General features: G+C 72.8%; 40 protein-coding genes and 3 pseudogenes. 26 read left to right on the top strand and 17 right to left on the bottom strand.

The features are described 5' to 3' along the window. Positions 1-47: 47 nt before the first annotated feature. On the bottom strand, positions 48-755 hold the full coding sequence (locus AC3EQ1_RS26850; RefSeq protein ID WP_432096914.1) for a hypothetical protein: 708 nt from the start codon (positions 753-755) through the stop codon (positions 48-50). Between the two features lie 789 nt (positions 756-1,544). Beyond that, positions 1,545-1,724: pseudogene (locus tag AC3EQ1_RS26845) on the bottom strand (helix-turn-helix domain-containing protein); the annotation flags it as partial. A gap of 179 nt (positions 1,725-1,903) precedes the next feature. Between AC3EQ1_RS26845 and AC3EQ1_RS26840 the strand changes: the two are divergent. From AC3EQ1_RS26840 to AC3EQ1_RS26830, 3 genes are all read left to right on the top strand, one after another. Next, positions 1,904-2,644 carry a DUF4232 domain-containing protein gene (locus tag AC3EQ1_RS26840; RefSeq protein ID WP_432096911.1) on the top strand — a complete coding sequence of 247 codons (741 nt, stop codon included), beginning with the start codon at positions 1,904-1,906 and terminating at the stop codon, positions 2,642-2,644. 389 nt (positions 2,645-3,033) lie between these two features. Continuing rightward, positions 3,034-3,393, top strand: a complete 360-nt coding sequence (locus AC3EQ1_RS26835) for a cupin domain-containing protein (RefSeq protein ID WP_432096910.1) — start codon at positions 3,034-3,036, stop codon at positions 3,391-3,393. 5 nt (positions 3,394-3,398) lie between these two features. Beyond that, positions 3,399-3,692 (top strand): hypothetical protein, encoded by a 294-nt coding sequence (locus AC3EQ1_RS26830; RefSeq protein WP_432096909.1) that lies wholly within the window; start codon positions 3,399-3,401, stop codon positions 3,690-3,692. Positions 3,693-3,817: 125 nt separating this feature from the next. Here AC3EQ1_RS26830 and AC3EQ1_RS26825 read toward each other — a convergent pair whose 3' ends face one another. Next, positions 3,818-4,231, bottom strand: coding sequence for a pyridoxamine 5'-phosphate oxidase family protein (locus AC3EQ1_RS26825; RefSeq protein WP_432096908.1), 414 nt, complete (start codon positions 4,229-4,231; stop codon positions 3,818-3,820). 530 nt (positions 4,232-4,761) lie between these two features. Between AC3EQ1_RS26825 and AC3EQ1_RS26820 the strand changes: the two genes are divergently transcribed. After that, a complete protein-coding gene (locus tag AC3EQ1_RS26820) occupies positions 4,762-7,452 on the top strand; it encodes an ATP-dependent Clp protease ATP-binding subunit (RefSeq protein ID WP_432096907.1) in 2,691 nt (896 codons plus the stop codon). 260 nt (positions 7,453-7,712) lie between these two features. Continuing rightward, positions 7,713-8,255: a type III secretion system chaperone family protein gene (locus AC3EQ1_RS26815; RefSeq protein ID WP_351515647.1), complete on the top strand. Its 543-nt coding sequence runs from the start codon at positions 7,713-7,715 to the stop codon at positions 8,253-8,255. 32 nt (positions 8,256-8,287) lie between these two features. Here AC3EQ1_RS26815 and AC3EQ1_RS26810 read toward each other — a convergent pair whose 3' ends face one another. Further along, the gene (locus AC3EQ1_RS26810) at positions 8,288-9,514 is read right to left on the bottom strand and encodes a hypothetical protein (protein ID WP_432096906.1); all 1,227 of its coding nucleotides are present in this window, start codon (positions 9,512-9,514) and stop codon (positions 8,288-8,290) included. Positions 9,515-10,091: 577 nt separating this feature from the next. On the opposite strand from AC3EQ1_RS26810, the gene AC3EQ1_RS26805 reads away from it, so the two are divergent. Beyond that, positions 10,092-11,249 (top strand): pyridoxal phosphate-dependent aminotransferase, encoded by a 1,158-nt coding sequence (locus AC3EQ1_RS26805; protein ID WP_432096905.1) that lies wholly within the window; start codon positions 10,092-10,094, stop codon positions 11,247-11,249. A gap of 92 nt (positions 11,250-11,341) precedes the next feature. Here the strand turns inward: AC3EQ1_RS26805 and AC3EQ1_RS26800 are convergent, their stop codons facing one another. Beyond that, positions 11,342-11,692 (bottom strand): hypothetical protein, encoded by a 351-nt coding sequence (locus tag AC3EQ1_RS26800; protein WP_432096904.1) that lies wholly within the window; start codon positions 11,690-11,692, stop codon positions 11,342-11,344. Further along, positions 11,689-12,174: a prevent-host-death family protein gene (locus AC3EQ1_RS26795; RefSeq protein WP_432096903.1), complete on the bottom strand. Its 486-nt coding sequence runs from the start codon at positions 12,172-12,174 to the stop codon at positions 11,689-11,691. Before AC3EQ1_RS26795 ends, AC3EQ1_RS26800 begins: the two co-directional genes overlap by 4 nt. A gap of 509 nt (positions 12,175-12,683) precedes the next feature. On the opposite strand from AC3EQ1_RS26795, the gene AC3EQ1_RS26790 reads away from it, so the two are divergent. The 16 genes from AC3EQ1_RS26790 (at position 12,684) to AC3EQ1_RS26715 (ending at position 31,011) form a co-directional block, all read left to right on the top strand. Next, positions 12,684-12,971: a hypothetical protein gene (locus tag AC3EQ1_RS26790; protein WP_432096902.1), complete on the top strand. Its 288-nt coding sequence runs from the start codon at positions 12,684-12,686 to the stop codon at positions 12,969-12,971. Positions 12,972-13,364: 393 nt separating this feature from the next. Then, positions 13,365-13,628 (top strand): hypothetical protein, encoded by a 264-nt coding sequence (locus AC3EQ1_RS26785; RefSeq protein WP_432096901.1) that lies wholly within the window; start codon positions 13,365-13,367, stop codon positions 13,626-13,628. Between the two features lie 420 nt (positions 13,629-14,048). After that, entirely contained in the window at positions 14,049-14,594 is a 546-nt protein-coding gene (locus AC3EQ1_RS26780) for a DUF2617 family protein (RefSeq protein WP_432096900.1), read from the top strand. 72 nt (positions 14,595-14,666) lie between these two features. Next, the gene (locus tag AC3EQ1_RS26775) at positions 14,667-16,583 is read left to right on the top strand and encodes a spermidine synthase (RefSeq protein ID WP_432096913.1); all 1,917 of its coding nucleotides are present in this window, start codon (positions 14,667-14,669) and stop codon (positions 16,581-16,583) included. Between the two features lie 567 nt (positions 16,584-17,150). Beyond that, entirely contained in the window at positions 17,151-17,945 is a 795-nt protein-coding gene (locus AC3EQ1_RS26770; protein ID WP_432096899.1) for an SRPBCC family protein, read from the top strand. A 42-nt stretch (positions 17,946-17,987) separates the two neighbouring features. Continuing rightward, positions 17,988-18,797, top strand: coding sequence for an aldose epimerase family protein (locus tag AC3EQ1_RS26765; protein ID WP_432096898.1), 810 nt, complete (start codon positions 17,988-17,990; stop codon positions 18,795-18,797). 26 nt (positions 18,798-18,823) lie between these two features. Next, positions 18,824-19,369 (top strand): orotate phosphoribosyltransferase, encoded by a 546-nt coding sequence (gene pyrE / locus AC3EQ1_RS26760; RefSeq protein ID WP_432096897.1) that lies wholly within the window; start codon positions 18,824-18,826, stop codon positions 19,367-19,369. Positions 19,370-19,561: 192 nt separating this feature from the next. Continuing rightward, positions 19,562-20,602: a class II fructose-bisphosphate aldolase gene (gene fbaA / locus AC3EQ1_RS26755; protein WP_388854510.1), complete on the top strand. Its 1,041-nt coding sequence runs from the start codon at positions 19,562-19,564 to the stop codon at positions 20,600-20,602. Between the two features lie 247 nt (positions 20,603-20,849). Continuing rightward, entirely contained in the window at positions 20,850-22,490 is a 1,641-nt protein-coding gene (locus tag AC3EQ1_RS26750; RefSeq protein WP_432096896.1) for an MFS transporter, read from the top strand. A 38-nt stretch (positions 22,491-22,528) separates the two neighbouring features. Next, complete coding sequence (locus tag AC3EQ1_RS26745; protein ID WP_432096895.1) at positions 22,529-22,942, top strand: DUF3151 domain-containing protein; 414 nt, start codon at positions 22,529-22,531, stop codon at positions 22,940-22,942. Between the two features lie 357 nt (positions 22,943-23,299). Next, positions 23,300-24,154 (top strand): tryptophan 2,3-dioxygenase family protein, encoded by an 855-nt coding sequence (locus tag AC3EQ1_RS26740; protein ID WP_432096894.1) that lies wholly within the window; start codon positions 23,300-23,302, stop codon positions 24,152-24,154. 286 nt (positions 24,155-24,440) lie between these two features. Then, a complete protein-coding gene (locus AC3EQ1_RS26735; RefSeq protein WP_432096893.1) occupies positions 24,441-25,904 on the top strand; it encodes a kynureninase in 1,464 nt (487 codons plus the stop codon). Between the two features lie 3 nt (positions 25,905-25,907). Next, complete coding sequence (locus tag AC3EQ1_RS26730; protein ID WP_432096892.1) at positions 25,908-27,098, top strand: alpha/beta hydrolase; 1,191 nt, start codon at positions 25,908-25,910, stop codon at positions 27,096-27,098. A 579-nt stretch (positions 27,099-27,677) separates the two neighbouring features. After that, positions 27,678-28,982 carry a sensor histidine kinase gene (locus tag AC3EQ1_RS26725; RefSeq protein WP_432096891.1) on the top strand — a complete coding sequence of 435 codons (1,305 nt, stop codon included), beginning with the start codon at positions 27,678-27,680 and terminating at the stop codon, positions 28,980-28,982. Then, a complete protein-coding gene (locus tag AC3EQ1_RS26720; protein WP_432096890.1) occupies positions 28,979-29,647 on the top strand; it encodes a response regulator in 669 nt (222 codons plus the stop codon). The genes AC3EQ1_RS26725 and AC3EQ1_RS26720 overlap by 4 nt, the downstream gene beginning before the upstream one ends. Before the next feature lie 149 nt (positions 29,648-29,796). Beyond that, positions 29,797-31,011 carry a cytochrome P450 gene (locus AC3EQ1_RS26715; RefSeq protein WP_432096889.1) on the top strand — a complete coding sequence of 405 codons (1,215 nt, stop codon included), beginning with the start codon at positions 29,797-29,799 and terminating at the stop codon, positions 31,009-31,011. A gap of 65 nt (positions 31,012-31,076) precedes the next feature. On the opposite strand, the gene AC3EQ1_RS26710 is transcribed toward AC3EQ1_RS26715, so the two are convergent. Then, a complete protein-coding gene (locus tag AC3EQ1_RS26710; RefSeq protein WP_432096888.1) occupies positions 31,077-31,460 on the bottom strand; it encodes a winged helix-turn-helix transcriptional regulator in 384 nt (127 codons plus the stop codon). Between the two features lie 101 nt (positions 31,461-31,561). On the opposite strand from AC3EQ1_RS26710, the gene AC3EQ1_RS26705 reads away from it, so the two are divergent. Further along, a complete protein-coding gene (locus tag AC3EQ1_RS26705) occupies positions 31,562-31,963 on the top strand; it encodes a RidA family protein (RefSeq protein ID WP_432096887.1) in 402 nt (133 codons plus the stop codon). A 143-nt stretch (positions 31,964-32,106) separates the two neighbouring features. On the opposite strand, the gene AC3EQ1_RS26700 is transcribed toward AC3EQ1_RS26705, so the two are convergent. Next, positions 32,107-33,747 (bottom strand): ABC transporter permease, encoded by a 1,641-nt coding sequence (locus AC3EQ1_RS26700; protein WP_432096886.1) that lies wholly within the window; start codon positions 33,745-33,747, stop codon positions 32,107-32,109. After that, positions 33,744-34,739: an ABC transporter ATP-binding protein gene (locus AC3EQ1_RS26695; RefSeq protein ID WP_432096885.1), complete on the bottom strand. Its 996-nt coding sequence runs from the start codon at positions 34,737-34,739 to the stop codon at positions 33,744-33,746. The genes AC3EQ1_RS26700 and AC3EQ1_RS26695 overlap by 4 nt, the downstream gene beginning before the upstream one ends. 91 nt (positions 34,740-34,830) lie before the next feature. On the opposite strand from AC3EQ1_RS26695, the gene AC3EQ1_RS26690 reads away from it, so the two are divergent. Continuing rightward, a complete protein-coding gene (locus AC3EQ1_RS26690; protein WP_432096884.1) occupies positions 34,831-35,400 on the top strand; it encodes a GbsR/MarR family transcriptional regulator in 570 nt (189 codons plus the stop codon). Between the two features lie 117 nt (positions 35,401-35,517). On the opposite strand, the gene AC3EQ1_RS26685 is transcribed toward AC3EQ1_RS26690, so the two are convergent. The 6 genes and pseudogenes from AC3EQ1_RS26685 to AC3EQ1_RS26660 all read right to left on the bottom strand — a co-directional run bounded on the left by AC3EQ1_RS26685 (position 35,518) and on the right by AC3EQ1_RS26660 (position 40,250). Continuing rightward, positions 35,518-36,336, bottom strand: coding sequence for a DUF433 domain-containing protein (locus AC3EQ1_RS26685; protein ID WP_432096883.1), 819 nt, complete (start codon positions 36,334-36,336; stop codon positions 35,518-35,520). Between the two features lie 80 nt (positions 36,337-36,416). Then, complete coding sequence (locus tag AC3EQ1_RS26680) at positions 36,417-37,544, bottom strand: hypothetical protein (RefSeq protein ID WP_432096882.1); 1,128 nt, start codon at positions 37,542-37,544, stop codon at positions 36,417-36,419. A gap of 394 nt (positions 37,545-37,938) precedes the next feature. Then, on the bottom strand, positions 37,939-38,769 hold the full coding sequence (locus AC3EQ1_RS26675; RefSeq protein ID WP_432096881.1) for a class I SAM-dependent methyltransferase: 831 nt from the start codon (positions 38,767-38,769) through the stop codon (positions 37,939-37,941). A gap of 231 nt (positions 38,770-39,000) precedes the next feature. Next, positions 39,001-39,216 (bottom strand): DUF397 domain-containing protein, encoded by a 216-nt coding sequence (locus tag AC3EQ1_RS26670; RefSeq protein ID WP_432096880.1) that lies wholly within the window; start codon positions 39,214-39,216, stop codon positions 39,001-39,003. 28 nt (positions 39,217-39,244) lie between these two features. After that, a pseudogene (locus AC3EQ1_RS26665) lies at positions 39,245-39,367 on the bottom strand (DUF397 domain-containing protein); the annotation flags it as partial. Further along, positions 39,336-40,250 carry a helix-turn-helix domain-containing protein gene (locus AC3EQ1_RS26660; RefSeq protein WP_432096912.1) on the bottom strand — a complete coding sequence of 305 codons (915 nt, stop codon included), beginning with the start codon at positions 40,248-40,250 and terminating at the stop codon, positions 39,336-39,338. The gene AC3EQ1_RS26660 and the pseudogene AC3EQ1_RS26665, both read right to left, overlap by 32 nt. A gap of 371 nt (positions 40,251-40,621) precedes the next feature. Between AC3EQ1_RS26660 and AC3EQ1_RS26655 the strand changes: the two are divergent. Next, positions 40,622-41,008: pseudogene (locus AC3EQ1_RS26655) on the top strand (ATP-binding protein); the annotation flags it as partial. 228 nt (positions 41,009-41,236) lie between these two features. Here AC3EQ1_RS26655 and AC3EQ1_RS26650 read toward each other — a convergent pair. Then, a complete protein-coding gene (locus AC3EQ1_RS26650; RefSeq protein ID WP_432096879.1) occupies positions 41,237-42,421 on the bottom strand; it encodes a diacylglycerol kinase family protein in 1,185 nt (394 codons plus the stop codon). Positions 42,422-42,596: 175 nt separating this feature from the next. Here AC3EQ1_RS26650 and AC3EQ1_RS26645 point away from each other — a divergent pair, with 175 nt between their 5' ends. Further along, positions 42,597-43,880: an adenylosuccinate synthase gene (locus AC3EQ1_RS26645; RefSeq protein WP_432096878.1), complete on the top strand. Its 1,284-nt coding sequence runs from the start codon at positions 42,597-42,599 to the stop codon at positions 43,878-43,880. A gap of 213 nt (positions 43,881-44,093) precedes the next feature. Here the strand turns inward: AC3EQ1_RS26645 and AC3EQ1_RS26640 are convergent, their stop codons facing one another. Further along, positions 44,094-45,932: a serine/threonine-protein kinase gene (locus AC3EQ1_RS26640; protein ID WP_432096877.1), complete on the bottom strand. Its 1,839-nt coding sequence runs from the start codon at positions 45,930-45,932 to the stop codon at positions 44,094-44,096. Between the last annotated feature and the right edge of the window lie 439 nt (positions 45,933-46,371).

Below are 46,371 nucleotides of genomic sequence, written 5' to 3'. Positions count from 1 at the left end.
TCCCCCCCGTCCCCTGTCGTGTGCCGCCGGGGGCCCCGGCGGCGGTGCTACTGATCCGATTCGTTGCGGATCCACTCGTTGCCGCCCAGCGGGTAGTCGTAGTGCGGGCTGCCGCCCGTGCCGCTGGTGCGGAACGGCTTGCCGTGGTCGTCGATGCGCACCGTGCCCTGCCGGTCGCCGCTGGACCAGCGGAGCTCCAGGTACCAGCTCACGTCGTGGGCCCGGGTGCCGGCGAGCACGTAGAAGACCTCGGGGTCGGACTCGCTGACCTTGTACGGGAAGTCGCGCTGTCCGTCCCGCGGCGAGGGCTGCGGGCGGCCGGCGTCGAGGTCGACGCCGAACGAGCGGGTGACGACGTCACCGCCGCAGCCGACGCCCATGCTGTACACGTTCCGGTCCAGCGGCGCCCGGCTGCTCACCACATGGACGTCCAGGCCCTGCACCACCACGGTGTCCTTCCCGGTGCCCTGGACGGTGAGTTCGACGAGCTGGTCACCGGCGGAGACCGCGTCCAGCGACCGCACCCACCTCGGGGCGTCCTGCTCGCCGGGCGGCGGTCCCACGTCGTCCGGCGAGCGGTCCACCAGGTACTTCCGGCTGCAGGGCGGGTTCTCCCAGGCGTAGGGGCGGGTGGCCACCGTCAGCGAGGCCGGGGCCGGGGAGCGGCTGGTGCGGGCGGACGGGGGATCCGCCGGCGAGGCCGGGCCCAGGCCGTCTTTGCCGTCCTTGCCGCCCTTGCCGCGGGACGCCGACACGCTCGGCTTCGCGGAGCGCGAGGGGGACGCGGAGGGAGATGCCGAGGCCCGGGGCGGTTCGTCGTCGGAGACGGTGTCGTTGCCGGCGGGGGCGCTGCCCGCGGGCCGGCCCATCTCGGGGCCCGAGATCTGGGCGACGACGAGCCCGGCGGCTCCGAGGAGCGCGGCGGCGGCAGCCGCGGCGAGGGCGAGCCGTCGTCCGGCCCATGCGCCGCCGCGCGCGCCGGGGCGGTCGCCGGCTCCGGGGCGGGTGCCGGGTGCGGTGCCGGGCGGGGCAGCGTCGGCTGCGCCGTCCCGCGACCCCGTATCGGCCCGCGGCCCTGCACCGGCCCCTGACCCCGCATCGCCCCGCGACCCCGTACCGGCCCGTGACCCTGTACCGGCCCGTGACCCCGTGACGGCTCCCGGCGCCGGAGCGTCGGTCCGGTCCGCCGTGGATTCCGGTTCCGGCCGGGCGCGTGGATGCGGGACGGTGTGTGCCTCCGCAGCAACGGGGCCTCCCGGGGCAGGGATTCGGACCGCGGACGCGTGCGTCGTTCCGGGAGTCCCGGGCCCGCCGTCGGGCGACGGGTCTCTCCGGCCCGCGTCGGCCGCGGGGTTCGGTCTTCCGCCCCCGGCCGGTGGACCCTGCCGGTCCGCAGCCGCCGCCCCCTGCCGGTTTCCGCCGGCCGCCCCCGCCGATCGGCGTTCGTGCCGTCGCGCGGCGTCCGCCACCACCCACCGCCGGTGCAGCTCCAGGAGCTCCTCCGGTGTCGCCTTGCACAGCCGGGCGAGCCGCTCGATGGGTGCGTATTCCGCCGGTACTGCTTCCCCGTTGCAGTAGCGGTGCAGTGTCGACGCACTCATGTGCAGCCGCTTGGCCAGCGTGCCGTAACTCAGCCCGGAGCGGTCCTTCAGCTCTCGCAGATGCTGTCCGAACCCGGCCAACTCCTCAGCTGCCCCCACCGTTCCTCCATCCCATTCGAGCATTCGAGGCAAGGGAGATTCCCCAGCTCACAGCCGGTGCGAACGTTCGAGCCTCCCTGATGGTCCGGCAGGTCTGGCCGGTGGGACGAGGCTCGGCACAAGCTGCGGTCATCCAAGCACGCCGCCGCCGACCGGCCGGATGGCGTGCCGACCAATACACACCTGTGACGAACGGATCCGCCATGTCTGCCTTCATCAGCCGTCGCCGTACCGGCCTTCTCGCGGCCACCACCGCCGCCCTCGCCGCGCTCTCGCTCACCGCGTGCCAGGACAACCCTGCCCCGCGGGACGAGGGCGCCGCTGCCCCCGCCTCCTCGTCGCAGACCGCGCAGTCCGGCGGCGGGACCACCGACGGTGCGAAGTCCGGTGGCGGAGCGCAGGGTTCGGACCCGTCCGGGAAGAGCGGCGACTCCGCCGACGCCCCGGCGCGGGGCGCCGAGCCGGGCGCGACCGCCAGGACGAACTCGGCCGCGAACGGCGGTTCGCAGCAGACGAAGAAGCGCGCCGTGTGCACCGGCGCCAACACCAAGGTGACCGCGAAGCAGGTGACCCGTCCGCTCAACCACATGCTGATCACGGTCACCAACACCGGTTCCGGTCTCTGCGACCTGTACTACTACCCCGCCGTCCAGTTCGGTGAGGCCCAGTCCGTGCCCCCGGTGTTCGAGGAGAGCAAGCCGCAGGCGGTCACCACACTCGCGCCGGGCGAGTCCGGTTACGCGGGGGTGCGGCTGTCGGCCGCGGACGGCAGCGGCTCGGGCGGCCACACGGAGAAGTCCCTCGCGGTCTCGTTCTTCGACGCCCGCGCCAACGGCGTCGGCCCGGTCGCGCACCCCTCCCTGCCGAGCGCGGGCGTCCACATCGACGACTCGCTGCGCGTCACCTACTGGCTCGCCCGCGCCGAGGACGCCCTGGAGTACTGACCGGAACGGCACGAACGGCACGAACGGCACGAGCAGCAGAACAGCACGAGCAGCAGAACAGCACGACGGTTCACGTCCGCGGCCGGCGGCGGGGACCGGGGCGGACGAACGGGGCGGACGGCCGGAGGGGGCGAACGGAGGCCGCGGCGCGGTCGGTCTCCGTCGGCCGGTCTCTGCAGGCCGGTCTCCGTCGGCCTGGCTCCGTTCGGTGGGAACGCCGGGCGGGCACTGCCCCGCCGGGTGGCCGGCCGCGCGATCGGACAGGGCGGTGTGTCCCCACGGGGGCACACCGCCCCGGCGTTTGTGGTGCGGCGACACCGGGGCGGCGGCTCCGGTCGCGCATCGGGTCGTCCGGCGAGCACGATGGAAGGGTGGCAAGGAGGCACGTCATGTTGGAAGTCAAGACGACCGAGAAGCCGGATGAACGGCGCGACTTCCCCCGGGGCCACCTCGAAGTCCTTCACCTGACCGGTCTGGACTTCGCCGTGGCCACCCTGGAGCCCGGCTGGCGCTGGTCGGAGTCCGTGGGCCCGATCGCCGGTACGGAGAGCTGCCAGATCCACCACACCGCGATAGTGGTGCAGGGGCGGATGCGCATCCGGATGAACGACGGTGCGGAGAGCGAGATCGGACCGGGTGACGTCTACGTCGCCTCGCCCGGTCACGACGCGTGGGTGGTCGGTGACGAGCCGCTCATCGCGTACGACTTCGCCGGGCAGACCGCTCAGACATTCGCCAAGAAGGGCTGATCGCGATGACGTTCGTCCAGATCATCGAGTACGAGACGACCCGGGCAGACGAGATGGAGGCGCTCTTCCAGTCGTGGTTGCGGGCCACCGAGGGCAAGCGCACGGTCACCCGTGACGCCCACACCCAGGACCGCGACGACACCCACCACTACGTGGACATCATCGAGTTCCCCTCCTACGAGCAGGCCATGGTCAACAACCGGCTGCCCGAGACGCAGAAGCTCGCCGAGCAGTTCCGGGCGCTGTGCACGGGGGAGCCGCGGTTCATGAACCTGGAGGTCATGGAGGAGCAGGCCTGAGCGGACGGCCCGTCCCCACGGCCGCCCGGCGCGGCCGGACAGCGGCCGGCCCGGCCTTGTGCGGCTTGGGCGCATCAGGTTCAGCCGCGTGAGGTTCGGCCGCGTGAGGTTCAGGCGCGTGAGGTTCAGGCGCGGCCGAGGGCGCGGTCGACCCGGATCTCGATGACGACCCGGTCCGGGTTCGGGGCCGGGGTGCGCTCGTAGCGCTCGGCATAGCGGCGCACGGCGTCCTCGACGAGCGGGGCCTCGGTACGAATGGTGGCCCGGCCCTCCAGCGTCGCCCAGCGGCCCCGGTCCATCTGGCAGACGGCGACGCGCGCGCCCTCCGGCCCGGCGGCCTGGACGTGGGCGACCTTCCGGCTGTTCTTGTTGGTGATCACCCGGGCCGTCCCGGCCTCCGCCTCGTAGGTGACGCCGACGGGCACCACGTGCGGGGTGCCGTCGGGGCGGAGCGTCGTCAGAGTGCACAGATGACGCTCCTGCCAGAAGGCGACGTACTCCGGGCCGGGGTCGCGGGGGTCACGCCGGGGAAGAGCCATGCTCCGACACTACCCAGCCGCGGGGGCGGCCCGGGCCGACGGGTGGCGGAGTCCGGGGGCGCCGGGGGGCGGGCTGCTGCAGGGGCGGCGCACGGGCCTGCGGGCGCCCGCCGGGGCTCCGGGATGTGCGCCGCATGAGTGCGATGCGGGCGGCGCGGCGTACTTGCTGACGAGCCGCCCGGTGCGGCGGTCGGCGTGAGGTGCGGTCTGATCCGCCGGCCTGTGGTGCGGGTGAGCGGGGGAGGGTGTGGTGCGGGCGTCCCGTGGAAACGGTGGTTCGGGGGCTTCATCGGCATCGGGAGGCCTTCTCGCAGGCGCCCTGCCCCTTCGAAACCGGGAGAGTCGGACGGGGGCCGGCCCCTGGAGGGTGAGAGCGAGCGGGACGGGAAAGCTCCCCGGTATATTCTTGAGTCGGATAGACTCAAGTTAGTGCAGGGTCAATCTGGCAGGATTGATGTGACCAGCCTTGATGTGGCCAGTACTGATGTGACCAGCAGGGTTGATGTGACCAGGAGGAGGAGCGGGCGCACGTGGATGCCGAGCTGACCAACAAGAGCCAGGAAGCCATCAGCGCTGCCAGCAGCCGTGCCGTGGCCGTGGGGAACCCGGACATCACCCCCGTGCACCTGCTGCTCGCGCTGCTGGAGGGCCAGGACAACGAGAATCTCCAGGACCTGCTCGCCGCGGTCGAGGCCGACCAGGCGGCGGTGCGCTCCGGTGCCGAGCGGCTGCTCGGCTCGCTGCCCAGCGTCCAGGGGTCCACAGTGGCACCGCCCGAGCCGGACCGCACCCTGCTCGCGGTCGTGGCCGACGCGGCGGAGCGGGCCAAGGAGCTCGGGGACGACTACCTCTCCACCGAGCACCTGCTCATCGGCGTCGCCGCCCGTGGCGGCGCCGCCGGAGAGCTGCTGGAGCAGCAGGGCGCGAGCGCGGAGAAGCTGCTCGAAGCCTTCGAGAACAGTCGTGGAGGACGACGCGTGACCACGCCCGACCCGGAGGGCACCTACAAGGCCCTGGAGAAGTTCGGTACCGACTTCACGGCCCTGGCGCGCGAGGGCCGGCTCGACCCGGTCATCGGCCGGGACCAGGAGATCCGCCGGGTCATCCAGGTGCTCTCCCGCCGCACCAAGAACAACCCGGTGCTGATCGGTGAGCCCGGCGTCGGCAAGACCGCCGTCGTCGAGGGCCTTGCCCAGCGGATCGTCAAGGGCGATGTGCCCGAGTCGCTGAAGCACAAGCGGCTCGTCTCGCTCGACCTGGGCGCGATGGTCGCCGGAGCCAAGTACCGCGGTGAGTTCGAGGAGCGGCTGAAGACCGTGCTCGCCGAGATCAAGGAGAGCGACGGCCGGATCATCACCTTCATCGACGAGCTGCACACGGTCGTCGGCGCGGGCGCCGGCGGCGACTCCGCGATGGACGCGGGCAACATGCTCAAGCCGATGCTGGCCCGCGGCGAGCTGCGGATGGTCGGCGCGACCACCCTCGACGAGTACCGCGAGCGGATCGAGAAGGACCCGGCCCTGGAGCGCCGCTTCCAGCAGGTGCTGGTCGCCGAGCCGTCCGTGCAGGACTCGATCGCGATCCTGCGCGGCCTCAAGGGCCGGTACGAGGCCCACCACGGGGTGCAGATCGCCGACTCCGCCCTGGTCGCCGCCGCCACCCTCTCCGACCGCTACATCACCTCCCGCTTCCTCCCAGACAAGGCCATCGACCTGGTCGACGAGGCGTCCTCCCGGCTCCAGATGGAGATCGACTCCTCGCCCGTCGAGATCGACGAGCTCCAGCGTGCCGTCGACCGGCTGCTCATGGAGGAGGAGTCGCTGCTGGCGGCGCAGGCCACCGAGTCGGCGGGGATGTTCCGCAAGAAGCAGGACCGGGAGAAGGACCTCTCGCCGGATGCCCGGGAGCGGCTGGACCGGCTGCGCAGGGACCGCGCCGAGAAGGAGGAGAAGCTCCGTGGCCTGCGGGCCCGCTGGAACGCAGAGAAGGAGATCCACACCCGGGTCGGCGATCTGAAGAAGCGGCTGGACGAGCTGGAGACCGAGCTCGAACTCGCCGAGCGCAAGGCCCCCGAGACCGGCGACTGGGTCACCCCCGGCCGGCTGCGCTCCGAGGTCATCCCGCAGACCCGCAAGGAGCTGGAGGAGGCGACCGTCGAGCAGAAGGCCCTGGAGGGCATGATCGGCGAGGAGGTCGGACCGGACGACATCGCCGATGTCGTCGCCTCCTGGACCGGCATCCCCGCCGGGCGGCTGCTGGAGGGCGAGACGCAGAAGCTGCTGCGGATGGAGGAGGAGCTCGGCAAGCGGCTGATCGGGCAGGCCGAGGCGGTCCGCGCGGTGTCGGACGCGGTGCGCCGCACCCGGGCCGGGATCGCCGACCCCGACCGCCCCACCGGCTCGTTCGTGTTCCTCGGACCGACCGGCGTCGGCAAGACCGAGCTGGCCAAGGCCCTCGCGGACTTCCTCTTCGACGACGAGCGGGCCATGGTCCGCATCGACATGAGCGAGTACGGCGAGAAGCACTCGGTGGCCCGGCTGGTCGGCGCCCCGCCCGGCTACGTCGGCTACGAGGAGGGCGGTCAGCTGACGGAGGCGGTGCGCCGCCGGCCGTACAGCGTGGTGCTGCTGGACGAGGTGGAGAAGGCCCACCACGAGGTCTTCGACATCCTGCTCCAGGTGCTGGACGACGGACGGCTCACCGACGGCCAGGGCCGGACGGTCGACTTCCGCAACACCATCCTCATCCTCACCTCCAACCTCGGCTCCCCCTATCTGGTCGACCCGGCGCTGAGCGAGGACGAGAAGCGGGCCAAGGTGATGGAGACCGTCCGCGCCTCGTTCCGGCCGGAGTTCCTCAACCGCCTGGACGACCTGGTGGTCTTCCACGCCCTCGGCGCCGACCAGCTCCAGCGGATCGCCCGGCTCCAAATCGCCCATCTGCAGCAGCGGCTCGCGGAGCGCCGGCTCACCCTCGACGTCACCGACGCCGCCCTGGAGTGGCTGGGCCGGCTCGGCTACGCCCCGGAGGGCGCGGCGGAGGAAGGGGACCGGGTGCCCGGCCCGGAGGCCGCGTACGGGGCCCGGCCGCTGCGCCGCCTGGTCCAGACGGCGATCGGCGACCGGCTGGCGAAGGAGATCCTCTCCGGCGCGGTGCAGAACGGCGACACGGTCCGGGTGGACCTGGACGGCGCCGGGCTGTCGGTGACCCCGGTCCGCTGAACCGGCGCACACCCGCTGAACCGGCCGGCACCCGCACGCCCGCACGCCCGGCACGCGCCGGGCGTGCGGTCCTCCCGCAGGGCATGCCGGGGGCGGGACGTTCCCGCGGAAGCCGGGCGGCCCCCGCCCCCGCGCCGCCCCGCCCCGCTGCACCGAACGGGCTGATCGTGCCGCCCGTGCCGGTGCGCGGCGGGCAGGGGTTGCCAGCCCCCGCCCGGCATGGGAGAGGATGGGAGGAACCGTACGAAGGGAAATCCACGGTGAGCATCGACCCGTCCTCGATTCCGAATTTCGGGGGCCAGCCCGAACCGCAGCCGTCGGGGCCGGTGGGCCCCGTCGTCCCTGATCAGGATCTGGTCAAGCAGCTCCTCGACCAGATGGAGCTGAAGTACGTCGTCGACGACGAGGGCGACCTCGCCGCCCCGTGGGAGCAGTTCCGCACGTACTTCATGTTCCGCGGTGAGGACGAGCAGGAAGTCTTCTCGGTCCGTACCTTCTACGACCGTTCGCACCCCATCGAGTCCAAGCCCCAGCTGCTGGAGTCGATCGACGACTGGAACCGTCGCACCCTGTGGCCGAAGGTCTACAGCCACACCAACGACGACGGCACCGTCCGCCTGATCGGCGAGGCGCAGATGCTGGTGGGCACCGGCGTCAGCCTGGAGCACTTCGTGTCCAGCACCGTCAGCTGGGTCCGGGCGTCGATCGAGTTCGACAAGTGGGTCGTGGAGCAGCTCGGGCTGGAGGCGGACGTGGAGTCCGCCGAACCCGACGACAAGAAGGACGACAACGGCGAGGACTGACCCCCGCCGTACGCCGTGATCGCCCGGGCCCGTCAGGGCGCCGAGGTGGCGATCGTGAGCAAGTACGTCCCATAGCAGCACGAGAGCCCGGCCAGCGCGCCGACCGTCAACGCGACGGTGCGCAGCCGGGCTCTCGCCATGCCCGCGGCGGCCGGCAGCAGCAGCGGGAAGGCCGGGAGCAGGAAGCGCGGCTTGGAGGTGAAGTAGCTCGCCCCGCCCAGCGCGATGACCAGCAGTACCGCGCAGTACACCAGCAGGGGCAGCGGCGCCCGGTCCAGCAGCAGGAGGACGAACATCAGCACCGCAAGCGCGGCGACCGCCACCACCATCGGGTAGGTGAGGTGTTCGCGGCCCACGACGAGCGCGCGGACCGACAGCCAGGCGTCCTGCCCGAAGTCGAACTCCGACCCCCAGTTCCGCTGAACCCGGAAGTAGCCGAACAGCGGGCTGCCCTGCTGCCGGCCGACCCACAGGACGTATCCGCACCAGCCGAGCGGCGCCAGCAGCGCCCCCGCCCACAGCCGGGTCCGGCCGCCGCGGAGCGGCACGAGGCCGGGGTCCCGGGCCCGCCACAGCTGCACGATCTGCCAGGCCGCGGCCAGGGAGACGGCCGCGGCGACCGCGATCCCGTTCGGCCGGGAGAGCCCGGCGAGCACGGCGAGTGCCCCGGCCCACAGCCAGCGTCCGGCCAGCACGGAGTGCAGCGCCCAGGCGGCGCAGGCGGTGAGCAGGCTCTCGGTGTACGCCATCGACTGGACGACCGCGTGCGGCAGCACGCCCCAGAGCAGCACCAGCAGGGTGGCGGCGCGACGGCCGTGCAGCCGCTCGCCCACCGCGTAGATCCCCCAGGCGGCGCAGGCCGCGGCGGTCCAGGAGACGAGCAGCCCGGCGTTGACGAAGCCGAGCGACAGCACACCGCGGGTCCCCCGGACGAGCGCCGGGTAGAGCGGGAAGAACGCCAGATCGCTGTAGAGGCGGCCGGGGGCCCCGCCCTGCACGATGGTGCCGTAGCCGTGCTCCACGACCCGCGCGTACCAGACGGAGTCCCAGGAGGAGCCGAGCAGGTCGCGCGGGTGCCGGCCGGTGTGCCAGGCCCAGAGCGTCATGAAGGCCAGGCCGGTCAGCCGGGCGGCCGCGTACAGCGCGAGCGCGGGCCCGGCCCGCAGCAGCGCCCCCCGTACCCGCCAGAACAGTCCTGCCCGGACCCGCACGGGCCGCGGCCCGTGGGCGGTGACGCGCACATGGGTGTCGGCGGACACGGGAGCACCTCCGGTGCGGGCGCGGCGAAGCGGACGCGGCCCCCCGCCGGGAGAGGGTCCGTACCCCCGACCTTGTGGGGCGCCCGCGGGGCGCGCGACCGCTCACGTCCGACGGTGTGCGGAAGTGCACCCGCTCGGGTGCACGGCTTTCGTCTCGGGCCGGGGGCCGGGGGCCGGGGGCCGGGGGCTGCGGGCCGGGGGCTGCGGGACCGGGGACGGTCTCCGGTCGGCAGGGGCGGTCGTGCAGCCCGGCCGGGCCGCGCCGTGGCGGTGGCCGGGCGACCGGGCGGCATCGGGAGGCGCGGGGGCCGGGCCCCGGGACCCGGCGGGCTCCGCGACCACGGCGGGCCCTTCGACTCGGCGGGATCGTGATCGTGATTGTGATCGGGGCCGGGATCGGGATCGGGGCCGGGCGCCGGTGGCCGGACCTCGCCGCTGTCCGCCCGAACTGCCCGGATGTCTGCCCCGCCGCCCGGGGCCCGCCTATCGTGGGGCCGAATCCCGGTGCCCCGGGACGGGACGGCGGACCGCGGAACCGGCCACCGGGGCAGGGCACCCACGCGAGGACGGTGGAGAGATGGACGGCAGGCCGCTGCTGAACCGCAGGCTGGACGGGCACGGGACGACGATCTTCGCCGAGATGTCGGCGCTGGCGGTCCGGACGGGCGCGATCAACCTGGGCCAGGGCTTCCCGGACACGGACGGTCCGGAGGAGATCCGGGAGGCGGCCGTGCGGGCCCTGCGGGACGGCAGGGGCAACCAGTACCCGCCGGGCCCGGGCGTTCCGGAGCTGCGCACGGCGGTCGCCGCCCACCAGCGGCGGTTCTACGGCCTGGACTTCGACCCCGACACGGAGGTCCTGGTCACCGCCGGTGCCACCGAGGCCATCGCCGCATCCCTGCTGGCGCTGCTGGAGCCGGGGGACGAGGTGATCGCGTTCGAGCCGTTCTACGACTCCTACGCCGCCTGCATCGCCATGGCCGGCGCCGTGCGGGTGCCGCTCACCCTCCGCGCACCGGACTTCCGTCCCGACCTCGACGCCCTGCGCGACGCGATCACGCCCCGGACCCGGCTGCTGCTCCTGAACTCGCCGCACAACCCCACCGGCATGGTCCTCACCCGGGAGGAGGGGACGGCGATCGCGGAACTGGCCGTGGAGCACGACCTCCTGGTGGTGACCGACGAGGTCTACGAGCACCTCGTCTTCGACGGCGAGCACATCCCGCTGATCTCGCTCCCCGGCATGCGCGAGCGGACGGTGTCCATCTCCTCGTCCGGCAAGACCTTCTCCTTCACCGGCTGGAAGGTCGGCTGGGTCACCGGCTCCCCCGCGCTCGTCGCCGCCGTGCGCACGGCCAAGCAGTACCTGACGTTCGTCAGCGCGGGACCGTTTCAGTACGCCGTCGCGGAGGCGCTGCGGCTGCCCGACGCGTACTTCACGGACTTCCGGGAGGACCTGCGCGGCAAGCGGGACCTGCTGTCCGCCGGGCTCGCGGACGCCGGCTTCGAGGTGTACCGGCCGCAGGGCACGTACTTCATCACCACCGATGTCTCCGCCCTCGGCGAGAAGGACGGCATCGCCTTCTGCCGCGGCCTGCCGGAGCGCTGCGGGGTGGTCGCGGTGCCCAGCGCGGTCTTCTACGACGACCCGGAGGCGGGCCGGACCCAGGTCCGGTTCGCCTTCTGCAAGCAGAAGGGCGTCCTGGACGAGGCGGTGAACCGCCTGAAGGGGTGACCTGCCTGAAGTGGCGTGTGGGCTGACGGGTGCCGGGCGGGGGGGTACGCCCGGCATGCGGGTCGGTACCGAAACTGTCGGCTCAGCTGGGGTCACTCGGTGTCCTTCGGGTGCCGTGGCGAGGCGAACACAACGATCACGGTGGAGGTCTCCGGGCTGACCAGATAGCGGACTCGGCCGCCACTGGTGATCTCGTACTCCCACTGCTCCAGCTCGGACCCCTTCCACTCCTTGGTGGCGTGCCTTCCCCGGAGCTGGTGCTGGCGGTTCCAGTTGGATCGGGACTGCGGGGCGGTGCGCAGTGCCTCCAGGCAGCGATGTGCATTCGGTAACGCGGCTCGACACAGCTCCTCCCACCCGGTCACCGCTTGCGTCGTCCCGAAGACAACATTCCAGCCGCTCAGCGGAGGGACACTGATCCGGTCCCCCTTCTTCGGGCTCATGCAGGTACCTCGACCTGGCCGAGGTTCTCTCCATCGAGAGGGCTTAGAGCCTCCCTGAGCTGCTCGGGATCGGTGTTGATGCGGGCAGTGGCGCGCCAGGAGACGATCGCGCGATGCACGGCTTCGCCCGCCCCCAGCTCGGCGGCATCGGACAGTGCTTCCAGAAGCTCGACCGTGAACGCCCTCACCTCTTCCGCGTCCAGATGCCGCACCCAGGGGAACACCTCGGGAAGCGCGAGCAGGAGTGACTTGGCGCCGTCGTCCTGCTTCATCAGAGCGAGGAAGAGCCGGGAGGCAGTGGTCAGGTTCTCTTCGGCGTGCTCCGCCTGCACAGCTGTCGTCAGCACCATGTCCGGCGCATCGCGGTGCGTGACGCGGAGCCGTCCCAGGGTGGCGGCTCGTGCCGCCACGCCCTTCGGGTTGCGGGACAGGTCGGTGAAGGAGACCGACTCCGATTCTGCCCCGAGTGGCGCGATACTCATGCTCCGACTGTACTCAGACTGTGTTCTGATTTCCACCGCAACGGAGGGGAATACCGCGGCCGACTGCCTGGGCCGCCGAATGCATGTCTCGCATTCCGCACGCAGAACGGAACCCCGGCCCAGGTGGTGAACCACCTCAAGACGTGAGCGACTGAAGACGGGTGAGCTGACCGTTTACCGGAGGAGCGGGTGCCGACGTGCGATGCGTCGGCACCCGCATCATCGTCGGCCGTACTGCCTGGCGTTGGTGCAGGCGCCGTGGGGTCGGCCGGGCATGCCTGTGAGGCGCCTGCCGGACCCGCGATTTCCGCCGAACGAGTCCCCCGCCGTGGTGTCTTGGGGTGACGGCGCGAGGGCGCGGCCTGCGGGAACGGGGCCGGTGGGGTGGTTGTCGTCGTGAAGCTCTGGACTTCCTCAACTCTGTTTTCGTGCGCGGAGCCCGGGGGCATCAGCCCTCCACGCAAGGAGCGGGGGTTCTCGCTTCGGGGGACGAGAGGAGCGTGAGCGAGATGGAGAGTGCGGTTTTCGCGGTAGTGATCGTTCTGGCGGTGGTGGTGCTGGCTGCGATCATCACGTCCGGGAACTCGAACGGCAGCCGGAGGCGGCGCGGTGGTTCGAGCTCCGGCGGCAGCGGCAGCTGGTGGGCCGGTGACGGGGGATCGTCCTCGGGCCACCACCACGGCGGGCACCACGGCTGCGGCGGTGGTTCCTCCTGCGGCGGCGGTTCCTCGTGCGGCGGGGGCGGTGGCGGCGGCGGTGGTGGCTGCGGCGGTGGCGGTGGCGGTGGCGGCAGCTGAGCCGATTCCGCGGGCGGCCGGCGCGACGGGGTGCCGTGACGATGGGCGGCCGCGACGTGTTGCCGTGACGATGGGGACGCCGCGACGGGTTGCCGTGAGGACGGGCGGACCCCGCCCGGACCTGGTTCCGGGCACCCGGCCCGGACCTGGTTCCGGGCGCCGGCCCGGACCTGGTTCCGGGCGCCGGCCCGGACCTGGTTCCGGGCGCCGGCCGGGCTGCTCCGCGCTGCTGTGAGCGCCCGCCCGGACGGGGCGTGACCGGGGGAGTCGTTGCCGTCGCGAAGCTCTGGTCTTCCTCAACTCTGTTTTCGGCCGGAGAAGTCGGGGGCATCAGCCCCCGCACGCAAGGAGCGGGGGATCTCGCTTCGGGGGACGAGAGGAGCGTGAGGTGCGATGGACACCGTTCTCTACCTGTTGATTGCCTTGGCAGTCCTGGCCATCGGCATGGCCGCCGTGACGGGAAGCTGGAAGAACAACGGCGGCGGGGGCATGGGCGGTTCGTCCGGCAGCAGCGGTAGCTGGTGGGCGGGCGGCGGCGGTTCCTCGTGTGGTGGAGGCGGCGGTGGCTGCGGGGGCGGCTCCTCGTGCGGCGGCGGTTCCTCGTGCGGCGGGGGCGGTGGCGGCGGTGGTGGCTGCGGCGGCGGTGGCGGCAGCTGAACCGGCTCCGCGGGCGGCCGACGCGACGGGAGTCGCGACGACGGTGAGCCCGCCCGGCACGAGAGGGCCCCAGCGCGAGAGCGCCCCGGCACGAGAGCGCCCGGCCTCGGCACACGGGGCGGGCCCGTGCCGGAGAGCGGCCCGTGAGCAGCGGTTGTGCGGCTGTCTCATGCTTGCACGCATATGCACCCGGCGGACCAGCGGTTCGTCGGGTGCTTTTATTTTGAACAGTTGAACCGTAGGGCCCTCTGGGGGATGGAAACCCGGAGAAGATGGGTAAAAACGCTGTGAGCCCCGCGCATTTCATGATTCCGTATTCCTCGGACCGACCCCACGTGGGCGCGAGCCGGCGACGACTTCTTCCCCCCCTCCGGGGCGGGCCGGCCCACCATTCCACTCGCGTGCTTGCGGAGCCGACCCATGCTCACTTCTCTCACAACGGCTTACACCGACACCCGCGCAGCCGACCTCGCCTGGGCCCTGGGCAGGGAGCCGCTGCCCGCCCTCGCCGTGCGGGACCTCCGACTCGGCTCCGCCGCCGTGCAGTTGCGGCTGCTCGGCGCCTCCCACCAAGTGATCGTCGAGGAGGAGCACGGCACCTGCTCGGAGACCGTGGCCTGCATGCCCGGCAGCAGCAGACCGCTCCCGCTCGGTGTGGCCGAACGCGTCGGACACTGGGACTACGAGTTCGCCGCCCGCGTCGAGACCCTCTCCCGGGGCTCGTTCGCCGGGCGCGCCCAGGAGCTGCTGGCCCTGGTCGCCGAACACCCGCACGGGCTGGCCGGCACCTTCCCCGGCAGCCCGCACGCCTTCACCGCGCTCATGGCGCAGCTCCACGAAGGGCAGTTGCGGTGGCGGACCTGGCACGCCTATCCGCAGGAGGGGCGCCTGGTCGCGACCCGGACCCGGATCACCAGCCGAACCCCCGCAACGCTGCAGGCCGTTGGGCCGTCCGCCGCTTCCTGACCCATTGCACTCTTGTGGGTGACATGTCGGTGGATGGGTGTGACGTACCGTTCCAGCGTGATCGACCCGCCCATGGCCGGCGTTGCGCGTGCGGCTCCGCCGCAGCAGCCGCAGGGCCCGGCGCAGCTGCCCGTACCGGCCGGACTCGGCCGGTACCTCGTCCTCGGCGCCGTCTTCGCCTGCGCCGCCTGCGGACTGGTCTACGAGCTCGAACTCGTCGCCCTCGCCTCGTACCTGATCGGTGACTCGGTCACGCAGGCGTCCGTCGTGCTCTCCGTCATGGTGTTCGCGATGGGCATCGGGTCGCTGCTGGCCAAGCGGCTGCGCTGCCGGCCGACGGTCGGCTTCGGGCTGGTCGAGGCCACGCTCGCGCTGGTCGGCGGCACCTCGGCGATGGCGCTGTACGGGGCGTTCGTCTGGTTCGGGCAGTCCAGCACCGTGCTGGTCGCCTTCTCGCTGGCGATCGGCGTGCTGATCGGGGCCGAAGTGCCCCTGCTGATGACGCTGATCCAGCGCATCCGGGTGCAGGACGCGGGCTGCGCCGTCGCCGACCTCTTCGCCGCGGACTACGTCGGGGCGCTCGTCGGCGGGCTGGCGTTCCCCTTCCTGCTGCTGCCCGCGCTGGGGCAGTTGAGCGGTGCGCTGCTGACCGGCGCGGTGAACGTCGTCGCGGGCGGGGCGACGGTGCTGTGGCTGTTCCGCCGCGATCTGACCGTGCGGGCGCGGTGGTTGCTGCTCGGTGTGAACCTGCTGGTGCTGGGGCTGCTCGCCACGGCGGCCGTCGCGGTCGGTCCGTTCGAGGCGGCGGCGCGGCGGGCGGTGTACGGGGCGGATGTGCGGGTTGCGGTGCAGACGGAGGTGCAGGAGATCGTTCTCACGGGCGATGCGGGCGATGCGGGCGATGCGGGCGATGCGGGCGATGCGGGCGACGCGGGGGGTGCGGGCGATGCGGGGGGGGCCGGTGGCGCGGGGGATGAGGGGGGCGCCGGGCGGAACGGGTACGGGGGTGCGGGGGGTCGGGACGGGGGCGGTTCGGGCGCCGATAGTGCGTCGGGCGCTGCGTCCGGCGGGGGTTTCCGTGGGGCTGACGGTTCCGCGGGTGCCGGGGAGCGGGGTTCCGCGGTGGTGCACGGCCGGCCGGGGCCGGGGCCGGTGGGCGTGGGGCGTCCGGACAGGCGTCACCCCCGGTCCCTCTCGCTTTTCCTCGACGGGCGGCTGAAGGTCAGCAGCCGCGACGAGGCCCGGTACCACGAGGCGCTCGTCCACCCGGCGATGGCCGGAGGGCGCGGCCGGGTCCTGGTGCTCGGCGGCGGGGACGGGCTCGCTCTGCGCGAGGTGCTGCGCTATCCGGGGGTCAGGGCGGTGACCGTCGTCGAACTGGACCCGGGCGTCGTCCGGGTGGCCCGTACCGACCCGGGGCTCTCCGCGCTCAACGAGGACGCGTTCGGCGACCACCGGGTGCGGGTCGTCCCGGCCGACGCGTTCGAATGGCTGCGGCGGGCCGTGCGGGACCCGCACCAGCGGCCGTACGACGTGGTGATCTCCGATCTGCCGGACCCGGGCATCACGGCCAGCACCAAGCTGTACTCGCAGGAGTTCTACGGCCTTGCGCGGCGCGTGCTGGCGCCGGACGGGCGGCTCGCCGTCCACGCCGGGACCCTGTCCGTCCGTCCCCGGGTGTTCTGGACCGTGGACGCCACGCTGCGCTCGGTCGGGATGCGGACCGCGCCCTACCGGGTGGGGGGCCGGGTCTCGGGCTTCCCCGGGGGGCCGGACCGGCACAGCGACGGGGTGACCGAGCTGCGGGACTGGGGGTTCGTGCTGGCGTCGCGCGGGGGCGGGCCGGTGCGGCTGGGGCTTCCGGGCCGGGCTCCGGGGCTCGACTCGCTCACTCCGGCGGCGCTGCGGAGGGCGGGGTGGGCGGCGGAGCGGGGGCGTCTGGCGGGGTTGCCTGCTTCTACGTTGATGCATCCGCGGTATCCGGGGTGACCTTGCCGCGTGGGGGTTGTGGCGGGTGTGGCGATGGTGGTGGTTGTGGTGGTTGTGGTGGGGCCCGGGTTCGGGCCGGTGTTGGGAGCGGTGCGTGGTGAGGTGCGGGGGCGGGGCCTCCGGGGTGGGGGGTTCCGGAACGTATATTTTTGGCCCTGGGGGCCACAAATACACGGAAGCTTCCGGAACCCCCCACCCCTGCGGCCCCGCCCCCTCCCGCCGGTGACCTGCCCTCAGGGCCGTGGCCTCTCCCGCCGGTGGCCCGTCCGCAGGGTCTCGGCCTTCTAACGCCAGTGGTCTGTATGTGCGGTTTCGTTCTCGGGGGTTGGCGGTCGGTTCCCTCGTGGCTTCGGCGCTCCTGGTCTCCTTCCGCTGGTGTTTACGCATTCCTCGGTGGCCAGTCCCTGCAATCCCGTCCCTGTCGCAGGTGGCCCTCCTCGCGTCGGTGTTCGTGTCTGGCGGAGCGACTGTTTCCCGTTGGTTGGGAGGGCATTGGGCGGGTGTGGAGGTGTTGATGTCGGGGCGGAGCGGGTGCTGGAGGGGGATGGCTGGGTAGGCTCGGTCTTCATGGAGCATGAGGTGTTCGTTCCGTTTTCCGCCGGCACCGTGCGGCAGGTCCTCGTCGATCCGACGAGGGCCGCCGGGTGCATTCCCGGGTTCCAGGAGGACGCCGACGCGGCGCGGGAGCCGGGCGCGGTCGTCGGCCGGCTGCGGCTGCGCGTCGCCAACTCGACCATCACCTACCGCGGAAGCCTGCGTGTCACCCCTCGGGACGGTGGCGACCTCGCCGTCGAGGGCGAGGGCACGGAGGCGCGGGGCAGCGGGTCCGTGCGCTGTGCGCTGACCGTACGGCTGACCGCCGGGGACGGCGGGACGTTGCTCGCCTGGAGCGGGACCGTGCACAGCGAGGGCCGGCTGGCCGAGGCGGACGACGCCGCGGCCGGGGCCGCGGGGCGGCGGCTGCTGGACCGTTTCGCCGCCGAACTCGCCGCGGCGCTGGAGGAGCCGCCCGGCTCGGGTGAGGGCGACGACAATCAGCGCGTCATCCCCGGCATCCCCTCCCCGCCGGAGAGGCAGGGGGATGAGGAGTCGGAGTCCGCGTTCGACGAGGACGACGCCGAGGTCGACGCCGTCATCGAGGACGGTGAGGAACCGCCGGCCGAGGCCGCGCACGCCCGTCGCACGATGATCGGCCGCAGCGCCGAGGAGGTCGACCACGCGCCGCCGCGCGGCCGGTACGCCCCCGTGCCCGCGCCCGAAGCCACCTCCACCACGGCCACCTTGCGCTGGGCGGCGCCCGCCGCGGCGGCGCTCGTCGCCTCGGCCGTGGTCGTCGGCCGGATCCTGCGCCGCCGGCGGTAGCGCCGGGCGCGCGGTGATCGGGTCGCGGCTAGGGTTCGAGGGGTGAGTACCCATGACACCCCCGACGGCGGCGTGCGACTCGGCGCGGGCGATGCCGAGTTGACCGTGCTGCCGGCGCTCGGCTGCCGGATCGGATCGCTGCGGATCGGCGGCACGGAGCTGCTGCGGCAGGGCCCCGACCACGGGGCGTTCCCGATGGTGCCGTTCTGCGGGCGGACGGAGAACGGCCGGTTCCGCAACGGCGGCACCGTGCACCAGCTGCCGCTGAACTCCCCGCCGCACGCCATCCACGGCACCGGCCGGGACGCCCAATGGAGCATCGCCCGCACCGAGAAGGCGTCCGCGGTCTTCACCTACGACCTCGCCGACCCGTGGCCGTACCCGGGCCGGGTCACCCAGCTGGTCGAGCTCACCGAGGACTCGCTGACGCTGACCATGGGGGTCGAGACGATCGACGATTCGTTCCCCGCCCAGGTGGGCTGGCACCCCTGGTTCCTGCGGAACCTCGGTACCGGCGGAGCGGACGCCGTGATCGACTTCGCGCCCGCCTGGCAGGAGGAGCGCGGGACGAATCATCTGCCGACGGGTCGCCGGATCGATCCGCTGCCCGGTCCCTGGGACGACTGCTTCGGGATGCCGGACGGGGTGGATGTCACCCTCACCTGGCCGGACGAGCTGGAGCTGACGGTCACCAGCCGCGGTGAGTGGGTCGTGATCTACGACGAGCAGCCCGAGGCGATCTGTGTCGAGCCGCAGTCCGGGCCGCCGAACGGCCTCAACACCGCGCCGCGCCTGGTCACCCCGGTGCAGCCGCTGGAGATGGCCACCACCTGGAGGTGGCGTCGGCTCTGATCGCCGGCCCGGCTAGTCTCGTCCGTATGAGCTCTTCCTCCGACGTGCGTGACGCCCTGCTGCAGCAGATCAAGGACAAGGCCGTGGTCCGCGGCAAGGTGACCCTCTCCTCCGGGCTGGAGGCCGATTACTACATCGACCTGCGCCGGATCACCCTCGACGCGGAGGCCGCCCCCCTGGTGGGGCAGGTCATGCTGGACTCCACCGCCGACCTCGAATTCGACGCGGTGGGCGGGCTCACGCTCGGTGCCGACCCGGTCGCCACCTCGATGCTGCACGCCGCCGCCGCCCGCGGCCGCAAGCTCGACGCGTTCGTGGTCCGGAAGGCGCAGAAGACGCACGGCATGCAGCGCCGCATCGAGGGCCCGGACATCAAGGGCCGCCGGGTCCTGGTGGTCGAGGACACCTCCACCACCGGCGGCTCCCCGCTCACCGCGGTGCAGGCCGCCCGCGAGGCGGGCGCCGAGGTCGTGGCGGTCGCGACGATCGTGGACCGCGGCGCCGCGCCCGCCATCGGGGAGGCCGGAATTCCGTACGTCCCGGCCTACGAGCTGCCCGATCTGGGGCTCTGACCTGTGCATTCGGTGAGGGGCGGAGTGTTTCACGTGAAACGCTCCGCCCCTCTTCGGTGTCCGCATTCTGGGCCGGGTGGACCAATCGGGCTCGTCTGGGAAGATGGGGGCGACGATGACGTCGCCCCCTAGGTCAGGGCCAAGGAAAATTCCCGGGGAGCAGCCCCCGGAACCCCGGCTGCACACCCGCAGATCACAAGGAGCGGACAGATGCCCATCGCAACCCCCGAGGTCTACAACGAGATGCTCGACCGGGCGAAGGCAGGCAAGTTCGCCTACCCGGCCATCAACGTGACCTCGTCGCAGACGCTGCACGCGGCCCTCCGCGGCTTCGCCGAGGCGGAGAGCGACGGCATCGTCCAGATCTCCACGGGTGGTGCGGAGTTCCTGGGCGGTCAGTACAGCAAGGACATGGTCTCCGGTGCGGTCGCCCTGGCCGAGTTCGCGCACATCGTCGCCAAGAAGTACCCGGTGAACATCGCCCTGCACACCGACCACTGCCCGAAGGACAAGCTCGACGGCTACGTCCGGCCGCTGCTCGCCGTCTCGCAGGAGCGGGTGGCCGCCGGCCAGAACCCGCTCTTCCAGTCCCACATGTGGGACGGTTCCGCCGAGAAGCTCGACGAGAACCTGACCATCGCGCAGGAGCTGCTCGCCGAGGCCGCCAAGGCCAAGATCATCCTCGAGGTCGAGATCACCCCGACCGGTGGCGAGGAGGACGGCGTCACGCACGAGATCAACGACGAGCTGTACACCACCGTCTCCGACGTCGAGCGCACCGCCGAGGCCCTCGGTCTGGGCGAGAAGGGCCGCTACCTGCTGGCCGCCTCGTTCGGCAATGTGCACGGCGTCTACAAGCCGGGCAACGTCGTGCTCCGCCCCGACCTGCTGCGCGAGCTCCAGGACGGCATCGCCGCCAAGTACGGCAAGGAGAACCCGTTCGACTTCGTCTTCCACGGCGGCTCCGGCTCCACGGAGGACGAGATCCGCACCGCGCTGGAGAACGGCGTCGTGAAGATGAACCTCGACACCGACACCCAGTACGCCTTCACCCGCCCGGTCGCGGACCACATGTTCCGCAACTACGACGGGGTGCTGAAGATCGACGGCGAGGTCGGCAACAAGAAGACCTACGACCCGCGCAGCTGGGGCAAGTCCGCCGAGAAGGGCATGGCCGAGCGGGTCACCCAGGCGTGCGCCAACCTGCGCTCCACCGGCACCAAGCTGAAGTAGCGCGCCGGGCGTGACCGCTCCGGCCGGGCCTGCGGGGCCGGACGCGGACACGGCCACCCGTGCGGAACCGGGCCGGGCCCCTCAGGGAGGGGCCCGGCCCGGACGCGTTCCCGGACGCGTTCCCGGACGAGGGGCGTCGTCCAGCGGTCGTGTGCGGTGTGCCGGGCTTCCCTGACGCCGGGTTGCGGTGGCCGGGCGCGGTGCCGCCGGACTGGCCACCGGCAGGTCGCGCGAGGATGATCCCGGTATGAGCGATTTCTCGGGGCGGCAGGCCACCGGGCGGACGCCGTCGGACGGGACGCCTCCGCCGCCCGTCGGCAGCGCCCCCGGCACGATCCGGCTGTCGCAGGGGCCGGGCCGCTGGGTCCTGCTCACCACCGTGCTCGGATCGGGCATGGCCCTGCTCGACGGCACCGTCGTCAATGTGGCCCTGCCCCGGATCGGCGCCGATCTCGACGCCGACCTGGCCGTGCTGCAGTGGACCGTCAACGCCTACACGCTCACCCTCGCCTCCCTGATCCTGCTGGGCGGGGCGCTGGGCGACCGGTTCGGACGGCGCCGGGTCTTCGTGATCGGCGTGGTGTGGTTCGCCCTCGCCTCGCTGGCCTGTGGCATGGCCCCCAACGCGCCGGTCCTGATCGCGGCCCGGGCCCTCCAGGGCATCGGCGGCGCGCTGCTCACCCCCGGCTCGCTGGCGCTCATCCAGGCCACCTTCCACCCGGCGGAACGGGCCCGCGCGGTGGGCGCCTGGTCCGGGCTGGGCGGGGTGGCGGCGGCGGTCGGGCCGTTCCTGGGCGGCTGGCTGGTCGACGGGCCCGGCTGGCGCTGGGTGTTCCTGATCAACGTCCCGCTGGCCGCCGTCTGCGTCACCGTGGCGGTGCGGCACGTGCCCGAGACCCGCGACCCGCGGGCGCACGGGCGCTTCGACGTCGCCGGTGCCGCGCTCGGCGCCGTCTCCCTCGGCGCGGCCACCTACGCCCTGATCGAGGCCCCCGAGCAGGGCGCCTCCCCGGCGGTGGTGATCGCGGGCGTCGGCGGGGTGCTGCTCGGGGCCGCCTTCGTCCACCTGGAACGGCGCCGCCGGAACCCGATGCTGCCGCCGCGGATCTTCGCCTACCGGCAGTTCACCGCCGTCAACGCCGTGACCTTCTGTGTGTACGCGGCCTTCGGCGGCTTCTTCTTCCTCTCCGTGCTCCAACTCCAGGTGGTGCTCGGCTACTCCGCGCTGGCCGCGGGGACGGCCCTGCTGCCCACCACCGGAATGATGCTGCTGCTGTCCGCCCGCTCGGGCGAACTGGGCCAGCGGATCGGCCCCCGCATCCCGCTCACCGTGGGTCCGCTGCTCTGCGGCGCCGGGCTGCTGCTGATGCTCCGGGTGGACGCCGGGGCCTCGTACTGGGCGGACGTGCTGCCCGCCCTGCTGGTCATGGGCTCGGGCATGGTGCTGCTGGTGGCGCCGCTCACCGCGACCGTGCTCGCCTCCGTCGAGGTCGAGCACGCGGGCCTGGCCAGCGGCGTCAACAACGCGGTGGCGCGGGCCGCCGGGCTGCTCGCGGTGGCCGCCCTCCCGCTGCTCGCCGGAATGGGACCGGAGGCCTACCGGGAACCGGCGGAGTTCGCGGACACCTTCCGCCGGGCCATGCCGATGTGCGCGGGCATCCTGCTGCTGGGCGCGCTGATCGCCGTGCTCACCGTACGGTCCGACGTGCTGGCGCCCTCCGGCCCCGCCCCCGCGAAGGCGCCGGGCGGTGCGGAAGGGGCGGCCGGTGCGGAGGAGGCGGCTGGGGAGGCCGAGGCGCCGCCGCGCTGCCGGGCCGAGTGCCGTACGTACTGCGCGGTGACCGCACCGCCGCTGGATCCCGGTACTTCCGTATCGGGCCGGTCCTGATCACCCCTTCCGGGCCCGCGGCAGGCAGACTGGGGACCATGTCCACACACGAGAACCTTCTCGGGGGCCCGCCCCCGACCCATCTGCCCGACGACCCCGAGCCGCGCGAGCTGCTGGCCTCCGGCGCGGCCCCGGCCGAGGTCGCGGCGAAGTACCCCGCTTCCTCCCTCGCCTGGGCCCAGCTCGCCGACGACGCCTTCGAGGGCGGCCGGACCGTCGAGTCCTACGCCTACGCCCGCACCGGGTACCACCGCGGGCTCGACTCGCTGCGCCGGGCCGGCTGGAAGGGCCACGGGCCGGTGCCGTTCGAGCACGAGCCGAACCGCGGTTTCCTCCGCGCCCTGCACGCGCTGGCCCGCGCCGCCCAGGCCATCGGTGAGGAGGAGGAGTACGAGCGCTGCACGGCCTTCCTGCGCGACTCGTCCCCGACCGCCGCCGACATCCTCACCTGAGGAACCCCTCTTCCGAGCCGTGTCCCCCGCCGGGGACGCGGCTCACTCTTCGCCGAGTGACGCATGCGCCGTACGACGACGCATGCGTCACGTGCGTTTCGGGGGATACATGGGACGCGGGCGGCGCCGGGGCCCGTGCCCGGCACCGCGGAACGGTCGGTTCCGGGGGTGGCGGGTCGCGGCCGCCGGTGCGGCCATCGGCGGGAGAGTTCTTGCCGTAGTGGCTGTCCAGCACCGATGATGCGCTGAGGGCCGGATTCGCCGTCATGGCGAACTCGGCCCTAAGAGGGGACCGGGGCTCCGATGCCGAGAGGAAGGGGCGGACCGCTACCCGGCAGTACGCACGAGGAGACAGCGATGTCACACCTGCCCCCTGCGTCGGAAGCCGGTCCGGAGGCCGGCCCCGACACCCCGAATCTCGACTTCGCGGGCACCACGCCGTACGAGGACTACGTCCAGGCGGACGTCCTCACCCACCTCCAGCACCCGCTCTCCGACGACCCCGGCGAGATGGTCTTCCTGGTCACCACCCAGGTCATGGAGCTGTGGTTCACCGTGATCGTCCATGAGTGGCGGACCGCCGCGGAGGCGCTCCGCCAGGACGACCTGCCCGTCGCCCTGGCCGCCCTGAAGCGGTCCACGTACGAGCTGGAGTCGCTCAACGCCTCGTGGAAGCCGCTGGCCCACCTCACCCCGGCGCAGTTCAACTCCTACCGCAGCGCGCTCGGCGAGGGCTCCGGCTTCCAGTCCGCGATGTACCGGCGGCTGGAGTTCCTGCTCGGCGAGAAGTCGGCGTCGATGCTCGTCCCGCACCGGGGCGCGCCGCGCGTCCACGACGAGCTGGCCAAGGCCCTTCAGGAACCCAGCCTCTACGACGAGGTGGTGCGGCTGCTCGCCCGCCGCGGCCATGCCGTACCGGCGTCCGTGCTGGAGCGGGACCCGTCCCTGCGCTACGAGCCCGATCCGGCGGTCGAGCGGGCCTGGCAGGACGTCTACTCCGGTCCGCAGGACAGCGAGCTGGTCCGGCTCGGCGAGGCGCTGACCGAGGTCGCCGAGCTGGTGTGGCGGTGGCGCAACGACCACCTGGTCGCGACCCGGCGGGCGATGGGCGCCAAGACCGGTACCGGTGGTTCGGCCGGCGTGGCCTGGCTGGAGAAGCGCGCGGCCAAGAACGTCTTCCCCGAGCTGTGGACGGCGCGCAGCCATGTCTGAACCGACGGCCATGTCTGACGCGGCAGCTATGTCTGACGTGACGGCTATGTCCGATGCGACGGCCGGGTCCGATACGGCGGCTGGGTCCGGTGCGACGGCCGGGTCCGAAACGATGGCTGGGTCCGACACGAGGGCCGGCGCGGACGGCCGGCCCGGGTCGCCCGCGGTGTCCGCACGGACGGCGGGCGCGGCGCGCGGACGGGATGCCGATGTGCTGGGGGAGCGGAACGATTCCTCGGAGGCCGTGGGGCCCGGACGGGCCGCGGCCACGGACGAACGGAGCGGCATGGGCGGCACCACGGAGACCACGGACGCCACGGAGACCACGAGCGCCACGGGCGCCACGGACACCCCCGCTCCCGGGGACCTCGCCGCACGGGCGGCTCGCCGGGACGGCGACGACCCGCTCGCCGCGGTGCGCGACCGCTTCGCCCTCGACGACGGGGTGACCTACCTCGACGGCAACTCGCTCGGCGCGCTGCCGCGCAGCGTCCCCGGCCGGATGGCCGAGGTCATCGAGCGGGAGTGGGGCGAACTGCGGATCCGTTCCTGGGAGGAGAGCGGCTGGTGGACCGCGCCCGAACGGATCGGCGACCGCATCGCGCCGCTGATCGGGGCGGCGCCGGGCCAGGTGGTCGTCGGAGACTCGACCAGCGTCAATGTGTTCAAGGCCGTGGTGGCCGCGGTCCGGGCGGCGCAGGCGGCCGGCAGCGGAGCCGGCGCGGATGCCGGAGCTGCTGGTGATGCCGGAGCCGACGGCGATGCCCGAGCCGAAGGCGATGCCGGAGCCGAAGGCGATGCCGGAGCCGCTGGTGGCGCCGCGCGTGCCGGGGCCGGGGCCGCAGTCGGTGCCGGTGCCGGTGCCGGTGCCGGGGAGTCGGGCACGGGAGCGGTGCCGCGCGACGAAGTACTCGTCGACGCCGCCACCTTCCCCACCGACGGGTACGTCGCCGAGTCCGCCGCCCGGCTGACCGGCTGCCGCATCCGGGCGGTCGCGCCCGGGGACATGGCCGCCGCGTTCGGGCCGCGTACGGCCGTGGCGCTGGTCAACCACGTCGACTACCGCAGCGGGCGGCTGCACGACCTCCCCGGCATCACAGCCGCGGCGCACGCGGCCGGGGCGCTGGTGGTGTGGGACCTGTGCCACAGCGCGGGCGCCCTGCCGGTGGAACTCGACGCGCACCGGGCCGACTTCGCCGTCGGCTGCACGTACAAGTACCTCAACGGCGGTCCGGGCGCGCCCGCCTATCTGTATGTGCGACGCGATCTGCAGCCCGGTTTCGACTCCCCGCTGCCGGGGTGGAACTCGCACGCCGACCCGTTCGGCATGGAGTCCGCCTACACCCCGGCGGACGGCTCCGTGCGGGGCCGGGTCGGCACGCCGGACATCCTGTCGATGCTGGCGCTGGAGGAGGCGCTGACCGTCTGGGAGGGCGTCTCCGTCGAGGCCGTGCGGGAGAAGAGTCTCGCGCTGACGGACTTCTTCCTGGAGTGCGTGGCGCACCATGTGCCGCCGGGCACGGTCGAGTCCGTCTCGCCGGCCGCGCACCCGGAGCGCGGCAGCCAGATCGCGCTGCGCTGTCCCGACGCGGGTGCGGTGATGCGGGAACTGACGCGGCGTGGGGTGGTCGGCGACTTCCGCCGTCCGGACGTGCTGCGCTTCGGCTTCACCCCGCTCTACACCTCCTTCGCGGACGCGGAGCGGGCCGCGCGGATCCTGGGTGATGTGCTCGCCGAGCGGCGGGCCTGACCGGTGGCAGCTGCCGGGGGAGGGGACGCGGAGGCCGAGGAGGCCTCCGCGTTCGGCCACGCCCCGGTACCGGCCGACGTCTGCCTGCCGTACGGGCCGCACCCGGACCAGGTCGTCGACCTCTACGCCCCGCGGGGCGGTACGGGGCCCGCGCCGCTTGTGGTCCTGCTGCACGGCGGTGCCTGGCGCGCTCCGTACGACCGGCACCACGTCTCGCCGCTGGCCGCCCGGCTCGCCGGGTACGGCTTCGCCGTCGCCTCGGTGGAGTACCGCCGCGGGCCGGGGCCGACGGACCGGGGCTCCCGGACGGACGGGGCGCCGGGGGAGGACATTTCGGTGACGGACGACCTTCCGGCGCCGGGGGAGAGCGGGACGGGGAACGGGAACGGGAGCACCGGCGCGGCCCAAGCCGGGAGCCCGCCGGGCGCGGTGCCGCGCGCGGGCCGCTGGCCCGAGACCTTCGACGATGTCGCGCTGGCCGTCGACCGCCTCCCGGCGCTGATCGGGAGGGTGCAGGCCGGCGAAGGGCGGTCCGCCGTGCGGGGCATACCGCAGGGTGACCCCGCGTGGGCGCGCGTCGATCCGGCGTGCACCGTGCTCACCGGGCACTCCGCGGGCGGGCACCTCGCGCTGTGGGCGGCGGCGCGGCACCGGCTGCCCGTCGGGTCCCGGTGGCATTGCGCCGGGCCGCCGGGGACGGGCGGGTGCTCACCGCCGCCGTTCCGCGGGGTCGTCGCCCTGGCCCCCATCGCGGACTTCACCACCGCCCGGCGCCTCGGGGTGTGTTCGGACGCGGCGGTGCAGCTGCTGGGCGGCCCCGAGGAGTGGCCGGCGCGGCTGCCGTACGCCGACAACGCCGCGCTGCTGCCCACCGGGGTCCGCACGACGGTCGTCCAGGGCGCCACCGATGCCGATGTGCCCCCGGACGTCGCCCGCGCCTTCGTGGCGGCGGCCGAGCGGGCCGGACAGCCGGTCCGGCTCGTGCTGCTCGACGGGGTGGGCCACTTCCCGCTCATCGACCCGGCGGCGCCCGCCGTCGCCGTCGTCGCCGATGAGATCGCGCGGCTCGCCGGCCGCGAGCCCGGCCGCGATTCCTGCCCCGGCCCCGGCCCCGGCCGCGATCGCGACTCCGAGCCGGGCCGCCACTCCGGCCGCGAGCCCGCTCACCAACCCGGCTCCGAGCCCGGCCACTGACCCGGCTCCGAGCCCGGCCACCAATCCGACCCGACTCCGGGTCCGACTTCGACCCCGGCCCCGAGTCCGACCCCGAGTCCGACCCCGGCCCCGGCCCCGGCCCCGGCCCCGACCCCGGCCACCACTCCCGCCTCGACCCCGACCCGGCCACCGATCCCGCCCCGGCCCCGCCCCCGAACACAGCCGCTGAGCAGCGCGGACGGTGCCCCGGCCCCGTACCCCGGCGGCTCTGCCGGGGAGTCGGGGTACGGCCGCGGCGGCTGTCCAGGGGGCGTCGGGCGGCGGATGTGCGGCGCGCGCCGGGAACCGCCGCCACCCCTCCCCGCGTCCCCGGAACCGGAGCTGTTCCAGCCGGCACAGCTGTTCCCGCCGGCACCGGGGCCCTTCGCGGGGGCAGCCCCCGCCAAAAGCCCCGGTCTCCGCGGAGACCTCGTCCTCCGCGGAGTCTCCGGGGGCCGGGACGCACCCGCCCCCGGTGCGTTCACGCTCCGTGGATACCTCGTCATCCTTGAGACGGACGAGAAGATGTCAGCTTTGTCGGTGACGACGCCCGGCCCCGTACTGCGTAGCGTGCTGCCTGTGAATGAGACGACAACCGCGTGGACCGAGTCCCGCATAGCCCGGACCGCCTGGCAGGCGGTGCGCCACGACCTGATCGAGGACGCCTGGGCCCTCCGACCGCTGCCGCCGCTGCGCTCCGAGCGCTTCGTCCGCTGGCCGCGGATCGAGCGGATCGGTGGCCGCTGGCTCCCCCATGCGACGGTCGCCTTCCTCGCGCTGTTCATCACGATGGCGGAGATGTCGACCCGCTACAGCACGTCGGCACCCGGGAACATCATCGACTTCTGCCTGGTGCTGACCCAGACCCTGCCGGTGCTGCTGGCCCTGCTCCGGCCGGTCGGCGCCTTCTGGGCGTCGCTCGCGGCCACCGTCGCGTCCCCGGTGACCGGCGAATGGGGCAGCCCCGGCATCATGGCGCTCGTCACCGTCATGGTCCTGGTGGCGCTGCGCAGCCGGCCCCGGGTGGCCGTGGAGATGTGGCTGATCTCGGTGGCGGCCGCCCTGCTGGTCGACATGGTGCTCAACGACGGCTACCGCACCGTGATGTTCCTCCCGCTGGCCTTCTTCTCCGCCGTCCTTCTCGCCACCGCCGTCGCCCTGCGCGGCTGGCGGCAGGCCCGCGGCGAGGTCGCCGAACAGGAGACCCTGGTCGCCGACGTCCGCGGCCAGCACTCGCTGCTGGAGGAGCGCGCGCGGATCGCCCGCGAACTGCACGACGTCGTCGCCCACCACATGTCGGTGATCGCGATCCAGGCCGAGGCCGCCCCGTACCGGGTCAGCGATCCGCCCGAGGAGCTGACGAAGAGCTTCGGCACCATTCGCAGCAGCGCGGTCGAGGCGCTCGCCGAACTGCGCCGGGTGCTGGGCGTCCTGCGCTTCGAGAGCGCCGACGACCAGCAGCTGCCCGACGCGCCGCAGCCCGACCTCTCCCGGCTCGACGAACTCGTCGACGGCGTCCGGTCCGTGGGCCTGACCGTCGAGGTCGCGCGCTTCGGAGCGCAGCGGACCCTGCCCCAGGGCGTCGAGCTGTCGGCCTTCCGCATCATCCAGGAAGGGCTGAGCAACGCGCTGCGCCACGCGCCCGGCTCGCGGGTCAGGGTGGAGGTCAGCTACGTCCTCACCGGCCTCGGCCTGCGGATCGTCAACACCCCGCCGACCGCGAAGGTGCAGCCCTCCCCGGGCATGGGCCACGGGGTGATGGGCATGCGCGAGCGTGCCGCGATGCTCGGCGGCGAGCTGACCGCCGGACCCACCGCCGACGGGGGCTTCGAGGTCTCGGCCTTCCTCCCGCTCGACCAGCCGGCCGAGGAGGCCACCGCATGACCATCCGGGTGCTGATCGCCGACGACCAGATGATGGTCCGCGAGGGTTTCTCCGTGCTGCTTAACGCGCAGCCCGACATGGAGGTGGTCGGCGAGGCCCTCGACGGCCGCGAGGCGGTCGGCCAGGTGGAGACCCTCCGCCCCGACGTGGTGCTGATGGACATCCGGATGCCCGGCATGAACGGCCTGGAGGCCACCCGCCGGATCGCCGAGGCACGGCAGGACGACGCGGGCGCCCGGGTGCTCATCCTCACCACCTTCGACCTGGACGAGTACGTCTACGAAGCGCTCCGGGCGGGCGCCTCCGGCTTCCTGCTCAAGGACGCCTCCGCCCGGCAGCTCGCCGACGCGGTACGGATCGTGGCGGCGGGCGAGGCGCTGCTCGCCCCGACCGTCACCAAGCGGCTGCTGGCCGAGTTCACCCGGCTCGGCGCGCCGCGCGCCCCGCGGATGGACCGGATCGAGGCGCTGACCGAGCGCGAGACCGAGGTGCTCGCCCAGATCGCGCAGGGGCTGTCCAACGGGGAGATCGCGGGCCGCCTGGTGGTCACCGAGGCCACCGTCAAGACCCATGTGAGCCGCATCCTGGTGAAGCTCGGGCTGCGCGACCGTACGCAGGCGGCGGTCTTCGCGTACGAGATCGGGCTGGTGACGCCGGGCGGATAGCCGCGGGGCGGGCGGGACGCCGGTGCGGCCCGCCGGTACGGGGGCGCCGGGGGCCCGGGGATGCCATGGGTACGGGCCGTCCGGGTCCGCCCCGCACCGGGCCCGGGCGATCAGGGGCGGGCAGCCGTACTCCTGGGTACGGTCTGCCCATGAATGCAGCCGCAGCCGTCTTCGACCCGTGGTCGCCCGCCTTCGTCGCGGACCCGTATCCCGCCTACGCGGGGCTGCGGGAGACGGGCCGGGTGCACTGGTACGAGCCGACCGGGCAGTGGCTGATCCCCCGGCACGCCGATGTCAGCGCGCTGCTCCGCGACCGCCGGCTGGGCCGCACGTATCTGCACCGGTTCAGCCACGAGGAGTTCGGCCGCACCCCGCCGCCGCCCGAGCACGAGCCGTTCCATGTGCTCAACGGCAACGGCCTGTTGGACCTGGAGCCGCCGGACCACACACGGATCCGCCGGCTGATCTCCAAGGCGTTCACCGCGCGCACCGTGCAGCGGCTGACCCCGGCGGTGGAGCGGATGGCCGCCGAGCTCGCCGACGAGCTGTGCGCACGGGGCGGCGGCGACCTGATCGAGCTGGTCGCCGAACCGCTGCCGGTCGCGGTGATCGCGGAGATGCTGGGCATTCCGCGCGCGGACCGCGGGCTGCTGCGACCCTGGTCGGCCGATATCGTCGGGATGTTCGAGCTCAACCCGACGGAGGAGGCGGCGCGCCGGGCCGTCCGGGCCTCGGTGGAGTTCTCGGCCTATCTGCGCGACCTGATCGCCGAGCGTCGTGCCGCCCCCGGTGACGACCTGATCAGCGCCCTGATCGCGGCCCACGACGCGGACGACCGGCTCAGCGAGCAGGAGATGATCTCGACCTGTGTACTGCTGCTGAACGCCGGCCACGAGGCCACCGTCAACACCACGGCCAACGGCTGGCTGGCGCTCTTCCGCAACCCGGACCAGCTGGCCGCGCTGCGCGCCGACCCCGCCCTGCTGCCCACCGCGGTCGAGGAACTGATGCGGTACGACACCCCGTTGCAGATGTTCGAGCGCTGGGTGCTGGACGACATCGAGATCGCGGGCAGGACCCTTTCGCGGGGCGCGGAGGTGGCGCTGCTGTTCGGCTCCGCCAACCGGGATCCGGAGCGGTTCCCCGACCCGGACTGCCTGGATCTCACCCGCTCCGACAACCCGCATCTGACCTTCGGCGCCGGTATCCACTACTGCCTGGGCGCCCCGCTGGCCCGCATCGAACTCGCCGCGTCCTTCGGCGCCCTGCTGGAGCGGGCGCCGGGGCTGCGCCTGGTCTCCGAACCGCGCTGGAAGCCGGGCTATGTGATCCGCGGCCTGGAGGAACTGGTCGTCGAGGTCTGACGGGCGGCTTCGCTCACGTCGGGCAACGGCGAAGCGCGCAACGGGAGTGTGGCGCTGTGCGCCCGTCAGGCGTCGAAGTCACGGCGCGCGCCCTCGATGTGACCGAGGTACCGGTGGGTCCAGCCGCAGATGGCGTCGACCGTGGCGCGCAGGGCCCGGCCGGGCTCGGTGAGGGTGTACTCGACCCGCGGCGGCACGGTGGGGTGCACCTTCCGGTCGACCAGGCCGTTGCGCTCCAGCATGCGCAGGTTCTGGGTGAGCATCTTGTGGCTGATGCCCTCGACCTCGTTCCGCAGTGCGCTGAAGCGCAGGGTGCGCTCGCCGAGCGCCTCGATGATCAGGAGCGCCCACTTGTTGGCGACGTCCGAGAAGATCTCCCGCGCCAGGGAGTCCGCGCGCCGCAGGTCGGCGTCCTCGGGCAGGCCTTCGAGCATGTGCTTGGTCACCATCAGGTTCCTCAGTCACCGAAAAGTGCGTTCTTCCAGTTCAGGCCTCACTCTCCTACGGTTCCTGAGTAACCACAAGAGAGCTGATCGGGAAGGCGTGCACCATGACCGTCATCGATGTCTTCAACCACGATGTGCCGGCCGAGAACGACTTCGGCTACTCGCAGGCGATCAGGTCCGGCGAGCTGATCCACGTCTCCGGACAGGTCTCGCTCGACGAGGCGGGCGCGTTCCTCCACGCGGACGACTTCGCCGCCCAGCTCCGGCAGACCTACGCCAACCTGGACAAGGTCCTGGACCACTACGGAGTCACCCGGAACCAGGTCGTCTCGCAGGTTCTGTACCTGGTGGACCTGCGGCAGAACGCCGCGGCGACGGCGGAGGGCAACCTGGCGTACTTCGGCGGCCACCGCCCGGCCAGCACGGTTCTCGGCGTCACCGAACTGGCCTTTCCCGGCCAGGTCGTCGAGATCAGCTTCGTCGTGGACACGAGACTGCCCGCCTGAGCCGGCCCGCGGCGCGTCCGGGCGCCGGCCGGCGTCGTCCGCCCCGGCGGCTGCCGGTCGGCCCGCGTCCGCCTGCGCGGGCCGCCGGCCGATGACTGGCCGGCGGCCGGCCGAGCAGCCGGCCGCCAACGGGCAAACGATGGTCAGCCGATGTCCCGGCGGCGGAACGCCAGCAGCCCGGCACCCGCGAGCGCCGCCGCCAGCAGCGTCAGCCAGAGGAACGGAGCCGCGTGCGCCTGGGCGCCCGGCAGCTTCGGCAGGTGGCTGAAGGGCGACAGATTCATGGCCCACTGCGGCAGCTCGACCGACGGCCCGAGCCAGCCGATGCCGAGCCAGGCGCCCGCCACTCCCCACGCCACCGGGGTCGCCCTCGGCAGGGCCCCGAACAGCAGCATCGCGCACCCGGCCGCCAGCCACACCGCCGGCACCTGGGCCAGTGACGCCCCCAGCACGCGGGGGAGTTCGTCCCCCAGGCCGCCCGCGGTCGCCCCGTAGCCGACGCCCATCGCGACGCCGCAGGCGAACAGCACCACGACCGTGCCCAGGAACGCTACGGCCAGATGGCTGCCCGCCCAGCGCAGCCGGCCCGCGGCGGTGGCGAGGACCGGCTCCGCGCGTCCCGCGGTCTCCTCGGACCGCAGCCGCAGCACGCTGCCCACGGCGAACAGGGCGGCCACCATGCCGAGGATGCCGGTCATCGCGGCGAGCGAGGAGTCCGCGAGGCCCTGATGGCCGCCCATCCGGTCGATGATCGCGCGGGTCTGTTCGTTGTCGTCCACCAGCTCGGCGGCGCCGTCCGTGATCGCCCCGAACACCAGGCCCGCGACGGCGAATCCGGCCGCCCAGCCGAGCAGCGAGCCGCGCTGGAGCCGCAGCGCCAGACTGTACGTCCCGCCGATCCGGCCGGCCGGCGGGCCGGGGCGGGACGGCAGGAAGCCCGCGCCGAGGTCCCGGCGGCCGGCCAGCGCAAAAGCCGTGGCCGTCGTCGCCGCGGTGAGCGCGACGAGCAGCAGCAGGATCCACCAGCGTTCGTCGGCGGCAGGCCGGACGTTCTCCGCCCAGCCGAGCGGCGACGCCCAGCCGAACGGGGAGGAGCCGTCGTCGGACACCACGTCCCCCGCCGTGCGCAGCACGAATGCCAGCCCCAGTACGGCCCCGGCCAGCCCCTTCGCGGGCCGGGCGCCCTCGGTGAGCTGCGCCGCGACCGCCGCGACACCGGCGAACGCCATGCCCACCGCGCCCAGGGTCAGGCCGAGCGCCAGGGAGCCGGCCGCCGACGCGCCGTACCCGGAGGCCGTGGCGGCGACCAGCAGCGCCAGCAGTGCGTTGGCCACCGCCGCGGCGAGCAGGGCCGCGGTCAGCGGGGCGCGGCGCCCCACCACGGCGGAGGACAGCAGTTCCTGACGGCCGGTGTCCTCCTCCTCGCGGGTGTGCCGGACCACGATGATCAGGCTCATCAGCGCGGCCAGCACCGTGCCGAAACCGAGGGACCGCCAGGCGATCAGCCCGCCCATCGTGTCCTGGAACACCGGCCCGTACAGGCCGCGCAGCGAACTGCTGGTGGTCATCGACTGTGCCACGTCGGCCCGTTTGGCCGCCGTGTCGTAGAGCTTCTCCAGCGAGGAGCCGGTCCCGGCGACGACGGCGGTCTGGGCGAGTACCCAGACGGGCATCATGACGCGGTCCCGGCGCAGGGCGAGCCGCAGCAGCGTGCCCGTCCCGGCGAGGCCGCCGCGGCGGCCCGGGAGGGCCCGGGCGGACGGGGCGTGGGCGACGGCGGTCACCGGACGGCCGCCGTCCGCGCGTCACCGGAGGCGGAGTCGCCGGATCCTGCGCCCCCTGGGGCCCGGCCGCCGTTCCGCTCCCCGCCCGGTTCCCCGTCCTGGTAGTGCCGGAGGAACAGTTCCTCCAGCGTGGGCGGCGTGCTGGTCAGGCTGCGCACCCCGGACTCGCTCAGCTGCCGCAGCACCCCGTCGAGCTTGTCGGTGTCGACCTGGAGCCGCACCCGCCTCCCCTGGATGTCGAGGTCGTGCACACCGGGGAGCCGGGAGAGCCCGTTCGGCGGCCCGGCGAGCTCGGCGCTGACCGACGTCCGGGTCAGATGCCGCAGGTCGGCGAGCGATCCGCTCTCCACGGTCCGGCCCCGGCGGATGATGCTGACCCGGTCGCACAGCGCCTCCACCTCGCTCAGCACATGGCTGGAGAGGAGGACGGTCCGGCCGCGCTCCCGCTCCTCCGCGACGCAACTCTGGAACACCTCCTCCATCAGCGGGTCCAGCCCCGAGGTGGGCTCGTCGAGGATCAGCAGGTCGACGTCGGAGGCGAACGCGGCGACCAGGGCGACCTTCTGCCGGTTGCCCTTCGAGTAGGCGCGGCCCTTCTTGGTCGGGTCGAGTTCGAAACGCTCCAGGAGCCGGGCGCGGCGGTGCGGGTCGAGCCGGCCGCGCAGCCGGCCGTAGAGGTCGATGGCCTCGCCGCCGGAGAGGTTCGGCCACAGGGTGACGTCGCCGGGGACGTATGCGATCCGGCGGTGCAGCTCGACGGCGTCGTGCCAGGGGTCCCCGCCGAGCAGCCGGACGGTGCCGCGGTCGGCCCGCAGCAGACCGAGGAGGACGCGGATGGTGGTGGACTTCCCGGCGCCGTTCGGGCCGAGGAAGCCGTGGACCTCGCCGGTCGCCACGTCGAGGTCGAGACCGTCGAGCGCGTGCGTCCGGCCGAAGGACTTGTGCAGGCCGGCCGTGTGGATCGCCGGCTCCGGTGAGAGGGCCTTGGTCATGCTTCTGAAAGTACGCTACTTTCAGAAACTTGTGAAGTTAAGGAAGCGTATAAACTCGGGAGGCGGCGTTGAGCAGGGGAGAGGATGAGGCGTGACCGACAGCGTGAGCAGGGCGGACGGAGCGGAGAGCCGTCCGGAACGGACCGGAACGGCGGCCCCCGCGGCGCCGACGGACCGGCGTGACGAGGACGCGGTCTCCCGGTTCGTCGAACGGTTCGCCGCCGAGCTGACCGCGGCCGGGATGCAGCGGATGGCCGCGCGCGTCTTCGCGGCCCTGCTCGCCTCCGACTCCGGCTCACTCACCTCGGCCGAACTCGCCGAGCAGCTGCGGATCAGCCCGGCCGCCGTCTCCGGCGCGATCAGCTACCTGACCCAGGTCAACATGGTCGGCCGGGAGCGCGAGCCCGGCTCACGCCGCGACCGCTACCGGCTGCACAACGAGCTCTGGTACGAGACGTTCACCCACCGCGACCAGGTCCTGACCCGCTGGGAGAAGACCCTCCGCGAGGGCGCCGCTTCTCTTGGCCCCGACAGCCCGGCCGGAACGAGGGTCGCCGAGACCGCCGAGTTCTTCGAGTTCCTGCAGAACGAACTGACCGGAATCATGGACCGCTGGCGCGAACGCCAGGAGGCGCGCGGCGGGGCCACGGCCTGGCGGTGAGCCCGCGGGCCGGGGCGGACACACCGGCTTCGGGGAGAGGTCGGCCCGGAGAACCCGGGTGCTGACATCCGACTCCTGGCGCACGGGTGACGAGTCATCCGGCGCTGCTTCGTTCCATCACAGGGCACTGCCCCGGTGGGGCCCACGAGCCGCGCGACGCAGGTGCTCCGCATCGAGATCGGCCAGTTCCTCCAGCGCAGCGGTGCGTTCGTCCTCGGTGACCGGCCCGTGCTCGGCCTCCAGCCACTCGACCAGTTCGGCGAGCCGGTCACGGTCCCGCTGGAGCGTCGCCGCGCGGCACAGCGCGTCGACCTGTTCCGGAGCCATGCCGAACCCGAAGGCGATCTCCTCCACCGTCTCCCCGGCCTCCCGGAGGTCGGTGACCGCCGTCACCGGGACGCGATTGGCCGCGATCACCGGCAGTCCGTGACCGAACCGCGGGTCGATCACGACCGGAACGGAGTCCGGGTACTGCCGGAGTCGCAGACTCGACGGGAAGTCGTCGTCCGCTTCCCAGCTGAGGCAGCGGAGACAGTCGGCCACAGCGTCCTGTACCGAAGTCCGCCCCTGCGGGGCCCGCCGGGCTTCGGGCAGCGTTGCGAAACGGGGCGTGACGAGGATGTCCGCACCCTCGGTTTCCATCCGCTTCGAGACCAGACCGAAGGGAGTCGCGAAGGCGTCCCGCACCACGGCTGCCGCCTCCCTGATCTCGCTCATGCGCAGTCCGAGCGCGTCCAGCGAACGCAGGACGTGAGCCTCGGCCACCCCGATGAACGGCACCGAAGGCTGCCCATTGCGGACGGGGGCCACGTGGTGCACGAGCGGAGCACCGGCAGCGGTGTCCGCCAGCCAGCAGGCAAGCACCGATGAAGGGATGCCCAGGTAGGAGCAGGTCTCGGCAGGTGTCAGCAGACCATCGGTACATCTGTCGATCAAGAGCTGCTCCGTTGGTGTGGGGACGCCCCGATGCGGCATGCCGCTCAGTAGACGGTCGAGTCCTGTTGCCTGGTTCGTGCTCAGCAGGCTGCCGACAGAGGCTCGTGACGGCTGGCGACCGCAGGGCTTTGATGATTGACACGGCAGTCGCGGCAACAGCCCGGTTCCGCCGCCCGGAAGGCGCGTTCGCAGCCGCCGTCGCAGGTCTGCCAGGGCAGGACGACGGGTTTGGCGGGGGCGTCTGGTACGACAGTGCTCGGTGGCGGCGCGGCCACGGGTGGCTCGTCGAGCCGGTAGGCCAGGATGCGGGCCGGCCGCGCCCGGAAACGGTCCGGGAGTCCGGTGGTGAGGAGATCGGTGATCTCCTTCTGCCCGACCCCTCGCGCGAGCCACAGGCTCACGGCCGGGGCGAGCCGGTCGACCTCCCGCCGGGACAGGATCAGCCGGGGGTCGCGGATGCGCAGCGAGGCGAGGATGACCAGGGCCCGTGGGTCCGTTCGCGGCACTGGGCCCTGCTCCGGGGCGGGTTCGCTCTCCGGGGCTGGTTCACGTTCCAGGGCAGGTTCTCTCTCCCCGACCGGTTCCCGTTCCGGGGCCGGAGGTGAGAGCGAGGGGTCCGGCGCATCCATACGCTCCGGCGGGACCGCAGGGACGGACCCAGGCGCGGGCGCCGTGGGCTGCGCGAGGCGAGTGGACTGTGTGAAGCGCGTGGAGCGCGTCTCCGGGGTGCGTGCAGCGGGTGGCGGTGCGGACCGTGTGGGCGTCGGCTGTACGAGGCCGGACCGCGCGGGCGGTGTCGGCTGTGCGGGGCCGGACCGGGGTAAGGGACCGCGCCTCGGCACGTCGCCGGTGGGTGCGTCTCCCGGCACATCGTTGAAGAACGTCCGCGTACGGATCACCCCGCCGGGCCCGCGCACGCGGCGCCGCTCCAGATACCCGGCCGCCTCCAGCTCCCGGAGCGCCCGCGAGATGAGGATCTCGCCCTCGGTGAAGTGGCGGCACAGGGCCGCGATGCTCACGGGGGCGCCGTCCGGCAGGGAGAGGATGTACGCCGCGACGCCGACCGTGACCGCGCTTCCGCGGCGCTGCGCCAAGGTGTTGGCGATCACGGTGAAGTCGGCGGTGAGACGGGTGCGGAGATGGATCACGCCGGAGGTCGGTGACCCGGCGTCAGCGCGCAGGCGCGCGTTAGACTGCGGTCCAGCCATCGGGAAGGGATCACTTCCTGATCGGTGAGGCCCTCGATCGGGATGCCAGTCCCGGCCGGGGGCCGTATTCGTTTTCGCTTGTCGCGGCGAACGTAACCGCCTGCTTCCCCCACCCGCAAGCCGGTCACCCGTCCGGGTGATGTGGCGGGAGGGGAGGGAGGGTTGGGGTTCTTTCCCCAGGTCCTTTGGGGAGCCACGCGGCCCACCGGAGCCCGGTGGACGGGGGTCCGGCGAGGCCGGTCCTGGCCCTGGGGACCCAGCGACGACCGGTGCGCGGCGGGCGAGGGGGTGGTCGGCTGGGGACCGCACGTGCCGGAGGCGTGCGTCGGCTCGAACGGTGTCGGCCTCCATAAGGCGCTGCTGATCCCCACTTGGTCCGTGCGGACTGGGGCGTCTACGTACTCGCCGGGTGAGGACCGCGGCAGACGAGCAAGCCACCAAGGCAATGGATGCGGAAAGCACCTTCTGTGCGGATGGTCTCGCTAATTCGTTCGCGTGCGCGGTCGAGGGTTTCGCGGAACGGGACGCCCATCTGATCAGCCCAGGCTGCGTACGAGGCCAAGTGGGCGACGACCGGTTCAGCATCGGTAACCGCGATCACTCCGGGGAGGGGGATCGTGCGGACTTCGGTGAAGAACGCGCCGAGCATCGCCGGAGCGTCCTCCAGAGTGAAGCGCGCTGACAACTGCACTCGGGCCGGCCCCTCCGGGATGCCCAGAACGTCACCTGCGGCCTGGCGCCAGAGGTTCTCCAGCTCCCGCTTGTCGGTGAGGCTATTGGTGGAAACGATCGCGATGCCGTCGGGTGCCAGGACACGAGCCAGTTCGCGCACAGCCCGGGACCGGTCCTCCACGTGGTACAGCATGTGCAGCGCGAGCACAGCACCAAGTGACTCACCATCGATGGGTAGTTGCTGAGCGTCTGCGACGACGGCTCCGGGAATATCGCCGAGGATGCCTTGAGAGACGTCCATAGGGATCACCGTCAAGTCGCGGCGTTTCTCGCGAAGGCGCTGTACGAACTTTCCGTTGCCGCATCCCACATCAGCGACCCGGCCACCTACCCCGGCCAACTCGTCCACGACCATGCCCGGAAGGTCGTGGCGCGGCGTCTGCCATGCGTAGAGAGACTGGCGAGCAGCCAGGTGCTGACCGGAGCCGTACGCCTTGCTGGAAAGAAGGCCGCGGTCGGTGACGGAAGCGTCGCGCGTGTGCTGGGCGGTCATCACGTCTCCGTGGGGTCGCTGACGAGAGCGGGGGTGGGGCGTAGACGGGACGGGAAGCTGCGGTGACGTGGTTGCCCGCAACAGTTTGCCGAGGGAAGTGAGGCGGGACCCCAGCGTTTGATGAGGCGACCTTCCCCATTCCTTGCTGGAATTCTGGGGGTACGAGGCTGCCGGGACCCCGTGGACGGGGTCCCGGCGTGCCCGGCAGGCGCAGATCGGTGGCCGATGGACTCAGGCCTCGGCTGCAATCTTCAGTTCATCGATGAACGTGGCCCAGGAAGCCGCAGTGAAGACGAGCACTGTGCCGTTGGGGTCTTTGCTGTCGCGGACGGAGACGAGGCCGGGCAGTCCGTCGGCGACCTCGACGCAATCGCCGCCTGCCTGGTTGCTGTGGCTGCTCTTGCGCCAGCTGGCATTGGTCAGGTCGGGACGGGACATTCGGTTCATGGTCGATGCCCTCCGGTTTCGGGACGACTCAGATGCGCCGGTCGGCCTTGACGTCAGCTATGAACGCAGCCCAGGCGTCGACGGGGAAGACCAGCGCCGGACCGCTGGGGTCTTTGCTGTCACGGACGGGGACGAGGCCGGGGAATCCGTCGGCGACCTCGACGCAGTTTCCCCCTGCCTGGTTGCTGTAGCTGCTCTTGCGCCAAGCGGCGCCGGTCAGATCGAGACGGGAAACTCGTTTCACCGTGGTTGCCCTCCATCACGGACCGGATCATGTCGAGTGACATGAGCGGGGGCAGGGCCGCTGCCCGCAGCCGATCGTAAATGACTGAGTACCGGCGAACATCTGCCGGTTCTTCGATGAGTTGGCCGTAGTCCGCGCCTTCCGTGTAGGCCATCTCGGTGGTGTCCGGCAGAGTCAACAAGGTCAGCGAACCGCCCATGGCTTCGTGCTCGCCTTGATCGAAGGGCAGGACCTGGATGGTGACACGAGGCTCGCTGGCCGCCTCCAATAGGCGTGCCAACTGCGCCTGCATGATGCGTTGTCCGCCGACCGGGCGTCTCAGTACGGCCTCGTCCAGGACGACCCACAGATAGGGGGAGTCTGGGGACGTCAACCGTTCCTGGCGGCCCATGCGGGCCGCTACCCGCTCCTCGAGTTGTTCTTCGCCGCTGAGTAGGGCGTCCAGCCGCAGAACCGTCCGTGCATAGTCCTCGGTCTGCAACAGGCCAGGCACCACATGGGCCGCATACTCACCGATCGCCACCGCCCTGGCCGAATGGGCCATGAACGCTCTCGACCAGTCCGGAAACGCCTCCCGGTGAACGTGCGGCCATAAGTCGACGAGCAGGTTGTCCGCCCCGAGCGCCCGGTCCAGGGCCTGGGCCATCTCGCGGGTCGGTCTGGCCCCTGAGCAGCGCTCGATCTGGGTGATCCGGGTGCTCACCACGTGGGTCTTCTCGCCCAGTTCCGCCTGGGTCAGCCCGGCCGCCGTCCGAAGCCTGCGGACGCGCGCCCCGAAGAGTGCCGCCATCGATTCAGCCGGCTCAATGCCCTTGGCCATGGGTTCACTTCCGTTCCTTACAGCCGGAAAGGTAAGGCTTCATCCCCTTCCGAGCCTAGGCCCGGCGGACGACTCTTGAGCACGGAACGTCACGATCCGCACACGCTGCGGTTCGTGCGCAGGATCGAACGACTGGGATGGACGGCACCGTGCTCAAGACCAAGGCACTGGCGGGCAATGGCCCGGAGCGGGAGCGGGAGCGGGAGACGGAGAGCCCCGCGAGGCCACGCGGCGTGGAGGGCAAGGAGAGGGAGGCGGAAGGGAAGGAGGCCGAGGACGGGGAGAGGAAGGCCGGGGATGCCGGGGCGGCAGCCGCCGGGACGGAGAGCCGGGAGTTCGCGATGCAGTTCACCTCGTCGCCCCGAGGCGCGCGGCTCGCCCGGCGGCTCGCCGTGCGGCGTCTGGCGGAGTGGGGTCACCCGCCCGCGTCGGACCCTTCGTGCACGGTCGCCCTGCTGGTCGGGGAGTTGACGGCCAACGCCGTGCGGCACGGGCGCGTACCCGGTCGGGACTTCCGGCTGCGTCTCGCCTGGGATGCAGCTGCCGAACTGATCCGCATCGAGGTCTCGGACGCCGGTCCGCAATGGCACGGGGCCGCCGGCTCGATGGCCCCGGCTCCCGGCCCCGACGACGAATCCGGCCGTGGGCTTCTCCTGGTGGATGCCCTGGCCGCCCGGTGGGGTGTGATGCCGCGCGCGGTCGTGGGCAAGACCGTATGGGCCGAGGTGCTGACGGAGTCCGGCCCGTTGACCCTTCCTCCCACGCCTGCGCCCCTGCAGGCGACGGCTGCACCCACCCATAGGCCTGCGCCTGCACGTGCACCATCGACGGCATCCACGCCATCGCCACCATCGATGCCGTAAGGCCCGGAGCTCAGCGGCCCGCCGGCCAGGACCGCATCACACCGGACCACGCCGGCCAGGCCCCCGCCAGGCCCCCCCGTCAGGCCCCCCGCCTCACCCCCGCGGCAGCGTCAGCCGCCACGCGCTCGGGAGGATCGTCCAGGTGCGGGTGCGGACCGGGCCGCGGAGGAGGGCGTCCGCGCGGTAGCGGAAGTCGGGGCCGGAGATTGTGACCGTGCGGGCCCGGGCGGTCAGCGGCTTCGGGCCGTCCTCGGTGGCTGGGCGGATGACGACCTGCACCAGGCCGTCGGCTTCGCCGCCCCGGCCGCCACCGGTCGTCACCGAGACGCCCGCGACGGGCTGGTCCAGGTCGACCAGCACCACGCCGTCGGCCTCGACCCGCAGCCGGTGGGTGCCGCCGTCACCGAGCCCGTGGCCCGCGGCCGCATCCGCCGGGAAGCCCGCCGGGGACGGCTGCGGCGGCACGCCCGCCAACAGCGATGCGCCTGATGTGTCCGTCCCGGTCGGCCGGCCCGTGCCGAGTATCCAGCCGGTTCCGCCGAGCCCGTCCGTCCCGCGAGACCCATCTGCCCCACGAGACCTGTCAGTCCCATGAGACCCGTCGGTCCCGCGAGAGCCGTCCGCGTCAGGAGACCCGTCCGCCCCGTGAGCACTGTCGGCCCCGTCCGCCCCGCCACGACCGTCCACACCACCCGCACCATCCGGATCATCCGCAGCCCGCGCCCCCGCAGCCCCCGTGCGCTGGCCCGCCAGGGTGCGGACCAGGGAGCGGCAGGTTCGCAGGCCCGGCTCCCACCACGGCCGCGGGGTGGTGCGGCCGGGGGAGAGGGACGGGTCGGGGACGGTCAGGCCGCCGAGGACCACGCCGTCGCTGTCGTCCACCAGGAGGTCCAGCTCGCGGTCCACCCCGTCCAGCACCGCGCGGGCCGCGGCGACCGGGCCCGTCGGCACGCCCAGGGCGCCCGCCAGGGCCACGGACGAGGGCGACGCCCCGACCGGGACCAGCGCCAGCGCCGCGTCACCCAGGACCCGCTCCCGGTGCAGCAGCCCGACGATGCGCAGCAGCGCCGCGTCGTCGCCGACCACCACCGGCCGCCTACTGCCCCGGCGGGACAGTGCCCGCGCGACCTCCTCGGGACCGTCCGGGAGGCAGATTTTCGCGGTCGCGCCGGCGCACAGCACATCTTTCGCGATCCGCACGGCCTCGCCGTCGGTCCGCCGTGCGACGGGGTCGATGACGACGAGCAGGGGGTGTCCGGTGGAAGCTGGAGCCGACACCTCGGTCCTTCCTCAGGTAATCTCTCGGTGCAAGAGCCCCTGTCGCTGTTGCGCCAGGGGCTTCGTCTATCCGGGGCACCGGTTCGACGGCTCTGGTGGCGGGGCGCGGCGAATTACGCCGTGCGATCGCCGCCGTGCACGTTGGACATGCCCCGCCCGGAAGGGGTGTACGCCTGTGCCCGCACTTGTGCTGCTCGGTGCTCAGTGGGGTGACGAGGGCAAGGGAAAGGCCACTGATCTGCTCGGTGGCTCCGTGGATTATGTGGTGCGCTACCAGGGCGGCAACAACGCCGGCCACACGGTCGTCGTCGGCGACCAGAAGTACGCGCTCCACCTCCTCCCCTCCGGGATTCTCTCGCCCGACTGCACGCCGGTCATCGGTAACGGTGTCGTCGTCGACCCGGCGGTCCTGCTCTCCGAGCTGAGCGGGCTGAACGAGCGCGGCGTCGACACCTCCAAGCTGCTGATCAGCGGCAACGCGCACTTGATCACGCCGTATCACACGACCGTCGACAAGGTGACGGAACGGTTCCTCGGCAAGCGGAAGATCGGTACGACCGGCCGGGGCATCGGTCCCGCCTACGCGGACAAGATCAACCGCGTCGGGATCCGCGTCCAGGACCTGTTCGACGAGTCGATCCTGGAGCAGAAGGTCGACGCGGCCCTCGACTTCAAGAACCAGATCCTGGCCAAGCTCTACAACCGCCGGGCGATCGAGCCCGGCCAGGTCGTGGAGGAGCTGCTCGGCTACGCGGACCGGATCCGCGGCTACGTGGCCGACACCACGCTGATCCTGAACAACGCCATCGACGAGGGCAAGGTCGTCCTCTTCGAAGGCGGGCAGGGCACGCTGCTCGATGTCGATCACGGCACGTACCCCTTCGTCACGTCCTCGAACCCGACCGCGGGCGGCGCCTGCACCGGTGCCGGCGTCGGCCCGACGAAGATCAGCCGGGTGATCGGCATCCTCAAGGCGTACACGACGCGCGTCGGCGCCGGTCCGTTCCCGACCGAGCTGTTCGACAAGGACGGCGAGGCGCTGCGCACCATCGGCGGTGAGCGTGGGGTCACCACCGGTCGCGACCGGCGCTGTGGCTGGTTCGATGCGGTTATCGCACGCTACGCGACCCGCGTCAACGGCCTGACCGACTTCTTCCTGACCAAGCTCGACGTGCTCACCGGCTGGGAGCAGATCCCGGTGTGCGTGGCGTACGAGATCGACGGCAAGCGGGTCGAGGAACTCCCCTACAGCCAGACCGACTTCCACCACGCGAAGCCGGTGTACGAGATGCTGCCGGGCTGGTCCGAGGACATCACGAAGGCCAAGACCTTCTCCGACCTGCCGAAGAACGCGCAGGGGTACGTCAAGGCGCTGGAGGAGATGTCCGGCGCCCCGATCTCCGCGATCGGCGTCGGCCCCGGCCGCACCGAGACGATCGAGATCAACTCGTTCATCTGAGGGCGGCCCACCGCTCCACGGACGGCGTTGCCGCTGCCCGGCCCTTGAGGCCGGCAGCGGCAGCGCCGTTTTCGTCCCACGGCCGGGGCGCTCGGCCCGCCGTGAGGCCGCTCGGCCCACCTCGGTGCAGGTGGGCGTTGGGGTATCGGCCCACCTCGGTGCAGGTGAGCATCGGGGTACCGGCCCACCTCAGTGCAGGTGAGCGTCGGAGTGTCAGTCCACCTTGGAGTAGGTGAGCACCGCGGCGCTGCCGTCGGAGAAGGTGCGCCGCAGGTGACCCGAGTCGGTCAGCTCCAGCGTCGTCACCGGCCCCGCCTTGCAGGACTGCGCGGTTCCGGCGGTCACCGTGGACGGCTCCAACTGGACCGGCGGGCCGACGGACCGCAGCGTCGCGGCGAACGAGCAGTGGTAGTTCGTCCCGTCCGCGGTCATGGTGAAGACCGCGTCCCCGGGGTCGCCCTGCCGCAGCGTGAACCGGCGCACGTCCGAGCCGCCCGCCCCCAGACGCGCCTCCCAGGTGCCCAGGTACTGCCGCGGGATGCCGCCGGACGCGCTCTCCGACGACGTTCCGGACTCCTTGCCGGAGGTCGCGGGCTCACCGGACCGCCGGGCGTTCACGGAGTCCTGCCGGGCGCCGCCGCCCGTGTGGCCCTGCTGCATCACGGTGTAGACGGTGGTGCCGCCGGCCACCGCCACCACCAGCGCGACCGCCACCATCAGGACGGTCGTCCGGCGCCGCCGCGGTTCCGGTTCGGGTGCGTACCCGACGGTGGTGGCGTACGGGCCGGGGTGCTGCGGCGCGGCGTATCCGGACGCCGGGTACCCCGCGGGCGGGTAGCCGTAGCCGCCGGCCGCCGCGGGGCCGTGACCGGGCTGCGGGTAGCCGTACGCCCCGGCGCCGGCCGGCGGCCCGTACGGCGGGGTGCCCTGGCCCGGGGGCGGCGTGCCGGGCGCGGAGATCATCGTTGGCAGGGCGTGCACCCCGCCCGTGGACGGCGCCGACGGCCCGGGAGCGGGGCCGGTGCCGGGCTGACCGGTAGCGGGGCCGCCGCCGTGCTGACCGGGAGCCGGCTGACCGGGAACGGGCTGTCCCGTGGCGGGCGGTACGGCAGCGGGCATTGGGGCAGCTGCCGGTGCGGGCGGCGGCTCCGGGTTCTCCGCGTCCAGCAGCTGGACGGCGTGCCGCCCCAGCTCGGCGACGAGACCGCCCGGCAGCCAGGGCTCCCCGGCGGCCGCTTCGGCGTCCGTGCGCTCCAGCACTTGGGCCGGGGTCGGCCGTTGCGCCGGGTCCTTGGCGAGACAGTCGGCGGCCAGTTCGCGCAGCCCCTCCGGCAGCGCGTCCAGGTTCGGCGCCTCCTCGGCGATCCGGAACATCAGCGCGACCCCGCTGGACGCGGAGCCGAACGGCAGCTTGCCGGTCGCCGCGTACGCCAGCACCGAGCCGAGGCAGAACACGTCGCACGCCGCGGTGATGCGCTCGCCGCGGACCTGCTCGGGTGACATGAAGCCGGGCGAGCCGACCAGCGAGCCGGTGCGGGTGAGCCCGTGCCCGTCGCCGGTCACGCTCTCCAGGGCCCGGGCGATACCGAAGTCGATCACGCGCGGCCCGTCGATGGTGACCAGCACGTTCGACGGCTTCAGATCGCGGTGGATCAGCCCGGCGCCGTGGATGTCCATCAGCGCGCGGGCCAGCCCGGCGGTCAGGAACCGTACGGACCGCTCGGGCAGCGGTCCGTGCCCGGCGATGACGCTCTGCAGCGAGGGCCCGGCGATGTAGCCGGTCGCCACCCAGGGCGTGGGCGCCTCGGTGTCGGCGTCCAGCACCGGCGCAGTCCACGCGCCGCCGACCCGGCGCGCCGCCTGAACCTCCTGCCGGAAGCGCCGGCGGAACTCCTCCTGTTCGGCCAGCTCCTGCCGGACCAGCTTCACCGCGACCGTACGGCCGCGGTCCGAACGGGCCAGGTACACCAGCCCCATGCCCCCCGCGCCGAGTCTTCCGAGCAGCCGGTACGCCCCGATCCGCTGCGGGTCATCGGACCTCAGTCCGTCCATGTCCCGTCCCCCTCCCCCTGGTTCCCCAACTACGCAGAGGATAGAGGCCGCGGCGGACGGTGGAGCGGGGCAATGCCCAGGCTTCCCCGGTGGAGTCCCCCGTCCCGGTGGTCTCTTCGGGCGGGCGGGTTTCCTCGTGGATCGCGGGTTTCGGGCCCGAGGGTTTCCTGGAGCCGGTGGGTTTCCCGGGGCCGCGGGTTTTCCTGGGCCCGCTGGATTTGCCGGGTCCGCGGGGGGTCGTGGTGCCGGGTGCCGGGGCCTGCGGGGTGGGGGGTTCCGGAACGTATATTTACGGCCCTGGGGGCCACAAATACACGGAAGCTTCCGGAACCCCCCACCCCTCCCCACGTCCCCGGGACCGGAGCTGTTCCAGCCGGCACAGCTGTTCCCGCCGGCACCGGGGCCCTTCGCGGGGGCAGCCCCTGCCAAAAGCCCCGGT

Source organism: Streptomyces sp. bgisy100 (genome assembly GCF_057709105.1).
This window is presented reverse-complemented; position numbering and strand designations above follow the sequence as displayed.

Bases quoted from the DNA above. Each gene is read 5' to 3' on its own strand.
- AC3EQ1_RS26840 (WP_432096911.1), top strand. From the start codon at position 1,904: ATGTCTGCCTTCATCAGCCGTCGCCGTACCGGCCTTCTCGCGGCCACC.
- AC3EQ1_RS26835 (WP_432096910.1), top strand. From the start codon at position 3,034: ATGTTGGAAGTCAAGACGACCGAGAAGCCGGATGAACGGCGCGACTTC.
- AC3EQ1_RS26830 (WP_432096909.1), top strand. From the start codon at position 3,399: ATGACGTTCGTCCAGATCATCGAGTACGAGACGACCCGGGCAGACGAG.
- AC3EQ1_RS26825 (WP_432096908.1), bottom strand. From the start codon at position 4,231: ATGGCTCTTCCCCGGCGTGACCCCCGCGACCCCGGCCCGGAGTACGTC.
- AC3EQ1_RS26805 (WP_432096905.1), top strand. From the start codon at position 10,092: ATGGACGGCAGGCCGCTGCTGAACCGCAGGCTGGACGGGCACGGGACG.
- AC3EQ1_RS26800 (WP_432096904.1), bottom strand. From the start codon at position 11,692: ATGAGCCCGAAGAAGGGGGACCGGATCAGTGTCCCTCCGCTGAGCGGC.
- AC3EQ1_RS26795 (WP_432096903.1), bottom strand. From the start codon at position 12,174: ATGAGTATCGCGCCACTCGGGGCAGAATCGGAGTCGGTCTCCTTCACC.
- AC3EQ1_RS26790 (WP_432096902.1), top strand. From the start codon at position 12,684: ATGGAGAGTGCGGTTTTCGCGGTAGTGATCGTTCTGGCGGTGGTGGTG.
- AC3EQ1_RS26785 (WP_432096901.1), top strand. From the start codon at position 13,365: ATGGACACCGTTCTCTACCTGTTGATTGCCTTGGCAGTCCTGGCCATC.
- AC3EQ1_RS26780 (WP_432096900.1), top strand. From the start codon at position 14,049: ATGCTCACTTCTCTCACAACGGCTTACACCGACACCCGCGCAGCCGAC.
- AC3EQ1_RS26775 (WP_432096913.1), top strand. From the start codon at position 14,667: ATGGCCGGCGTTGCGCGTGCGGCTCCGCCGCAGCAGCCGCAGGGCCCG.
- AC3EQ1_RS26770 (WP_432096899.1), top strand. From the start codon at position 17,151: ATGGAGCATGAGGTGTTCGTTCCGTTTTCCGCCGGCACCGTGCGGCAG.
- pyrE (WP_432096897.1), top strand. From the start codon at position 18,824: ATGAGCTCTTCCTCCGACGTGCGTGACGCCCTGCTGCAGCAGATCAAG.
- AC3EQ1_RS26750 (WP_432096896.1), top strand. From the start codon at position 20,850: ATGAGCGATTTCTCGGGGCGGCAGGCCACCGGGCGGACGCCGTCGGAC.
- AC3EQ1_RS26745 (WP_432096895.1), top strand. From the start codon at position 22,529: ATGTCCACACACGAGAACCTTCTCGGGGGCCCGCCCCCGACCCATCTG.
- AC3EQ1_RS26740 (WP_432096894.1), top strand. From the start codon at position 23,300: ATGTCACACCTGCCCCCTGCGTCGGAAGCCGGTCCGGAGGCCGGCCCC.
- AC3EQ1_RS26735 (WP_432096893.1), top strand. From the start codon at position 24,441: ATGGGCGGCACCACGGAGACCACGGACGCCACGGAGACCACGAGCGCC.
- AC3EQ1_RS26720 (WP_432096890.1), top strand. From the start codon at position 28,979: ATGACCATCCGGGTGCTGATCGCCGACGACCAGATGATGGTCCGCGAG.
- AC3EQ1_RS26715 (WP_432096889.1), top strand. From the start codon at position 29,797: ATGAATGCAGCCGCAGCCGTCTTCGACCCGTGGTCGCCCGCCTTCGTC.
- AC3EQ1_RS26710 (WP_432096888.1), bottom strand. From the start codon at position 31,460: ATGGTGACCAAGCACATGCTCGAAGGCCTGCCCGAGGACGCCGACCTG.
- AC3EQ1_RS26705 (WP_432096887.1), top strand. From the start codon at position 31,562: ATGACCGTCATCGATGTCTTCAACCACGATGTGCCGGCCGAGAACGAC.
- AC3EQ1_RS26695 (WP_432096885.1), bottom strand. From the start codon at position 34,739: ATGACCAAGGCCCTCTCACCGGAGCCGGCGATCCACACGGCCGGCCTG.
- AC3EQ1_RS26680 (WP_432096882.1), bottom strand. From the start codon at position 37,544: ATGGCTGGACCGCAGTCTAACGCGCGCCTGCGCGCTGACGCCGGGTCA.
- AC3EQ1_RS26675 (WP_432096881.1), bottom strand. From the start codon at position 38,769: ATGACCGCCCAGCACACGCGCGACGCTTCCGTCACCGACCGCGGCCTT.
- AC3EQ1_RS26670 (WP_432096880.1), bottom strand. From the start codon at position 39,216: ATGAACCGAATGTCCCGTCCCGACCTGACCAATGCCAGCTGGCGCAAG.
- AC3EQ1_RS26660 (WP_432096912.1), bottom strand. From the start codon at position 40,250: ATGGCGGCACTCTTCGGGGCGCGCGTCCGCAGGCTTCGGACGGCGGCC.
- AC3EQ1_RS26640 (WP_432096877.1), bottom strand. From the start codon at position 45,932: ATGGACGGACTGAGGTCCGATGACCCGCAGCGGATCGGGGCGTACCGG.